This window comes from Nonomuraea sp. H19, from assembly GCF_052068215.1.
Classification (GTDB): Bacteria; Actinomycetota; Actinomycetes; order Streptosporangiales; family Streptosporangiaceae; genus Nonomuraea.
Window position 1 is genome coordinate 55,918 of sequence record NZ_JBQHCV010000011.1, and the last position, 55,440, is coordinate 111,357.

56 protein-coding genes and 1 pseudogene (2 of these 57 cut by a window edge) are annotated in these 55,440 nt (G+C 69.5%); 32 read left to right on the top strand and 25 right to left on the bottom strand.

The features are described 5' to 3' along the window. Positions 1-143 carry the 5' end (the start) of a hypothetical protein gene (locus tag ACTMTI_RS24680; protein WP_441122872.1) on the bottom strand. Its footprint begins 904 nt before the window's first position, so only the first 143 of its 1,047 coding nucleotides appear in the window; its start codon is at positions 141-143; the stop codon falls past the left edge of the window. A gap of 304 nt (positions 144-447) precedes the next feature. Here ACTMTI_RS24680 and ACTMTI_RS24685 point away from each other — a divergent pair, with 304 nt between their 5' ends. The 5 genes from ACTMTI_RS24685 (at position 448) to ACTMTI_RS24705 (ending at position 4,156) form a co-directional block, all read left to right on the top strand. Continuing rightward, positions 448-1,002: an ArsR/SmtB family transcription factor gene (locus ACTMTI_RS24685; protein WP_441122873.1), complete on the top strand. Its 555-nt coding sequence runs from the start codon at positions 448-450 to the stop codon at positions 1,000-1,002. A 295-nt stretch (positions 1,003-1,297) separates the two neighbouring features. Beyond that, on the top strand, positions 1,298-2,353 hold the full coding sequence (locus ACTMTI_RS24690) for an alpha/beta hydrolase (protein ID WP_441122874.1): 1,056 nt from the start codon (positions 1,298-1,300) through the stop codon (positions 2,351-2,353). Positions 2,354-2,412: 59 nt separating this feature from the next. Continuing rightward, entirely contained in the window at positions 2,413-2,535 is a 123-nt protein-coding gene (locus ACTMTI_RS24695; RefSeq protein WP_441122875.1) for a hypothetical protein, read from the top strand. A gap of 404 nt (positions 2,536-2,939) precedes the next feature. Beyond that, entirely contained in the window at positions 2,940-3,407 is a 468-nt protein-coding gene (locus ACTMTI_RS24700; protein ID WP_441122876.1) for an ArsR/SmtB family transcription factor, read from the top strand. A 2-nt stretch (positions 3,408-3,409) separates the two neighbouring features. Then, on the top strand, positions 3,410-4,156 hold the full coding sequence (locus ACTMTI_RS24705) for a cation transporter (protein ID WP_441123154.1): 747 nt from the start codon (positions 3,410-3,412) through the stop codon (positions 4,154-4,156). Between the two features lie 158 nt (positions 4,157-4,314). On the opposite strand, the gene ACTMTI_RS24710 is transcribed toward ACTMTI_RS24705, so the two are convergent. The 3 genes from ACTMTI_RS24710 to ACTMTI_RS24720 all read right to left on the bottom strand — a co-directional run bounded on the left by ACTMTI_RS24710 (position 4,315) and on the right by ACTMTI_RS24720 (position 7,024). Continuing rightward, entirely contained in the window at positions 4,315-4,659 is a 345-nt protein-coding gene (locus ACTMTI_RS24710; protein ID WP_441122877.1) for a VOC family protein, read from the bottom strand. Positions 4,660-4,858: 199 nt separating this feature from the next. Continuing rightward, the gene (locus ACTMTI_RS24715; protein ID WP_441122878.1) at positions 4,859-6,199 is read right to left on the bottom strand and encodes an FAD-binding oxidoreductase; all 1,341 of its coding nucleotides are present in this window, start codon (positions 6,197-6,199) and stop codon (positions 4,859-4,861) included. Between the two features lie 57 nt (positions 6,200-6,256). Further along, positions 6,257-7,024: an SDR family NAD(P)-dependent oxidoreductase gene (locus tag ACTMTI_RS24720; protein WP_441122879.1), complete on the bottom strand. Its 768-nt coding sequence runs from the start codon at positions 7,022-7,024 to the stop codon at positions 6,257-6,259. Positions 7,025-7,828: 804 nt separating this feature from the next. Between ACTMTI_RS24720 and ACTMTI_RS24725 the strand changes: the two genes are divergently transcribed. Continuing rightward, positions 7,829-8,698 (top strand): TIGR03619 family F420-dependent LLM class oxidoreductase, encoded by an 870-nt coding sequence (locus ACTMTI_RS24725; protein ID WP_441122880.1) that lies wholly within the window; start codon positions 7,829-7,831, stop codon positions 8,696-8,698. 415 nt (positions 8,699-9,113) lie between these two features. Here the strand turns inward: ACTMTI_RS24725 and ACTMTI_RS24730 are convergent, their stop codons facing one another. Continuing rightward, positions 9,114-9,593 (bottom strand): MarR family winged helix-turn-helix transcriptional regulator, encoded by a 480-nt coding sequence (locus tag ACTMTI_RS24730; protein WP_441122881.1) that lies wholly within the window; start codon positions 9,591-9,593, stop codon positions 9,114-9,116. Positions 9,594-9,726: 133 nt separating this feature from the next. Here ACTMTI_RS24730 and ACTMTI_RS24735 point away from each other — a divergent pair, with 133 nt between their 5' ends. From ACTMTI_RS24735 to ACTMTI_RS24745, 3 genes are all read left to right on the top strand, one after another. Further along, positions 9,727-11,085 (top strand): MFS transporter, encoded by a 1,359-nt coding sequence (locus ACTMTI_RS24735; protein ID WP_441122882.1) that lies wholly within the window; start codon positions 9,727-9,729, stop codon positions 11,083-11,085. 11 nt (positions 11,086-11,096) lie between these two features. Beyond that, positions 11,097-11,744: a nitroreductase family protein gene (locus tag ACTMTI_RS24740; RefSeq protein WP_441122883.1), complete on the top strand. Its 648-nt coding sequence runs from the start codon at positions 11,097-11,099 to the stop codon at positions 11,742-11,744. A 238-nt stretch (positions 11,745-11,982) separates the two neighbouring features. Further along, a complete protein-coding gene (locus ACTMTI_RS24745) occupies positions 11,983-13,233 on the top strand; it encodes an MFS transporter (protein ID WP_441122884.1) in 1,251 nt (416 codons plus the stop codon). A gap of 200 nt (positions 13,234-13,433) precedes the next feature. Here ACTMTI_RS24745 and ACTMTI_RS24750 read toward each other — a convergent pair whose 3' ends face one another. The 6 genes from ACTMTI_RS24750 to ACTMTI_RS24775 form a co-directional block, all read right to left on the bottom strand. Further along, positions 13,434-14,009 (bottom strand): dihydrofolate reductase family protein, encoded by a 576-nt coding sequence (locus tag ACTMTI_RS24750; RefSeq protein ID WP_441122885.1) that lies wholly within the window; start codon positions 14,007-14,009, stop codon positions 13,434-13,436. Between the two features lie 98 nt (positions 14,010-14,107). Further along, the gene (locus ACTMTI_RS24755; RefSeq protein WP_441122886.1) at positions 14,108-14,584 is read right to left on the bottom strand and encodes a hypothetical protein; all 477 of its coding nucleotides are present in this window, start codon (positions 14,582-14,584) and stop codon (positions 14,108-14,110) included. Between the two features lie 22 nt (positions 14,585-14,606). After that, positions 14,607-15,839, bottom strand: a complete 1,233-nt coding sequence (locus ACTMTI_RS24760) for an RNA polymerase sigma factor (protein ID WP_441122887.1) — start codon at positions 15,837-15,839, stop codon at positions 14,607-14,609. Next, complete coding sequence (locus tag ACTMTI_RS24765) at positions 15,836-16,192, bottom strand: YciI family protein (RefSeq protein ID WP_441122888.1); 357 nt, start codon at positions 16,190-16,192, stop codon at positions 15,836-15,838. Before ACTMTI_RS24765 ends, ACTMTI_RS24760 begins: the two co-directional genes overlap by 4 nt. 30 nt (positions 16,193-16,222) lie before the next feature. Next, positions 16,223-16,630, bottom strand: coding sequence for a DUF6069 family protein (locus tag ACTMTI_RS24770; RefSeq protein ID WP_441122889.1), 408 nt, complete (start codon positions 16,628-16,630; stop codon positions 16,223-16,225). A 319-nt stretch (positions 16,631-16,949) separates the two neighbouring features. Continuing rightward, on the bottom strand, positions 16,950-17,558 hold the full coding sequence (locus ACTMTI_RS24775) for a TetR/AcrR family transcriptional regulator (RefSeq protein WP_441122890.1): 609 nt from the start codon (positions 17,556-17,558) through the stop codon (positions 16,950-16,952). 57 nt (positions 17,559-17,615) lie between these two features. On the opposite strand from ACTMTI_RS24775, the gene ACTMTI_RS24780 reads away from it, so the two are divergent. From ACTMTI_RS24780 to ACTMTI_RS24790, 3 genes are read left to right on the top strand one after another with little or no spacing between them, the layout of a single operon-like run. Then, entirely contained in the window at positions 17,616-17,849 is a 234-nt protein-coding gene (locus ACTMTI_RS24780; RefSeq protein ID WP_441122891.1) for a hypothetical protein, read from the top strand. Positions 17,850-17,896: 47 nt separating this feature from the next. Continuing rightward, positions 17,897-18,055, top strand: coding sequence for a hypothetical protein (locus tag ACTMTI_RS24785; protein WP_441122892.1), 159 nt, complete (start codon positions 17,897-17,899; stop codon positions 18,053-18,055). Then, the gene (locus ACTMTI_RS24790; RefSeq protein ID WP_441122893.1) at positions 18,052-18,699 is read left to right on the top strand and encodes a DsbA family oxidoreductase; all 648 of its coding nucleotides are present in this window, start codon (positions 18,052-18,054) and stop codon (positions 18,697-18,699) included. The genes ACTMTI_RS24785 and ACTMTI_RS24790 overlap by 4 nt, the downstream gene beginning before the upstream one ends. A 146-nt stretch (positions 18,700-18,845) precedes the next feature. Here the strand turns inward: ACTMTI_RS24790 and ACTMTI_RS24795 are convergent, their stop codons facing one another. Further along, on the bottom strand, positions 18,846-20,213 hold the full coding sequence (locus tag ACTMTI_RS24795) for an MFS transporter (RefSeq protein WP_441122894.1): 1,368 nt from the start codon (positions 20,211-20,213) through the stop codon (positions 18,846-18,848). 130 nt (positions 20,214-20,343) lie between these two features. Further along, entirely contained in the window at positions 20,344-20,865 is a 522-nt protein-coding gene (locus ACTMTI_RS24800) for a CGNR zinc finger domain-containing protein (protein ID WP_441122895.1), read from the bottom strand. Between the two features lie 89 nt (positions 20,866-20,954). Here ACTMTI_RS24800 and ACTMTI_RS24805 point away from each other — a divergent pair, with 89 nt between their 5' ends. Continuing rightward, positions 20,955-21,815: an alpha/beta fold hydrolase gene (locus ACTMTI_RS24805; protein ID WP_441122896.1), complete on the top strand. Its 861-nt coding sequence runs from the start codon at positions 20,955-20,957 to the stop codon at positions 21,813-21,815. 85 nt (positions 21,816-21,900) lie between these two features. On the opposite strand, the gene helR is transcribed toward ACTMTI_RS24805, so the two are convergent. The 4 genes from helR to ACTMTI_RS24825 all read right to left on the bottom strand — a co-directional run bounded on the left by helR (position 21,901) and on the right by ACTMTI_RS24825 (position 28,495). Then, positions 21,901-24,048: an RNA polymerase recycling motor ATPase HelR gene (gene helR, locus ACTMTI_RS24810; protein WP_441122897.1), complete on the bottom strand. Its 2,148-nt coding sequence runs from the start codon at positions 24,046-24,048 to the stop codon at positions 21,901-21,903. Positions 24,049-24,095: 47 nt separating this feature from the next. Beyond that, positions 24,096-25,337, bottom strand: coding sequence for a glycosyltransferase (locus ACTMTI_RS24815; protein WP_441122898.1), 1,242 nt, complete (start codon positions 25,335-25,337; stop codon positions 24,096-24,098). 459 nt (positions 25,338-25,796) lie between these two features. Continuing rightward, entirely contained in the window at positions 25,797-26,075 is a 279-nt protein-coding gene (locus ACTMTI_RS24820; protein ID WP_441122899.1) for a response regulator transcription factor, read from the bottom strand. Next, entirely contained in the window at positions 25,994-28,495 is a 2,502-nt protein-coding gene (locus tag ACTMTI_RS24825) for an ATP-binding protein (protein ID WP_441122900.1), read from the bottom strand. The genes ACTMTI_RS24820 and ACTMTI_RS24825 overlap by 82 nt, the downstream gene beginning before the upstream one ends. Positions 28,496-28,669: 174 nt before the next feature. Between ACTMTI_RS24825 and ACTMTI_RS24830 the strand changes: the two genes are divergently transcribed. The 6 genes from ACTMTI_RS24830 (at position 28,670) to ACTMTI_RS24855 (ending at position 34,771) form a co-directional block, all read left to right on the top strand. Then, positions 28,670-29,287 (top strand): dihydrofolate reductase family protein, encoded by a 618-nt coding sequence (locus ACTMTI_RS24830; RefSeq protein ID WP_441122901.1) that lies wholly within the window; start codon positions 28,670-28,672, stop codon positions 29,285-29,287. A 794-nt stretch (positions 29,288-30,081) separates the two neighbouring features. Beyond that, positions 30,082-30,225, top strand: coding sequence for a putative ATP-grasp target RiPP (locus tag ACTMTI_RS24835; RefSeq protein ID WP_397127281.1), 144 nt, complete (start codon positions 30,082-30,084; stop codon positions 30,223-30,225). A 167-nt stretch (positions 30,226-30,392) separates the two neighbouring features. Continuing rightward, positions 30,393-31,478, top strand: coding sequence for an MvdC/MvdD family ATP grasp protein (locus ACTMTI_RS24840; RefSeq protein ID WP_441122902.1), 1,086 nt, complete (start codon positions 30,393-30,395; stop codon positions 31,476-31,478). Further along, entirely contained in the window at positions 31,471-32,451 is a 981-nt protein-coding gene (locus ACTMTI_RS24845; RefSeq protein WP_441122903.1) for a TIGR04500 family putative peptide maturation system protein, read from the top strand. Before ACTMTI_RS24840 ends, ACTMTI_RS24845 begins: the two co-directional genes overlap by 8 nt. Further along, positions 32,448-32,627 carry a hypothetical protein gene (locus tag ACTMTI_RS24850; protein WP_441122904.1) on the top strand — a complete coding sequence of 60 codons (180 nt, stop codon included), beginning with the start codon at positions 32,448-32,450 and terminating at the stop codon, positions 32,625-32,627. The genes ACTMTI_RS24845 and ACTMTI_RS24850 overlap by 4 nt, the downstream gene beginning before the upstream one ends. Further along, a complete protein-coding gene (locus ACTMTI_RS24855) occupies positions 32,624-34,771 on the top strand; it encodes a peptidase domain-containing ABC transporter (protein ID WP_441122905.1) in 2,148 nt (715 codons plus the stop codon). Before ACTMTI_RS24850 ends, ACTMTI_RS24855 begins: the two co-directional genes overlap by 4 nt. A gap of 752 nt (positions 34,772-35,523) precedes the next feature. Here the strand turns inward: ACTMTI_RS24855 and ACTMTI_RS24860 are convergent. Next, a complete protein-coding gene (locus ACTMTI_RS24860) occupies positions 35,524-36,798 on the bottom strand; it encodes an ABC transporter substrate-binding protein (protein ID WP_441122906.1) in 1,275 nt (424 codons plus the stop codon). A gap of 141 nt (positions 36,799-36,939) precedes the next feature. Next, entirely contained in the window at positions 36,940-37,353 is a 414-nt protein-coding gene (locus tag ACTMTI_RS24865; protein ID WP_441123160.1) for a hypothetical protein, read from the bottom strand. Between the two features lie 338 nt (positions 37,354-37,691). Here ACTMTI_RS24865 and ACTMTI_RS24870 point away from each other — a divergent pair, with 338 nt between their 5' ends. The 3 genes from ACTMTI_RS24870 to ACTMTI_RS24880 all read left to right on the top strand — a co-directional run bounded on the left by ACTMTI_RS24870 (position 37,692) and on the right by ACTMTI_RS24880 (position 40,287). Beyond that, positions 37,692-38,042 (top strand): DUF6355 family natural product biosynthesis protein, encoded by a 351-nt coding sequence (locus ACTMTI_RS24870; protein ID WP_441122907.1) that lies wholly within the window; start codon positions 37,692-37,694, stop codon positions 38,040-38,042. Between the two features lie 434 nt (positions 38,043-38,476). Then, on the top strand, positions 38,477-39,679 hold the full coding sequence (locus ACTMTI_RS24875) for an alpha/beta hydrolase family protein (protein ID WP_441122908.1): 1,203 nt from the start codon (positions 38,477-38,479) through the stop codon (positions 39,677-39,679). A gap of 221 nt (positions 39,680-39,900) precedes the next feature. Beyond that, positions 39,901-40,287, top strand: coding sequence for a hypothetical protein (locus ACTMTI_RS24880; protein ID WP_441122909.1), 387 nt, complete (start codon positions 39,901-39,903; stop codon positions 40,285-40,287). Between the two features lie 113 nt (positions 40,288-40,400). Here ACTMTI_RS24880 and ACTMTI_RS24885 read toward each other — a convergent pair whose 3' ends face one another. The 4 genes from ACTMTI_RS24885 to ACTMTI_RS24900 are packed head-to-tail and all read right to left on the bottom strand — an operon-like array spanning position 40,401 to position 45,136. Next, positions 40,401-42,071: an amylo-alpha-1,6-glucosidase gene (locus ACTMTI_RS24885; RefSeq protein WP_441122910.1), complete on the bottom strand. Its 1,671-nt coding sequence runs from the start codon at positions 42,069-42,071 to the stop codon at positions 40,401-40,403. Between the two features lie 17 nt (positions 42,072-42,088). After that, complete coding sequence (locus tag ACTMTI_RS24890) at positions 42,089-42,895, bottom strand: carbohydrate ABC transporter permease (protein ID WP_441122911.1); 807 nt, start codon at positions 42,893-42,895, stop codon at positions 42,089-42,091. Further along, entirely contained in the window at positions 42,892-43,854 is a 963-nt protein-coding gene (locus ACTMTI_RS24895) for a carbohydrate ABC transporter permease (RefSeq protein WP_441122912.1), read from the bottom strand. Before ACTMTI_RS24895 ends, ACTMTI_RS24890 begins: the two co-directional genes overlap by 4 nt. 4 nt (positions 43,855-43,858) lie before the next feature. Beyond that, positions 43,859-45,136 (bottom strand): sugar ABC transporter substrate-binding protein, encoded by a 1,278-nt coding sequence (locus ACTMTI_RS24900; protein WP_441122913.1) that lies wholly within the window; start codon positions 45,134-45,136, stop codon positions 43,859-43,861. A gap of 254 nt (positions 45,137-45,390) precedes the next feature. Between ACTMTI_RS24900 and ACTMTI_RS24905 the strand changes: the two genes are divergently transcribed. From ACTMTI_RS24905 to ACTMTI_RS24930, 6 genes are all read left to right on the top strand, one after another. Beyond that, complete coding sequence (locus ACTMTI_RS24905) at positions 45,391-46,407, top strand: LacI family DNA-binding transcriptional regulator (protein WP_441122914.1); 1,017 nt, start codon at positions 45,391-45,393, stop codon at positions 46,405-46,407. 474 nt (positions 46,408-46,881) lie between these two features. After that, the gene (locus ACTMTI_RS24910; RefSeq protein WP_441122915.1) at positions 46,882-48,099 is read left to right on the top strand and encodes a sensor histidine kinase; all 1,218 of its coding nucleotides are present in this window, start codon (positions 46,882-46,884) and stop codon (positions 48,097-48,099) included. Between the two features lie 40 nt (positions 48,100-48,139). Further along, entirely contained in the window at positions 48,140-48,796 is a 657-nt protein-coding gene (locus ACTMTI_RS24915) for a response regulator (RefSeq protein WP_441122916.1), read from the top strand. 134 nt (positions 48,797-48,930) lie between these two features. After that, the gene (locus tag ACTMTI_RS24920) at positions 48,931-49,290 is read left to right on the top strand and encodes a VOC family protein (RefSeq protein ID WP_441122917.1); all 360 of its coding nucleotides are present in this window, start codon (positions 48,931-48,933) and stop codon (positions 49,288-49,290) included. A gap of 153 nt (positions 49,291-49,443) precedes the next feature. Next, positions 49,444-50,703, top strand: a complete 1,260-nt coding sequence (locus ACTMTI_RS24925; RefSeq protein ID WP_441122918.1) for a carotenoid oxygenase family protein — start codon at positions 49,444-49,446, stop codon at positions 50,701-50,703. 30 nt (positions 50,704-50,733) lie between these two features. Beyond that, complete coding sequence (locus ACTMTI_RS24930) at positions 50,734-51,615, top strand: GntR family transcriptional regulator (RefSeq protein WP_441122919.1); 882 nt, start codon at positions 50,734-50,736, stop codon at positions 51,613-51,615. Positions 51,616-51,798: 183 nt separating this feature from the next. On the opposite strand, the gene ACTMTI_RS24935 is transcribed toward ACTMTI_RS24930, so the two are convergent. Then, on the bottom strand, positions 51,799-52,182 hold the full coding sequence (locus ACTMTI_RS24935; protein WP_441122920.1) for an STAS domain-containing protein: 384 nt from the start codon (positions 52,180-52,182) through the stop codon (positions 51,799-51,801). 183 nt (positions 52,183-52,365) lie between these two features. Between ACTMTI_RS24935 and ACTMTI_RS24940 the strand changes: the two are divergent. Together ACTMTI_RS24940 and ACTMTI_RS24945 are read left to right on the top strand one after the other, a co-directional pair. After that, positions 52,366-52,524 (top strand): annotated as a pseudogene (locus ACTMTI_RS24940) (FluC/FEX family fluoride channel); the annotation flags it as partial. Between the two features lie 172 nt (positions 52,525-52,696). Next, a complete protein-coding gene (locus tag ACTMTI_RS24945) occupies positions 52,697-53,056 on the top strand; it encodes a DUF190 domain-containing protein (RefSeq protein ID WP_441122921.1) in 360 nt (119 codons plus the stop codon). A 235-nt stretch (positions 53,057-53,291) separates the two neighbouring features. Here ACTMTI_RS24945 and ACTMTI_RS24950 read toward each other — a convergent pair whose 3' ends face one another. Beyond that, positions 53,292-54,401, bottom strand: a complete 1,110-nt coding sequence (locus ACTMTI_RS24950) for a flavin-containing monooxygenase (RefSeq protein WP_441122922.1) — start codon at positions 54,399-54,401, stop codon at positions 53,292-53,294. A 243-nt stretch (positions 54,402-54,644) separates the two neighbouring features. Here ACTMTI_RS24950 and ACTMTI_RS24955 point away from each other — a divergent pair, with 243 nt between their 5' ends. Further along, entirely contained in the window at positions 54,645-54,992 is a 348-nt protein-coding gene (locus tag ACTMTI_RS24955; RefSeq protein WP_441122923.1) for a metalloregulator ArsR/SmtB family transcription factor, read from the top strand. Beyond that, a protein-coding gene (locus ACTMTI_RS24960) for an ArsO family NAD(P)H-dependent flavin-containing monooxygenase (protein WP_441122924.1) crosses the window boundary here: on the top strand, positions 54,989-55,440 show its 5' portion. It continues 595 nt past the right edge of the window; 452 of the gene's 1,047 nt are visible here — the first part of the coding sequence; its start codon is at positions 54,989-54,991; its stop codon lies beyond the right edge, outside the window. The genes ACTMTI_RS24955 and ACTMTI_RS24960 overlap by 4 nt, the downstream gene beginning before the upstream one ends.

The following is a 55,440-nucleotide window of genomic DNA, read 5'->3' on the forward strand; positions in this document are numbered from 1 at the left end:
GGCAGGTCGTGGATCTGGCCGCTCAGGGCCCGCATGTCGGTGCGGTTGTCGGTGGAGAAGCCCACCACCAGATCGATCACCATCTGGATGAGCAGGCAACCCGCGCCGATGACACCGACGATCAGCGAGCCGGTGGCCAGCATCCGCCCTCCGGAGGTGGTGTCCCTGGCACGTCGATACAGCTCGACGCAGACGATCGCGTACATGACGTTGTTGACGACCCAGGCGATGTGGGCCAGGGTCCAGCCGGGTTCCTGGCCACCGGTACCGCCCAGGCGCATCAAAGCCCAGCCGGCCAGGACCAACAGTGGTGCGGTGACGAAGGACAGCCCGGCGATTCGTTCCCAGTTCATGGACCCGGACCCTAGCCTTACAGAATTTTTTCTGCAAGTTTTTCTCTGCACTAAGTTTTCTGCATAATTGTCTCGGCACGGCTAAGCTGGTCAAATGTCAACCGAACCGGTCATGCACACCCCGGCGGCGATGAAGGCGCTCGCCAGCCCATTGCGGCGAGAGATCCTCAGCCACCTCGCCAAGCACGGCCCGGCCACCTCCACCACGCTGGCCAAAGCCATGGGCCAGAACACCGGGACCACCAGCTACCACCTGCGGATGCTGTCCGACACCGGTTTCGTGACCGAGCTGCGCGACCGCGCCAAAGGGCGGGAACGGTGGTGGGACGTCGTCAAAGCCGACCGGCGGATGCCCGCCCGCGAAGAACTGACCGACGCCGAACAGGACCTCGCCGAGCAACTGGGCGACTCCAAACTCGCCGAGGACCTACGGCTGCTGTCAGCCTTCGCCCACAACCGGGACGAGGCCGGCGACTGGCAGCAGGGCTCCCGCGCCAGCACCTTCATGACCAAGGCACAGCTCAAGGAATTCCACGAGGAGTACCTCGAACTGGTGCACCGCTTCGGCACCGACCGCGACAACGCACCCGCCGACGCCCGGATGATCCTGCTGCGCTGGATCGGTTTCCCCGACCCCCGCGGCTCCTGATCCCCTCCACCCCAACCTCTTGGTTCGCGGGAGATGCCGGCTTGGTTCGGCGGTGTTCTCCCGAACGTGACCCCCCGGCCCCAAAGCGCTGGTGCTCGTCCAGCGGTGGTGGTGCGGAGCTGGACGTATCAGAGCGGCGCGGACGACGACGGGATCGCCCCGTGCTGCACTGGGTCCTGGAGAACCCCGCCCGCCTGCTCACCGTCGACGACCTGGCCACCCGCGCCGGCGATAGGTTTGCGTCTTTTGAACCGTATGGCGTACGGTACGTCATACGGTTAGAGAGAGGGCAAGCGTGATCAAGAAGCGGGTCGGCGTGGCGACATGGTGGATGCGGCTGACAGGGGTGGGCGTGCTCGCGTCCCTGGCGGCCGGGGCGGGAGCCGGGATCGGGACCGGAGCGGCGGCAGCGGCGGCGGATGCGCCACGCTGCGAATCGATCTCCGTGGCGGTGCCGCTCACCGAGGGCGGTCCTCTGGATCAGCGGATCGCCGGAACCCTCTGCCGCCCGCGCGGCGGCGCCCGGACGATCCAGGTCCTGGTCCCCGGCGGCACGTACGACCGGTCGTACTGGCTGCGGAGAGGCGGGGACGGCCCGTCGTTCGCGGAGACGATGGTCGGCGCCGGGTACGCCGTCCTGGCGATCGACCGGCTGGGGGCGGGGCGCAGTTCGTGGCCGTCAGGGGCCCGGATGCGGCCGGACAGCCATCAGGTGTCGCTCCGTCAGGTGGTGCGCGCCGCCCGGCAGGGCAAGCTCGACGGGCACCGGTACCGGCGCGTGGTGGCGGCAGGAAACTCCGTCGGCTCCACGATCATCCGAGCCGTTCAGGCGCGCCACCCGGACACCCTGGACGGCATCATCCTGACCGGCGAGTCCAGCACCCCAAACGAGCGCGCCTTCGAGGAGTTCGCCGGGGCGACCCACCCGGCCGCCGAGGACCCGCGTTTCACTGCCCGCGGGCTGGATGAGGCGTACTACACCACGCGGCCCGGCACCCGAGCCGACTGGTTCTACCACCGGCCCGGCGCGCGGCCCGAAGTCATTGCCCGTGACGAGGCAACGAAGGAACCCGATACTTTCCTCGAGTCCTTCCCGCCCATCTCCGACAACCGGCTCATCCGCGTACCCGTCCTCATCATGGTCGGCGACCATGACCGGCTGCTCTGCGGCGAGGGCGCGACGGACTGCACCAGCTCGGCAGCTCTGCGGAAACAGCAGAAGCGCTGGTACCCGAACGCGCCCCTGGAGGCCGTGGTGATCCCGGACACCGGCCACGTGCTCACGCTCCATCTCAGCGCGTCGGCATCGTCGGCCCTGGCCCGCGACTGGATCCGGCGGCACGTCCGCTAATCGCGGCGAGCGTCCTACGTATTCCGCCCCCAGGCCGGGCGGGCTCGTGGAGTCGAACCGTGAGCGATCATGTCCGCCCGATGTGCTTGCGCCACGCCGAGTCGGAGAACGTCCTGGCCCGGGCCCTGTTCGGGGCGCTCCCCCTAGCGGAGCTGGCCCTGGCTGGGGTGCAGCCGAGGTGAGCCCAAAACCCACAATCGCGATCTTGGTTGAGCGAGTCGAGGGGTGGTCAGCCGCTGGTCCTGGGGGCGAGCAGGCTGGTGATCTCCGCGATGGCGTCCGGTGAGGGTGGATGTCCTTGATCTTTTCGGCCAGCACGTGCCCGGCCAGACCGGTCGCGGAGCCCAGGGCGATGGAGCCGTCGGTGGGGCCCGGTGGGGCCACAACGGCTCGGCCGTTCGTGCAAGTCGTCGATCCATGCGGCGATCACGTCGGCCCGTATCGTCAGCGGATCGGCACCGGCCAAGGCGCAGAACCGCAGATGATCCTGAAGGGGCCGGCCGTACGCTGTGATCCATCTGGATCATGAACGCGGGCATTGCGCACCCCTTGTCAATACATAAGCAAATCGGGCTATCATCGTGATATGGCGATTGATCCTCATGGTGGCCGGTGTGTCAGCGCTGACATCGCCGCTGGCATCTCCCCGGCGGCGGCGTTGTTCCACTCGCTGGCCGATGAGACCCGGCTGCGCATCGTGCAGCGGCTGGCCTGCGGCGAGGCCCGCGTGGTGGACCTGACCGGCGAGCTTGGGCTGGCACAGTCCACGGTGTCCAAACACCTGGCCTGCCTGCGCGACTGTGGCCTGATCGACTACCGCGCCGAAGGCCGCCAGTCCTTCTACAGCCTCACCCGACCGGAGTTGATGGACCTGCTCGCCTCCGCCGAACACCTGCTGGCCGCCACCGGCCACGCCGTGGTGCTGTGCCCTGTGCACGGCACCCAGCCCGGCCCGGCCGCTGCCCACAGCGCTCTACAAGCCGAAATCGATCACGACCTCACGCACCTCCGCGAGCAGACAGCCGGCGACATCGAAGGGGAGGCCGTGTCGTGACCATGCTGAACCTGCCCGCCGCGGACCGGCGGACGTTACTGCAGCGCCGCATCCGGCTGCTGGTCGCGGCGACCATCACCTACAACGTGATTGAAGCCGCGGTTGCCATCACCGCCGGTACCATCGCCTCCTCCGCGGCGCTGATCGGCTTCGGCCTGGACTCCATCGTGGAGGTCGCCTCGGCCGCCGCAGTGGCCTGGCAGTTCTCCAGCTCCGACCACGAGAAGCGCGAGAAGGCCGCGCTGCGCGTCATCGCGATCTCGTTCTACGCCCTGGCCGCCTATGTCACCTTCGACGCCGTCCGCGCCTTGTTCGGCGTCGGCGAGGCCGAGCACTCCACCCCCGGCTTGATCCTGGCCGCCCTGTCGCTGATCGTCATGCCGTTCCTGTCGTATGCCCAGCGGCGCGCCGGCCGGGAGCTCGGCTCCGCCAGCGCAGTGGCCGACTCCAAGCAGACCCTGCTGTGCACCTACCTGTCCGGTGTACTGCTGGTGGGCCTGGCGCTCAACAGCCTGTTCGGCTGGTCCTGGGCCGACCCGATCGCCGCCCTGGTCATCGCCGCCGTCGCGGTCAAGGAAGGCCGGGAAGCGTGGCGCGGAGATGCCTGCTGCCCGCACCCGCTCGCCGCAGGCGATGCCGCCCCGGCCACCGAGGGGGACTGCGCCGACGGCTGCTGCCAGACCGACGCCCCGGCCGCCATCAGCATCGACACGACGACCAGAAGGCGTGATGATCGGCCGGATGCCTGAGCGCGTGCACACCGCCACCCCGGTTGAGCACTCACAGTGACGCGAGAGAGTGCTTTCCACTGGCTGTAACCGTCGGCTCAGCCTGCGCAAGTTCGACCCCGGCACCTGCCGCACGAGTGAGAAGAGGTCCATCACCAGCGGAAACGCTGTGGCAGGCGCTACTGGGCGGGCGCCTCCGCGAGCGACAGGCTGTTGCCGTCCGGGTCGAGGACTTCCACGTGGCGCACGCCGTTGCCGTAGGTCTCCACGGGCTCGTGCTCGATGCCGTGCGCGGCCAGCCGGGCCAGGATGTCGTCGAGGTCGGTCACGCCGAGCGTGATCATGGTGCCGCCCACCCTTGCGGCCCGCACGTGCCGGTCGTCGATGACGACCCACGCGTTCTCGCCGACCTGCCACAGGTACTCCTCACCGATGATCTCGTCCGCCGGCCGCCCGAAGAACACCTCGAACCACTTCTGCGATGTCGCCCGGTCACGCACGCACACGACGCTGTACAGGTCCACCTGAGCCGCTCCTTCCAGTCGTTTCGAGAGTGAGACCACTCCCACGGCCGAAAATCATCGGTGACCGGCTGGGCCATCCCGGGGGAGTCAAGATGCGGCCGAAGGCCACAATCGCGATCTTGGATACCTGGGACCAGCGCCAACGCTCCAGTTCAGGGCTCATCGCAGCTACCCGAGCGTCGGGCCTTGTCCGCAAGGCCTACTGAGGCCGGATGTTGTGGTTGCGGGCGAACAGATTGCCGGGGTCGTAATGACGCTTGACCGCCGCGAGCCGCTGATAGGTCTCCGCCGGATAGATTGCGGCGACATCCTCCTCGGTGGCAGAAGCGAGGAAGTTGGCGTAGGCGCCGCTGACGTGAGGTGCGAGTCTCGCCCAGATCGCTTCCAGAGCTGGACGAGCGGCCTCGACGACCGGCTTCGGACCCGCGGTGGTGGTCACGAACATCAACTCCGCTTGGCGATGCGCGTAGGCGGTGGCATCGTCGGGGACTCGGGACACCGCACCACCGACGCTGCGAACGGCGATGAACGGCGGCCGCTCCGATGCCCCGACCTCGGCAAGGATCTGCAGGACCTCGGGCACCGCTTCCTTGTCGACAAATGCGCTTCGGGTGGCGAGCCGGATGCCAGGCGGCGGGGTCACGCCATCGACGAGCGTGTCGGCATAGGGTGTCAGCGCGACGTCGTCGTCGATCACCGTGCCGAGCCGGCGGATCGGGTCGATGGCTTGGGCCGCGAGTTCCGGGTCATCGCCGTCGAAGGCGAGGTGGATCTCGACCGGCGCTTCGGGTCCGCCGGCGAAGGGGTTGGCGAAGTTCGCGATGGAGCTGAGCTCTTCGGGGGCGGTGCGGAGGTAGTCCGCCCAGCCCTGGAGCACGGTGGCCGTCTCCGATGCCGGAAAGGTGATCTTGCCGTAGAAGACGTCCGTCGTCGGGTGTGCCGCGAACTCGAAGGCGGTCACGATCCCGAAATTGCCGCCGCCACCGCGAATCGCCCAGAACAGCTCCGGGTTCTCCTCCGCGCTGGCATGCACGACCTCTCCGTTGGCGGTGACCACTTCTGCGGCGACCACGTTGTCCAACGCCAGGCCGTACTTCCTGACCTTCCAGCCGATGCCACCGGTCAACGTCAGCCCACCGACACCGACGCTCTTGGTGTCGCCCGAGGAGATCGCCAGGCCATGCGGGGCCAGGGCGGCCGCGACCTGGCCCCAGGTGGCGCCGCCGCCGATCCGCACGAGGTGACGTTCCTTGTCGAGGATCTCCACGTTCGCGAGCTTGCTGAGGTCGATCACGACGCCGTCGTCGTTGGTGCCGAAGCCCGCAAAGCCGTGGCCGCCGCCTCGCACGGACAGCGAAAGCCCTGCCCCGGCGGCGAATCTGACACCCGCTTGCACGTCCCCGACGCTCGTGGGCCGCAGAACATAGGCCGGACTGCCCGAAGCCAAGACCGAGCGGCTGGCCGATGCGTATTCCGCTGCGCCCGGTTCGATGATGTCGCCGCCGAAGTCACGGCGAAGGGTTTCAAGCGCTGAACTCATGACGTTCCTTCCGTACAAAAGAATCTTCGTTATCCGAACTGGCCGGGCTGGTTGTCGCTACCAGGGCAGCGGGCCGTCCGCGCTGAAGAACCCGGCGGTTGGGCCGTCCGCGCCGAGCGTGGCCAGGCGCACCACGACCGCGGCGCCCTGCGCGGGGGTGAGGTGCCCGGTGTGGTTGTTGCTCTCCGTGTTGACGAAGCCGGGGGCGGCAGCGTTGATGAGGATGCCGTCCTTCCGCAGTTCATTGGCGTACTGCACGGTCAGCGCGTTCAGCGTGGCCTTGGACGGCGTGTACGCGGCCGACGGCAGCAGTGTTGCGAAGGGGCCGTCCGGGTCGCTGGTGAGAGCCAGCGACCCGGCGTGACTGGTGACGTTGACGATGCGCGCCGCCGGCGACCGCCGCAGCAGCGGGAGCATGGCGTTGATCACCGCGATCACCCCGAAGACATTGGTCTCGAACACCGCCCGGACCATGTCCAGGTCGACGGAGCTCGGGATCTGATCGCGGGCGTCTTCGGGCGAGACCTGCCCGGAACCGGTGATGCCGGCGTTGTTGACCAGCACGTCGAGGTGGCCGAAGCGCTCTTCGACCCACCCCGCGGTCTTTTGAATGGTGGCCGGGTCGGTGACGTCCAGGATGACCGCGTGCGCGTCGCCGCCCGCCGCGCGCAGCGCCGCAGCGGCCTCCTCACCGTGCCGCGGGTTTCTGGCGCCGATCAGGACCGTCATGCCCAGCGCGGCGAGCTGCTCGGCGGTCGCGCGGCCGATCCCCTTGTTCGCCCCCGTGATCATTGCCACCTTCTGATGTGAGGTGTGCTCGTTCATGATCAAGCTCCTGCCCGAAAGAGTCTGTCTCGTGGAGTTGCGTGCCGCGCGGATCGTTGGCGCGGCACCGTGACGAACAAGAGATCCCGGCGACCCGATTCTTGTGACAACGCGGCTCATGTGATCTGCGTCACCGATCGTGGGTGTCACGCAGCGGTGGGGACCGGGATCGTATGCATGCCCCGGTCGCGAATGAACAGGCAGGGACCAGCAATGAGCGAACACAGCGAGCAACCGACGGACACGCCGACCGGGCACCACTTCCTGCCGCGGCCTTGTGCTGCCCGCGCGCGCCCAACGTCTCCCGTGCGGCCCGGTGCAGCGGCCGCTGCCAGCGGGCTCCCTCTCAGCGTCGGCCCCAGGTCGGCGGGGAGTACAAGCTCTCGCAGGCGCGGCAGGCACTGGAGGACCTGGCGGCCCGCCGTACGCACGGCAAACTCATCCTGCTTCCCTGACCGTGTCCCGGAGCTTGGATCTTCAGGCCGGCCGGACCGCGCCGGGGTGGGTGCGGGGGCGGCCGATCCCGACGCGGACCTTGATGCGGGCCAAGACAGCTGCAGTACCTCGCCGGGAGATCAGCGCACGGGCCCACCGCACTGCTGCTCGACACCGGGTACTGCTTGCCTCCGGCGCCGTGACCGGGCGCAAGTTGCGTTGACGCTGATGACAAGGTTCTAGCGTGGCTGCGGCAGGCCGATGAAGGAGGTTATCGAGGCATGGCGAGGCCACGATGCCGCCGCAATGCCGGGGCCACACCGACCGGCGACTGCCCGTTCACCGCATCGGCTAGCTGGAGGAATGACGATGAAGTTCGGAATCAGCTATAGCACGCCCTACTACGGTGTCGACCCTGACAAGATCCTGGCCTACGCCCAGTACGCCGAGGCCTGCGGTTTCGAGTCGCTGTACCTGCCGGAGCACATCGCGCTATACCCCGGTGCGATGGTCGGGCGCTTTGAGCTCCCGCCGTCGCTGCCGTACTTCGATCCACTCGATTGCTTGAGCTTCGTCGCCGCGGCTACGCGACGGATCCTGCTGGGAACGGGTGTACTGCTGCTGCCGTACCACCATCCGGTGGTCCTCGCCAAGCGCCTGGCGACCATTGATGTGCTGTCCAAGGGGCGAATGCGGCTGCTGACCGTGGGGCTCGGCGCCCTGCCTGGTGAGGCCAAGGCGGTGGGCGTCGACTTCAGCACCCGCGGGCGTCGTGCAGACGAGGCGATCGACGTGATGCGGCTGCTCTGGGCAGGCGGCGAAGACGGAGTCAGCTTCGCCGGGGAGTTCTTCACCTTCGACAACCTGTGCCAGTTCCCAAAGCCTTATGGGGTCACTCATCTGCCGATCCACGTCGGCGGATCGAGCCGGGCGGCCGCACGCCGCGCCGGACGACGCGGCGACGGCTACTTTCCTGGTGGCACGCTAGATGCGAATGAGCGCGCCGCGCAGATGGATCTTGCCCGGTCCACCGCCATCGAAGCCGGCCGGAGCCCGGAAACGCTGGAGTACACGCGATCGGGGTCGATCGACATGACCGTCGACCAGGTCGAGGCGTTGGCCGCGCAAGGCGTCACCCGCATCGTCGTGGGTGCCACCGCCACCGAACCCGACCAGCAGCGCGAGGAGATGTCGGCGTTCGCCGAGCGGTTCGCCCTCCTCGAACGCCTCCCCAGCTAGTACTACCTGACATCACCGGCAGGGGAAGCTGGTGTCAGGCAGGCCCCTGCAGCGGTAGCTGCGAGCATCGTCACGTGGTGAGATTCTGTGCAGTACGGGGCACCGTGAGCTGATTGCCCGATTTGCCGGGACGAGCGGCAGTGCGTCGGTTGGGAAGGCCGGCAGGGGACCACGCTGACCGAGTTGCGCGCCAGTGGCCGTCGCGGTCGGTTCGATGAGGGCCCCGGAGTGATCGGGGCCGGTGCGGTGCCGTCGGTGGCTGTCGGCCGGCGTGGGCTGCTGATCCCCGCACCGAACGCATAACGGACGAAGTCGCCCCAGTCTGGCGAGGCACCTACTGGGACATGAGTTGCAATCCGCTCAAATCAAACGCCCGCTGGCAAGCCCACATCCAGCCATGGACGCCAGACGTAGGTCAGCGAGGGCCGCTGACGCTGGCCTGCAGGAGTTTGGCGAGGATCGCGCCCAGTTGGCCGCGTTCGTCGTCGGTGAGAGCGCTGAAGGTGTCATCAAGGAAGGCAGGGATCGAGGCCTGGGCCGTGGTGAGGCGTTGTCGGCCTGAGCCGGTGATGGTGACGGCGTAGGAGCGGCGGTCATGGGGGTTGCGCTCCCTGTGGACGTGGCCTGCCTGCTCCAGGTCGTCGCAGATGCCGACCATGACGCTGCGGTCGATTCGCAGTTCTTCGCTGAGCGTCTGCTGTGAGCAGGGGCCGACGGCGTCGAGCATCTGGAGCACGAGGTGTTGCCCGACTCCGAGCCCTTCCCTGGCGGCGTGCGCGTCGGCGGCGCGGGCCACGGCGGCCGAGGCCCGGCACAGCGCGATGTCCAGCCGCTCGGCGGCGAGTTGCGGAAAGTAGGCCGTCCCGCGGTCCGTCGTTCTGGTCGTCGTCGCCATCGCACTCCTCTTCCGTGAGTCGTCAGTCTATCGCGGATTTATCTCTACTCAGACTGTTTGACGACAGATGATTTGTTGGCATACGGTCTCGATCATCTGTCCACCAATTGTCTGTACACAGATGGAGATGATCGTGACCCGAACCGACGGCCGCCAACATGTGGCCCTGGTGGTGCTGTGCGCCGCGGTGTTCCTGGACTCGATGGACCTGTCGTTGATGGGCGTGGCCCTGCCCGCCATCGGGCGCGATCTGGGGCTGCCGGAGAGCACCCTGCAGTGGCTGATGTCCGGCTACGCGGTCGCCTACGGCGGGTTCCTGCTGCTCGGCGGCCGCATCGCCGACCTGTTCGGCCGCCGCCGGGTGTTCCTGCTGTCGCTCGCGGTGTTCGCGGCGGCGAGCCTGATCGGCGGGCTCCTGTCCGCGGGGTGGCCGCTGGTGGTCACCCGAGTGGTCAAGGGATTGGCGGCCGCGCTCACCGCCCCGGCGGCGTTGTCGCTCATCACCACCACCTTCGCCGAGGGACCGCAGCGCAACCGGGCGCTGGGGGTCTACTCGCTGGCCGGTGCGACCGGATACACCGCAGGGCTGATCGCCTCTGGCCTGCTGACCGAGATCAGCTGGCGATTGGTGTTCTTCCTGCCGGTCCCGGTCGCCCTGCTCGTGCTGGCCGCGGCGCCGCTGGCACTGCCACGCGGTGTTCGGCCGCCCGGGGCGCGGGAGGGGTTCGACGCCGCCGGGGCCGTCGCAGTCACGGGCGGCGTGCTGCTACTGGTCTTCGCGCTGACGGAGCGGAACTGGCCGGCCGGTGTCGTGGCCGTGCTGCTGCTGGGCGCCTTCGTGGTCATCGAGCGCCGGCGGCCCGCGCCGCTCGTCCCGCTGGAGGTGTTCAGGTCCGGCACGGTGGGTGCCGCCAATCTCGCGGCGCTGGCCTGGGCGTGTGCGACGATCGGCTGGCAGTTCGTGGCCGTCCTGTATCTGCAGCAGGTGCTCGGCTACACCGCGCTGGCCACCGGGCTCGGGATCGTCCCGATGGGCCTGGCCATCGTCATCACCGCCAACTTGGCCGGCAGGCTGATCAGCCGATGGGGCCTGGGGCGGGTGGCCGCTGCCGGAATGCTGGTCCAAGGCGCGGGCATCCTGCTGTTCCTGCGGGCCGGCGCCACGGGCGACTACGTCACGATGCTGCTGCCCGCGCTGGTCGTCCACGGCATCGGCAACGGGCTGTCCTTCCCGAGCCTCAACATCGCCGCCGTGGCCGGCCTGCCGGATGAGCAACAGGGCCTGGCCTCAGGGCTGGTCACCTCGGCCGTTCAGATCGGCGCGGGGATCGGTGTGGCGGTGTTGGCCGCCGTCATGGCCCTCGGCGACTCCGCGCCGGCCGGTTACCGGCTGGCCTTCCTGGTGGCGGGCGGCTTCTCCCTGCTGGGCGCCTTCATCGCGTACTTCGGCCTGCGCGCACGCCGGGCTGTATCGACCACGACCACTGTGTGAGGAAACACATCATGACGCTGGATCTCACCCCCGACGAACTGCTGAGCACCACCCGCGCCGTACGCAAGCGCCTCGATTTCACCCGCCCTGTGCCGCGCGAGCTGATCGAGGAGTGCGTAGACCTGGCCGTGCAGGCACCGACCGGGCGTAACCGGCAGCGCTGGCATTTCCTGGTGGTCACCGAGCCCCAGCAGCGGCGGGCCGTGGCCGACATCTTCCTGCGCGCGCTGCCCTTGGCGAGCGGGCAGCCGTTGACCGAACGCGACGCGTGGCGCATGAACTACCACTCCGGCTCCACCGAGCGGGTCTTCGACGGCCTGCGTCACCTGGCCGACAACATCCACCGTGTGCCCGCCTTCGTCATCCCCGGCGTGGAAGGGCGGACGGACCACGCCCCGGTGGCCGTACAGGCGGGGGCGTGGGGATCGATCCTGCCTGCCGTCTGGAGCTTCATGCTGGCCGCGCGGGCGCGTGGTCTGGGCACGGTATGGACCACCGCGCAGGGACCACTCGAACGCGAACTGGCCCAGGTGCTCGGCCTGCCGCATGAGGAGGTCATGCTGGCGGCGTTCATCCCGCTGGCCTTCACCATCGGCACCGACTTCAAGCCCGCTCCCCGCATCCCGCGGAAGGAGGTCCTGCACTGGGACCGGTGGTGAGCACGTCGGCCAGGCCGCCCTGACCCCATCTGCTGGACCCGGCCCGCACCAGGCGCCTAAGCTCTACGCCGACAGCGACCAATGTGAGACTTCTGCTCGGTGACGGAGCCCGGCGTGGAGCGCGCGTCCCCACTCCGCGCCGGTACTGGACGGTTCCAGGCGATGACCACGGGTCGGCACATTCGGACGCCGACGACCTCGGGTGGTCCGCCCCGCCGGGCGGCGAAAGGGACGCGCCGTGCTTCCGGCGACCTACCGCACCCTGCTGCGCACTCCTGGTGCCGCGGCCTTCTTCTCCACCGCCGCCGCCGGCCGCGTCGGCATTGCGATGACCAGCCTCGGCCTCGTCTGGCTGGTACACGGCCGGACCGGCTCCTACGCCGTGGCCGGCCTGGTGACCGGCGCCTTCGCCGTCGCCGAGGCCCTGGCCGGGCCGCAGCTCGGCCGGCTGATCGACCGCTTCGGTCAGACCCGGGTGCTGCCGCCCGCGCTGCTCGCCCACGCCGTCGCGGTGGCCACGCTGCTGGCCATGGTCGCGCTCGACAGCCCGGCGTGGCTGATGACGGCGGCCGGGGCGGCGGCCGGCGCGACGATCCCGCAGCTCGGCGCGCTGTCCGCAGCCCGCTGGTCGGCCCTGCTACGCGGCAGCCGGTCGGCCGAGCTGCCCGCCGCCTTCGCGCTGGAGTCACTCGCCAACGGGCTGGCGTATCTGGCCGGTCCGGTCGTGGTCAGCGCGGTCGGGGCGAGCGGGCAGCCGGCAATCGGCTCAGTGCTCGCGGCCGTCCTGGTGGTGGGGGGCGGGCTGGCGTTCGCCGCGCAGCGCCGCACCGCGCCTTCGGCGGCGTCCGAGGCCGATGAACGCCGTCGGGCGGGCCGGTCATTGCTACGGCCGGGATTCGCCGTACTCGCCGGGCTCAACCTCGCCATCGGCGTGTTCTTCGGCGCGATACAGGTCTCGGTGACGGCCTTCGCGATCGAGCAGGGCGTCCCTGCCGCCGCCGCTCCGCTCTATGCGGCGTCGAGCTGCGGTGGCCTGCTGGCCAGCTGGCTGTACGGGCTGCGCCGGTGGCGCGCCGCGCCGCGAACACAGCTGGCGCTCGGGACGTCCGCGCTGGCGATCGCCTGCCTGCTGCTGCCCATGGCCGACTCGCTGCCGGGGCTAGGAGTGGCGATCGCGCTGACCGGCACGATGATCCCGCCGATCCTGGTGGTCGCGACGGTGCTCACGGAGGCGGCCGTGCACCGGTACGCGCTCACCCAGGCGTTCACGTGGCTGAACTCGGCGAGCGCGGCGGGCTCGGCCGGCTCGGCGGCGGCCTCCGGGTGGGCGGTGGACGCGGTCGGGGCGTACGGCGGCTTCGCGATCGCCTCGGCGGCCACGGCCACGATGATGGTGCTGGCTCTGGCAGGGGTGCGCGCGCTGCGCCCACCGTATGTGCTACGGACCGCTGAACACGTCCAGGGCCGACGGCGGCCACGCGGCGGATGAGCGAACGCCCGGGCCTGCAAGAATACGGCCGACCCGTCCGCTGGCCCTGGTGGCGGCGGTGATGGCACGGATCACAGTGGTTGATCCAGGCATTTGAGAGTCTTGCGGCCGGCCCTGTGGGCGGGAAGGTTCGACGCCAGATGGCCAACTAGGAAGAAAGTCGTGCGCAAGCTTGACAGGGTGGAGGTGCACGGACGGACTCAGACATGCAGGGTGGGCCGGTAGATGAGCTCTTGGGTGTGGCCGTCGAACGTCCGGCTCTCGATCAGCTCGAGGTCGAAGTCGGCCCCACCCTGGAAAACCGGGTCCACTCCGGTCTGACCGGTGATCACCGGGAAGAGCGTCACCTGGACGAGGTCGACCAGGCCGGCGGCCATCAGCGCCCGGTTCATCGACAGGCTGCCGTGCGAGCGCAACGGCACCTCGGACTCCTCCTTGAGCCGGGCGACGACATCGACGGCATCACCGCTCACGACGGTCGCGTCCGGCCAGTCGAGGGGTCCTTCCAGTGTGCTCGACACCACCGTTGCCGGCAGATCCCTCATCCGGGTGACCCATGGGTCACGGGCCTCGGCCTCGGTGCCCGAGGCCAGCATCTGCGCGTGCGCCCGATACGTGGTGGCCCCGAAGACCATCCGCAGCTCCTGGTCGTACAAGGCGAGGCGGTGCTCGAGCAGCTCGGGGCCTTGCTTGCCCCAGTAGCCGCCCCAGTTCCCGCGGTTGGCGCCGAAGCCGTCGAGGGTGGTGAAGACGTCGAAGGTGTAGGTAGCGGTCATGATGCTCTCCTCGAATGCGGTTGATCGGGTGTGTGGATACAGGCTGGAAACCACGGGGAGGCACGATGTTGTACTGATGGTCATCGTGGTCGACGACATCACCTACCGGAGACAAGCTCGGCCAGGTGGCGCAGCGAGTCGATGAGATGCTCAGGGCCGAATGGCGGGAAGTGGAGGTACTCCCGGATGGACTGCGGCACCGCCGACCAGTCGTAGGTGAGCGTGACCTCGGTCTCGGACGGACCGAGCGGCGCCAGGTCGTAACGCCAGAACCAGCCGCCGAACTCCAGGAGACCGTCACCCTTGTCATACCCCGTGAACCAGCCGATGGCGCGCGGCGCCTCGAGCACGTGGACCTTGTTGGCCGTCTGGTAGTCACCGTTTGGATGGCCGTCGTGATGCATGCCCATCCGGAAAATCTGCCCCACCTCGGTCAACGGCACCTGGTCAACGGCTTCCTCAACCCAGCCGGTGCCATCGATCGCAGCATGGGTCGTCGGATCGGCCAGCATCGCGAACACCTTCGCTGCGGGCGCGGCGACAGTCAGAGTGGCGCTCACGTTCTCCTGGTCCACGGTGTGCGCGCTCCTTGTCATCTCATCGCTCCTTGTCATCTCGGGCCTCCCGCCCTAGACGCGCTCGTCGCGTCTGCAGGAAGGTTCGTTCGGTGTCGTTGGTGGCCAGGGTGATGGCCTCGTCGTAGGCGGCGACGGCATCGGCGGTGCGGCCCAGGCGGGCCAGCAGGTCGGCGCGGGTGGCGGGCAGCAGGTGGTAGCCCGGAAGGTCCAGTTCATCGATGGTGGCCAGCGCCGGTGCCGGTCCGTGTACCTCGGCGACGGCGACCGCGCGGTTGAGTGTCACGATCGGGGTCGGGGTGTGCTGCAGCAGCTGGTCGTACAGGGCCAGCACCTGCGTCCAGTCGGTGGCCGGTCCGTCGGTGTGCACGGCGTTGATCGCGGCCTGCAGCTGGTACGGTCCCGGCTGGTTACGGCGCAGGCAGCGGCGTACCAGCTGATGTCCTTCGGCGATCAGTTCCTGGTTCCATAGGGACCGGTCCTGTTCGGTGAGGACCACCAGTTCGCCTGAGGGTCCCACTCGCGCGGGGCGGCGGGCTTCGGTGAGCAGGAGCAGCGCCAGCAGCCCGATCACCTCCGGCTCGCCGGGCATCAGCTCGGCGAGCGCCCTGGCCAGGCGGACCGCCTCCAGGCACAGGTCCGTCCGCAGTAGCTTTCCGGACGTGGAAGTGTATCCCTCGTTGAAGACCAGGTAGAGCACGGTGAGTACCGATGTCAGCCGATCGGGGAGTTCGGCGGCGTCGGGCACCCGGTAGGGGATGCCGGCGTCGCGGATCTTCTTCTTCGCGCGGACGATCCGCTGGGCGACGGTCGCCTCCGGCATCAGGTAGGCCCGCGCGATCTCCGCCACCTCCAGCCCGCCGAGCAGGCGCAGGGTGAGCGCGGTCTGCGCGAGCGGCGACAGCGCCGGGTGGCAGCAGGTGAAGATCATACGAAGCTGGTCGTCGCGCACCGGCCCCACCTCCTTCGGCTCGTCGGGTTGGTGCAGCAGCAGCGCCTGCGCGTGGCGGGCCTCGCGGGTGGATTCCCGGCGCAGCCGGTCGATCGCGCGGTTGCGGGCGGTGGTCACGATCCACGCGCCGGGATTGGGCGGCGGCTCGTCCCACTTCTGGACGGCCACCGCGAAGGCGTCCTGCACGGCCTCCTCGGCGAGCCCGATGTCACCGAGCAGGCGTGTCAGCGTGGCCACGCACCGGCCGTACTCGGCCCGGTAGACGCCGTCCAGATCCAGCTGTCCAGATCCATCCGTGCTCATGTCCACTGCGCGTCTTCGAACGGGCGCACTTCGATCGGGCAGCCGCAGGCCAGCGCGCACTTCCGAGCCCAGGCCAGCGCCTGGTCCAGGTCGTCGCACTGGATCACCCAGAATCCGCCGAGCTGCTCCTTGGTCTCGGCGAACGGGCCGTCGGTCATCGTGGTCGTGCCGTTGCCGGGGCGGACGACGGTGGTGGCGTGCGAAGGCAGCAGGCCGCCGACGAACACCCACGAACCGGCGGCCTGCATGTCAGCGGTGACCTTGGCCGTCCGGGCCTGCTGCTCCTGCAATTCCCCTTCGGACGGCCACGGCGCGCCCTCGTCGAACTGGACAGCGAGCAGGTACTGCTTCATGACGAACTCCTTGCGAACTCTCTGGAAGGATCAGGCGGACAGGCGGCGGGCGATGGCCGGGATCACGATCGCGGCGGCGACCACGTGCGTCAGCATCAGCAGCACCCTCGTGGCCAGCGGCGCGTCCGCGAGCACATCCGGTACCAGCGACAACACGGTGAGCACAATCGTGGTGCGGACGAACGCCGTGCGCGGCCGGCGAGCCCAGCGGGCCAGTACCAAGGCCAGCACCAGGCCCACCACGGAGAAGATGACGGTCAGCACGGCAAACCCGGACACCGGGATCGGCGCGTCGCCGACAGCCAGGCCGATCCCGGTGAACTCACCCGCCGCGGCAACAGCCGCGGTCGCCGCGCCGGCAACGACCGCGACGGTCAGCCCACCGGTGATCAGTGGCTTCGCGGGAGCAGTGGTGGCGACGGTGGTGGTAACGGACATCGTGCACCTCCGGTGAGTGGCGACCGGCCCGTAGCCGGCCTCTCACCTTGGCTACGAACGCGCTCGACGCCATTCGACACCACCGCAAGAAAAAATCAGAAGACGTACTCACCCCGACCGCGTCCGAGGCGACAAGGCCTCCGATGTCACCCTCACCACGCTTCCTCGACGCTATGACGATCATCGCTGATTGTCCCGCATCGAGATCGTTCGTCCGCGCTCCGCTGGCGCGGTAATCGCACTCGGACATCAGCAGCTCGGCCAGAAAACCTCACGTGGGCTGAGTCATGTGGACCAGCACTACCTGTCGGCGGACCCGTTACGGCGTGGCGGTGAGGCCGCTCAGCGCCTGGTAGACCTGCTGTGGGGTCAGTGGGCCGACGGGGAGTGGGTGGGCGGCTTCGGTGCGCAGGCCATCCAGCATGAAGGCGACGCCGCGGCGCCAGGCGCCGGGGGCGGCATTTGCGGCGGCGCGGGCCAGCAGGGCGTTGGTGCCGAAGATGAACAGCAGGTCCTCGCGGGTGAAGTCCGGGCGTAGGGCGCCGGCCTGCTGGGCGCGTTCGATGATGCGCGCGGCGGCGGCCTGGGCACGGCCGCAGACGGCCATCAGGCGTTCGGCGCCCGGGTAGCGACCGGTGACCACATCGCTGACCGCCGGGTCGGTGGCCTGCAACTCGCACACCTTCTCGATGTAGTACGCGAACCCCTCCCAGGCGTCATCGCGGGCCAGAGCCTGCTCGGCGGCCTCGTCGAGGCGCTCTGCCGCCAGGTCGGCCACCACCTCGTCGATGAGCGCCTCGCGGGTGCCGAAAAGGTTGTAGAGAGTGCCGTGGCTCACGCCGGCTCGGCGGGCGATCTCCTTCAGCGAAGCCTGGAAGCCGCGTTCGCGGAAGAGCTCGGCGGCGGCCGTCCGCTTGTATTGACCCACCGGTCAAGATGCTCCGCGGGAAGGAGCAGTCCTCATGTCCAAAGGCTGTCCCAGCTGTTGCTGCTCACTTCGGTGGAGGCGGTCCGCGCGGTGCTGCCGGAGATGACCGAGCGCGGCGACGGCGCCGTCCTGCTCACCCACGGCTACTCCGCGCTGCAGCCGATCCCTTACCTCAGCGGCGTGGGCCCGGTGATGTCCGCCGAGCACTACTGGGACATGTACACCCGGCGCGACCGCGTCGAGCAGGTCCACCCCGCCTCGCTGACCCCGCAGGCCGGCGCCGCCGCCTGACCACTGGCCACACGTTTGCGCACCCGAAACGCCTGATTGGAGTGATCATGCCTGCTCTCCCCACCCGCGACGACAGATCAGCGGCCGCCCTTGAGCCCGCTCCCGACACACCGGACACCGCGGCGGACCCCGTCGGCCCCTCACGCCTGGTCGCCTTGGGCTCGGACACCGCGCCCGTATGCGAGGACGGAGTGTGCGTCCTGTGAGCACGTTGCGCATCGACATCTGGTCCGACGTCGTCTGCCCGTGGTGCTACATCGGCAAGCGACGACTGGAGACGGCACTTGGGCGCTTCGAGCATGCCGATGAGGTCGAGATGCACTGGCACGGCTTCCAGTTCGACCCATCGCACCCGAAGGGACACCACGAGCCAGTCTTCGACACTCTTGCCAAGAAGATCGGCGCCCCCCATGCCCAGGTACGGCAGATGACCCAGCAGGTCACCGACCTCGCCGCCGCGGAAGGACTGGCGTACGCGCTGGATCGCGCGGTGTCGGTCAACACGCTGGATGCCCACCGGCTCACCCACCTCGCCGCCCAGCAGGGTCTCGGCGGCGAGATGCATGAGCGGCTGCTCAAGGCCCACCTGGTCGAGGGTGAGGTCGTCGACGATCTCGACACCTTGGTCCGGCTCGGCGGCGAGGTCGGTGTGCCCGAGGACGAGGCCGGTCAGGTCCTGCGGGGCACCAAGTACGCCGGCGAAGTGGACGCCGACATCCGCGAGGCACGGCGGTTCGGCATAACCGGCGTCCCGTTCTTCATGCTCAACCGCACCTACGGCGTCTCCGGCGCGCAGTCCGCCGACACCTTCCTGACCGCACTGAGAAAGGCCCACTCGGGACCGCAATGACGCCGCTCGGTGATCGCGGGGAGGAGGACCGGGGCCTGCGGGGGAGCCGCTTGGAATAGCCGCCTGATCGCCGTTCGACGGGGTGGGGGAGAACGGCCGACCTCCCCGTACGCCGGGTGCGCCGGGGAGGTCGGTCGGTCGTTCGCTCAGTGGTGGTGGTGAGACGTGGCCGGGGCAGAGTCATGGTGGTGCGGCCGGGTGGGCCGGCCGCGGTCCAGCAGCGCCCATGTGGTCAGGGCGGTCGCCAGCCCAGCGGTGCTGAGCAGGCCGCCGACCCAGTTGACCGACGTCAGTCCGAGGCCGCCGTCGATGGCCGCGCCGCCGAGGGTGATGCCGATGGCGCTGCCCAGGGTGAAGGCGGAGATGTTGGCGGCCGAGGCCACGTCCGGGGCGTGCCCGGCGGCGGTCATCACGCGCAGTTGCAGGGGAGCGACCACGGCGAAGGCCGCGGTGCCGAAGACGAGCATCATGACGACGGTGGCGGGCTTGTTCTGGATGGCCACGGTCATCGCGAACAACGCGATCGCCAGCACGGCAAGGGTGCCGATCACGGCGGGCATGGTGGCCCTGTCGGCGAGCTTGCCACCAAGGTGGTTGCCGGCGAACAGGCCGATCCCGAAGAGCAGGAGCAGCGGGGTGACCCAGCCCGCCTCGAACCCGGCCACCTCGGTGATCTGCGGAGCGAGGTAGACATAGCTGGTGAAGACCCCTCCGTAGCCGAGCATCGTGGTCAGCAGCGCGCCCCAGACGGCCGGGCGGCGCAATGCAGCCAGTTGCTCCCGCATGGTCGGCCCCTGTCCGGCGCCGCCCAGGTGGGCCAGGGCGTGGGCGTCGAGCCCTTCGAACTCGGCGCCGGGCTGGGCGCCGTGACCGGTGGCGGGCTGGGCGTCGTGGCCGTGAGCGTGGCCCGCGGTGGGCTGGGCATCGTGGCCGGAGGCGTGGTCGTGGTGGGCGTGCGGCGCGGTGCGGCTGAGGGAGGCCAGCAGGCCCAGGAGCGCCACCCCGCCGAAGACCACGAGGGTCCAGAACGTGAACCGCCAGCCGAGTGCCTGCCCGACCGCGGCCCCGATCGGCGCGCCGAGGATCGTGGAGGCCGTGAGGCCGGAGAACACGATGGCCACGGCACGTCCCTTGCGCGAGGGCTCGACCAGCTCGGCGGCGTACACGGCGGCGATGCCCAGGAAGGCCCCGTGGGCCATGGCCGACACGACCCGACCCGCCATGATGGTGCCGTACGTCGGCCCCAGCGCGGACAGCAGGTTGCCCAGCAGGAACACCCCGGTGGTCGTCAGCAGCATCGACCGCCTGCCGAACCTGGTGCCCAGCGCGGTGAACACGGGGGCGCCGATCGCGACGCCGAGGGCGTACACGCTCTCTAAGGCGCCGACGGCGCCGATCGTGACGTTCAGTGCTTGGGCGATCTCGCGGACGACACCGGCGACGATGAACTCGTCGGCGCCCATCGCGAACGCTCCGACGACCATGGCCCAGATCGCCAATGGCAGCTTTCTCATCGCAGTCTCCTCGTGGAAGACGAGCGCCTGCCCGGACACCTCGCCCTTGCAGGCCTGACGCCGCCTAAAGCGGAATACCCCCATGGGGTATTCCGAAGCCCACCGAGTTTTTCCGGCGAGGGTCACCGGGTCAGCCGGCGCTCTTGTGGCGCTGGTTGAACCGGCCCACCTTCGCCCGGTTCCCGCACGCCTCCATCGAGCACCAGCGGCGGCTGGCGTTCTTGCTCACGTCCAGGAACCACAGCACGCACTGCGGGTTGGCGCACTTGCGCACCCGCTCGGGGCGCTCGCCCATCAGCCGTACGAGGTCGGCGGCCGCCACCCAGGCCGGCCGCCAGGCCGGGTCGTCCACGATCACCACTTCGTACGGCTCCCCGTCGCGCAGCCCGGGCCGCCGGGCGCCGTGGTCGAGCACGGCGTTGAGCCGGTCGGGCCCCCGTCCCTCGAGCGCGTCCCGCAGCGCGGCGCGGGCCTCCATCAGCCGGTCGCGCACCCGCCCCAGCCCGTCTTCCTCGTCCAGGCCGTGGTCGGCGAGCCAGGCGCGCACCCCTTCGGGATCGTCGAACTGGTCGACCAGCGTCCCGTGCTCCACCCAAACGGTGTCGACCAGATCCAGCGCGACCGGCTCGCCCGTCAGTGGCCGCAGCCTCACATTAACCTCCAAAGATGGTTTGACAGGTTATTTAGCGCCATGCTACCACTTAACCATCAAACGAACTTTTACCGGTTAGGGAGCTGGTTATGAACATGCGCTACCACACCGCGGTGATCGACGACCTCGACATCTTCTACCGCGAGGCCGGCGATCCGGCCGCCCCCACGCTGGTCCTGCTGCACGGCTTTCCCACCTCGTCCGTGGCGTACCAGGAGCTGATGAGGGAACTGTCCGACGAGTTCCACGTGATCGCGCCCGACTACCCGGGCTTCGGCCACAGCTCCGCCCCGGCCGCCGAGGAGTGGGACTACACCTTCGACCGCCTCACCGACGTCGTTGACCGGCTGCTGGACACGCTCGGCGTGACCAAGTACGCGATCTACGTACACGACTACGGCGCCCCCGTCGGCTTCCGCCTGGCGCTGCGCCACCCCGAGCGGATCACCGGGATCGTCACCCAGAACGGCAACGCCTACGAGGAGGGCCTGACCCCGTTCTGGGAGCCGTTCAAGAAGGCCTGGGCGGACCCCTCCGAGGCCAACACCACCGCGCTGCTCGGCTACTACACCAAGGAGGCCACCCGCTGGCAGTACACGCACGGCGTGCGCGACACCTCACTGGTCAACCCGGACAAGGCGGCCCTTGACCAGGCCGTGCTCGACCGGCCCGGCAGCCACGCCATCCAGCTCGCGCTCTTCCTCGACTACGCCACCAACCCGCCGCAGTACCCGGCCTGGCAGGAGTACCTGCGGACGTACCAACCGCCGGTGCTGGCCGTCTGGGGCCGCCACGACGAGATCTTCGGTCCGGACGGGGCCCTGGCCTTCGCCCGTGACGTGAAGGACGCCCACATCCAGTTGCTGGACGCCGGCCACTTCGCCCTGGAGACCCGCGGCGCCCAGATCGCGGGCCTGGTCCGCGACTTCCTCCGCCGCCTACCCGACTGACCCCTTGGGGAGCTGCTGCCGAAGCCCACGTACACCGGTGGCGTGCCGGCGTCCAGGAACGCCACCAACTCGGCCGGGAGCAGCGTCAGGAGCTCGTGAGGATGACGAGTTGCTGGGTCGCTCGCGTCATGGCGACATAGCGGTCGACCGCTCCTTCGATGCCCTTGCCGAACCCCTCTGGGTCGATGAGGACGACCAGGTCGAACTCGAGCCCCTTCGACAGTTCCGGGGTCAGCGACCGGACGCGGGACGTCCCCCGGAACGTGGGATCGCCGATGACGCAGGCGATCCCGTCGGCATGCGTGGCGAGCCAGGTGTCGAGGGTCGAGCCTAGATCCGCAGCGGATCCGTGTACGACGGGGACACCGCTGCTGCGGATGGAGGTCGGCACGTTGGCGTCCGGGAGCACGGCCCGGATGACCGGCTCGGCTTCCGCCATGATTTCCTCCGGCGTCCGGTAGTTGATGCTCAGGGAGGCCAGGTTGATCCGGTCGAGCCCGATCCGCTCGAGCCGTTCCTGCCACGACTCCGTGAACCCGTGCCTGGCCTGGGCGCGATCCCCGACGATGGTGAAGCTCCGGGACGGGCAGCGGAGCAGCAACATCTGCCACTCTGCGTCGGTCAGTTCCTGAGCCTCGTCCACGACGATGTGCGCGAACGGGCCGGCGAGCAGGTCCGGTTCGGTGCTGGGCGATGCGGTCTCGTCGACCAGGGCGTCCCGTATGTCCTGTCCGTGCAGCATCGTCACCACACCTTCACCGTCGTCATCGGCCTCGAGCAGGTTGTCGACGACCGTGGCCATGCGCTCGCGTTCGGCGGCGACAGCGGCGTTGTGCCGACGCTTGCGTCGTGCCGCCTCCGGGTCGCCGAGCCGCTGCCGTGCCGCGTCCAGGAGCGGCAGGTCGGACACCGTCCAGGCCTGGGCGTCCTCGCGCTGCAGCTTCCGAATGTCGTCGGGGCTGAGCCAGGGAGCGCACAACCGCAGGTAGGCGGGTACCGACCACAGGTCTCCGACGAGGTCAGCCGCTTCGATCAGCGGCCACGCGCGGTTGAAGGTCGTGAGCAGCTCCCTGTTCTGCAGCAGCGACTTGCGGAGCAGGTCAGCCGAGGCGTCGCCGTCGTGCTTGTCCACCAGGATCGTGAGCAACTCCTCCCAGATCTGGTCGCGCGCCTCGTTGTGCGGAGTACCGGGTTCTGGTGCTTCGAACGCCTCGGCCCAATCGTCGGCGCTCAGCCAGATGTCGGACCAAGGGGTCGTGACCGTCATCCCCTTGGTGGGCGGGTTCTCGTAGAACCTGGCGGCCGGCTCGATCGCCTTCACCAGGTTCGCGGACGACTTCAGGAGGGCCACGTCCGGGTCGGTCTCGATCGCTGCTGCGGATCCCTCGGCGACGAGGTCCCGCAGGGTGCAGGTCTGCACGCCCTCCTCTCCGAGGCTGGGGAGGACGTCGGCGACGTAGGCCAGGTAGGGCTGGTGCGGACCGACGAACAGCACGCCGCCCCGGCGGTGACCGAGGCGAGGGTCGGAGTAGAGGAGGTAGGCGGAGCGGTGCAGAGCGACGACGGTCTTCCCCGTACCCGGACCGCCGTCGACGACGAGAGCGCCGCGGGATCCGGCGCGGATGATGGCGTCCTGGTCGGCCTGGATGGTGCCGAGCACGTCTCGCATCCGTGCCGACCGGTTGCTGCCCAGGCTGGCGATGAAGGCGGACTGGTCGTCGAGCGCGGCGTGCCCTTCAAACCCGTCCGCGGTGAACACCTCGTCCCAGTAGTCGCTGATCCGGCCGCGGGTCCAGCGATACCTGCGGCGGCTTGCCAGACCCATCGGGTTGGCGTGGGTGGCTCCGAAGAACGGCTCAGCCGCGGGGGAGCGCCAGTCGAGCAGCAGCCGGCGACCCGCGCTGTCCGTGAGGCCAAGTCGTCCGACGTACACGGGCTCGGGGTCGTCTGCGCCGACCATGTGTCCGAGGCACAGGTCCAAACCGAAGCGACGCAGTGCGCGCAGGCGAGAGGTCAGCCGGTGGATCTCCAAGTCGCGGTCCATCGCCTGCCGGCCTTTGCCACCGGGCGCCTTGCGCGCGGCATCGAGGCGGTCTGACAGGTCGGCGATCGACTGCTCGAGGCTCTCCGCGATGGCCGCGAAGTGCCGCTCATCGCCGGCGATCAGCGTCGGGTCGGCCTTGGGGGAGAGGTGGTCGGGAAGGTCAAACGCGCTGGTAGTCAGCGGGTTCACGTGATTAGCTCCGATCTGAGGTCGCTTGCAACCATTGCGCGTATGGTTCACGCGGACACTGGCGGCCTTTCTCGGCTGACCGCGTCGAGCAGCAATTTCGCGGCCACCGTCGTCCCGTCGGTGCGGATCGTGCCGGCCACGGCGGTCGCTCGTGCGCGGGTCTCGGGGGTCAGGGTCGTCCTGAGCGCGGCTGACAGGGACTCGGTGGTCGGAGTGGGACCGTCGTGTGCCGCGCCGATGCCCAACTCGGCCACCCGACCGGCCCAGTATGGCTGGTCCGCCGCCTGGGGTACCACCACCTGAGGCGCGCCGGCCCGGGCGGCCGTCGTCGTCGTGCCCGCGCCGCCGTGGTGCACGACGGCGGCCACCCGGCCGAACAGTGCCTGATGGTTGACCTCACCGACGGCGAAGCAGTCGTCCCGGTCGTCGATCAGGGCGAGGTCGGCCCAGCCGCGGGCGACGAGCGCGCGGCGGCCCTGCGCGCGGATCGCCTCGATGGCCACCTGGGCCGCGTCCGTCGAGGCGCGCATGGGCATGCTGCCGAAGCCCACGTACACAGGTGGCGTGCCGGCGTCCAGGAACGCCACCAACTCGGCCGGGAGCGCGCGAACGTCGGGCAGGATCCACGCGCCAGTCTGTACGACGCCGAGGCCCGGCGTCTCCTGCCACGGGTCCAGGATCGGGTCCGTCGCCAGCAACGGCCGGTCGCCGATGACGTAGTCGCGAACATCGTCCACCGGGGGCAGGCCGATCGACGCCCGGTTGATGTTGAGCGACTCACCGAACAGCGCATTGATGTTCTGGGCGTCCAGGTCCCACAGCACCCGGTTGTCGGTCACGTCCGGCGGGAGCGGCCGGCCCGGATACGCCAGCGGCGGGTGGTGCGGCGACGGCAGGGTGAGCTGCTGGAAGGTCGCGTGCACGTAGTGGATGCCCAGTTTCTCGGCCACCGACCGCGCACCGGCCGCGGCCGACATCACGCCGGTCGCCACCAGCGCGTCACATCCCTCGGCCGCCGCGGTGACCGCGTCGAACTGGCTGGCGATCAGCTCGGCCGCGCGCCGGGGCAGGTCCGCCGCCGACGGTGGTCGCGCTGCGGTCGTCAGCGCGCGCGCCGAATGGCCGAAGGGCACCATCGGCATGTCGACACCGGCCAGCCGCTGCGCGAACTCCTCGTCCGGAGGCGCGCACACCCGCACCTCCGCGCCGAGTTCCCGCAACCGCACCGCGAGCCCCGCCAGCGGTTCGACGTCCCCGCGTGACCCATACGTCGACAACAACACACGCACTTCGCGTCCCCCATTTCCGCAGGTTCTGGCCCTCGGCCGACGATTCTGCGGCACGACCCGGGTCTTGCCGCAAGCCCCCCGGTGCGCTATACGTTGAGAGTGGAAAGGAGTCGGTCTCTCCTTTCCCTTCATCGTCCGCTGCGGACGGACAACCTCCTCGCGAAGCGGCGGCGCGCCGCGTAACCGCCGACAGCAGAGCCGGCGATCAGCCCAAGGCGCACAGGATGGGCCGCAGAGAACCGCCGACCTCGATGCGGCTCAGCATCGCCGCCCGATGACGCATCCACTCGCCAGAACCAGTCCGCAAGTGGCCTCAACACGCGCACAGCGAACCCCTTTCATTCCTCCGGCAGGGCGCTCCGGCTCCGGGATGATGTGGGCCGCCACCTCCGGCTGGAGACGACAGCCCAGGCCGCCCACGCCCCTGGTCATGCATGCGCGCGCTTCGGCGGCCCCCGCCTAGGTCGCCGGGTCGTGACGGCCGAGCCGCTCGGCGGCCAGGCCGGCGAGCTCGGTGCGGTTGGCGACGTGAAGCTTGGCGTAGATGTGCGCCAGGTGGGTCTTGACGGTGCCGCGGCTGACGAAGAGGCGGGTGGCGATCTCGGGGTTGGACAGCCCCTGCGCGGCGTACTCGGCGACCGATCGTTCGGCCGGGGTCAGGCTCTCCCAGCCCGACTCGGGGCGGCGGCGCGGCCCGCGTGCGCGGGCGGCGTAGGCGGCCGCCGCCCGCAGGTCCATGGTGCGTCCGCGCTCGACGGCCGCGCGCAGGACCGGTTCCTCCAGCCGCGCCCACAGATCCTCGCCGGGAACGCGCAGAGCCGGATGCGGCGCGATCCCGAGATCGGAACGGGCGCGCTCCGCGGCGCCCGCGAGGATGCCGGCCGGCTCGTCCGCGCCGCGCCGCGCCGCAGGCTCAGCAGCGCCAGCGACTCCAGGCTGGCGACGAGTCCCAGGACGAGGTCGTGGTCGATCCGGATCCGCAGAGCCTCGTGGTGCAGACGCAGCGCGCCGTCGGTGTCGGTCGGGTGGACCAGCAGCGCCAGCTCGTCCAGCACCCCCGCTCGGATGCGCGGCATCTCCCGGGTCGCCACCGCGCCGGAGAGGGCGTGGAGCACCCGCTCCGCGTCCGCGCGATCGCCCGCCTCCCGCAGCGCGGCCGCCAGCACCAGGCGGGTCTCGGGCGCGAGCCACTCCTCGCTCGGCTCGGCCTGCCACCGCCCCTCCCGGCGGCACCACGCGGCCGCCTCCCGCGGATGGCCCCGCTGGAGCGCCAGTACGGCCTTGACCCGCTCCCATCCGGTGATGAACGGCAGCTCGCCGGCCGCGGCGACCACGCGCTCGACGGGCTCCAGCGCGGCGGCGGCCTCGTCCGGACGACCCTGGAGCACGCGGATCTCGGCCAGGACGCCCCGGGCGGTGCCGATCCAGTGGATGCTGCCCAGCGGTTCCGCCGTGGCCACGGCCCGCTCGGCCAGGCCGCCCGCCCGCCGCACCGCGCCCGACCGGGCGGCGGCCAGCGCCAGCCAGCAGAGGGCGAAGGACGCCATGCCGTGGTCACCGCGCCTCCGCAGCCCGTCCAGGGCGTGTTCGAGGCGGTCGATCCCGTCGCGGTACTCGTCGGCGAGCACGTGGATCAGTCCGATGAACGCCTCCGAGGCGTCCGCGACGAACCCGTCGCCGGCCCGCACGGCGTCGTCCATGGACGCCCGGGCCTCCTCCATCGCCGCCTCCAGGCCCACGGCGAGCTGCCCGAGGGCGACGAGCGACCGGCTCAGCCGTCCCGCCGCGGGCGCGCCGGCCTCGGCGGCCAGGTCCCGCGCCGCCCGCGCCAGCTCGTACGCCTCGATGCCCGGTTCTGCCGTGTCGGTCACGAGTGCGAGCGCGGCCAGGACCTCCGCCTGCAGCGGGGTCCGCTCGCCCGAGCCGCGCTCAACCGCCAGCCGGAGCAGCCGCACGCCCTCGGCGCCCCGTCCTTCGAGGTGCCACAGCCACGCGCACGCCGCGGCCAGCCGCCGCCCCCGCGTCGCGTCGTCGCGCGACAGGCCCCACTCGATCGCCGCGCGGACGTTGGGGTAGGCCGCCCCGACCTGCGCCCGCCAGGCGTCCCTGTCGGTCTCCAGCAGCGGCGCCAGCCGCCCGGTCAAGGACAGGTAGAGGTCGAGGTGCAGGTCGCGGACGGCCTCCGGCTCCTGCGCCTCTTCGAGGCGGTCCAGCGCGTACGCCCGGACGACGCCGAGCATCCGGTAACGCGCCACCGAGCCCGTGGCGTCGGCCACGACCAGCGACTTGTCGACCAACCCCCGCAACGCCTTGAGGAGGCGCCCGCGGCCGGTCCCGTCGAGCGCGCCCAGGCAGGTCACGGCGTCCGCGTCGAAGCCGGGCGCGAACACCCCCAGCCGCCGGAACAGCGCCCGCTCGTCGTCGTCGAGCAGGTCGTGGCTCCACCGCATCGACGCTTCGAGGGTCTGCTGCCGGAACGACGCCGTCCGCACACCACCGTCCAGCAGGGCGAACGGCGTGCTCAGCGCGTCGGCGATCTGCGCCAGGGACAGCGTGCCCGCCCAGCCCGCCGCCAGCTCCAGCGCGAGCGGCAGCCGGTCGAGCCGGTCGCAGACCCGCCGCGCCTCGACTCGCACGTCGCCGCCGGCGGCGACGTCCGGTGCTCCGGCGCCGACCCGCCGCAGGAACAGCTCCAGCGCGTCTGACAGGGCCATCGGCGGCACGGGCCACATCCGCTCGCCCGCGACGCCCAGCCTGGACCGGCTGGTGGCCAGTACGGCGATGCCCGGGCACTGCGACAGCACCGCCGTGATGACGCGTGCCGCACCGTCCAGCACGTGCTCGCAGTTGTCCAGCACGATGAGCAGCCTGCGCTCCCGCAGCGCACCTGTGAGCACGGGGAGCGGGTCCGGCCCGGCGGGCAGGAGGACGTCCAGCGCCTCCGCCACCCGGTGGGCGACGTTGCGCTCGTCGGCCTCCTGCTCCAGGCCGACCCAGAACACTCCGTCCGGCCAGTCGTCCGCGACCGCGCGGCAGGCGCGGATCGCCAGCCTGGTCTTTCCGCACCCCCCGGGACCGGCCAGGGTCAGGACACGCCCGGCCGTCACCGCCTCGCCGACCGCGGCGAGCTCCGCGGCCCGGCCGACGAACGACGACAACTCCGGAGGTAAATGATGAACGGCATACATTGTGGGAAGAAGGATGCCAGATCCACTTCACCCCCCTCAGCCAGCCCCATCTCTGTCAGGTGGCAGATGTTCTCCGCCGGAGACAGCGACAGGATCGTCGCAGACGGTGCCGCAAGGGCACCACCACCAGCAGGAGAAACGAACATGACGCAGCACACCGACGGCCGTGGCCGCAGGGTCGTCGCCAACATCTCGCTCTCGCTCGACGGCCGCACCAACGGCGTCGGCGGCGACGCGGACATGGGCTGGATCGTCCCCCACGCCCTCACGGACGCGGCCCGCGAGCACATGGTGCGCGTGACGGCCACCGCCACCACGGCTCTGCTCGGCCGGAAGAACTACGAGGGCTTCGGCAGCTTCTGGCCGATGGTCGCGAAGGCCGAGGACGCCGACCCCCGGGACAGGACGTTCGCGCAGTGGCTCGACTCGGTCGAGAAGATCGTCTTCTCCTCGACGCTGACGGACGCGCCGTGGGAGAACTCCCGCATCGCCGACGCCGGCCCCGCCGACGTGGTCAGGCGGCTGCGTCAGTCGCCCGGCGGCGACATCATCGTGCTCGCGAGCGGCAGCGTCATCAAGGCCCTGCTCGACGCGGGCGAACTCGACCGGCTCAGCATCACCCTCTGCCCCGAGCTCGTCGGCGGCGGTGTCCGCCTCTTCGAGGACGGCCTGCCCCCCACGTCGTGGTCGCTCACCGACCTGTCCACGACGGAGTCGGGTGCCATCTGCCTGCTCTACGACAGGCACCGTGCGGAAGCCTGACCTGCCGGCAGGCACCCGGCGGGTCGTAGGAGAGCGCTCCGATGCGGTAGCCGGCGTCGGAGCGCTGCAGCAGCAACTGGACTGCGACGGCGAGCGCCGCACAGAGGCGACCTGCACGGGTAGGCCGATCAGCAGCGGCGAGGTGATCCCGAGATCGGCGATCAGCAGTGGTCAGAGGGCGGGCAGCGGGGCGACTAGCATGCCGCGGTTCGGATCGCGCCGATCAGCATGTCCATCTCGCGCTGGTGGTTACCGCCGCCCTGCCGAGGCGAGCGCCAGTAGCGCCGATCGGCTGAGGCGACCGCCTCCCGATTCCCGTCATCGACCGCCGCAGCCGGATGACCGGTCTCCATATCGTGCAGGCGGGGAGTGCGAGCGGTATCGGCCCAGAGCAGCGGTAGGGTACGGCACGACCGGTTTCGACCTGCTGCCACGCATCAAGCAGATCGACAAGGTCAAGGTTCGAGGAGAGGGCGCACGCCTTGCCCAGCTTCTCGACGCGGTTGTCGATGGCTTCGCTGCAAATGGGCTCAGGCATAGCGATGTGATCGTGGCGGGCGGAGCTCGTCCCCGCCCCACCACGTACGAGATGGGACCGCGTAATTCCCCAGGGCTCCCGTCGCCGTGTTCCCGCAGCTCAGAGCGCTGACATGAGGATCACAAGTCGCGATCCCAGTCTGCCACAAGTCCCTTTCAAGTCGTCGTCCCTAACTTCGTCATCACAAGCACGACAGGTTCCACGGCACACCGGGGGAACGAAGACACACCGCGGAAGCGGTGAAAGGGGAAACGAAATGTCGAAGATCTCGCTGAACGACCTTGCCATCGACGGTGCCGAGCTGACCGACGCCGAGCTGGGCGACGTGGCCGGTGGCCGGATGTCCGTGTCCTGGTACATCGGTGGCAAGCCCGCCGAGTGGGTGGGCACCAACAACTGACCCGTACCGGGCGAGTTGTGATCAGGAAGATTCGCGGGGCCCACGGCTCCCGAAATTGAGTTCAAGAACCATCCGTTCACATTGACCTCCTTCCGCGACGGCGGAGCGGGCCCGTCCCGCTCCGCCGTCTTCGTACGGAGAGACACCGCGAGCGAGGCGACTGGAACATGATCCTCATACTGAGCGACCCTCTGGACGACACGGTCGACATGGTGATGCCGAAGCTGCTGCGCCGGAACATCCCGGTGACCTGGTGGGACAGCGGGGAGTTTCCCGCCAGGAGCCGGCTCACGGTGGCCTTCGCGGATGGAGAGCACCGAATCACACTCCACACCGAGAACGGCACGCTCGATCTCTCGACGGTGACGGCGGTGTGGCGCAGGCGTCCGACCCGCTCGGCGGCGTCGGCCGAGGTGTCGGAGCCGAGCCATCGAGAGCACGTCGACTGGCAGGCGCAGTTCCTTCTGGACGGAGCCTGGGACCTGATCCCCGCCCGGTGGCTGCCCTCGCGGCGCGAGCCCGAGCGTCAGGCCCATAACAAGATCATTCATATGGCCCGGGCGGCGGCGCTGGGTTTCTCCATACCGGAGACATCGTTCACCAACGATCCGGCCGAGCTGGTCCCGGCGTACGAGCGCGCCGAGGGCAGGCTCATCGCCAAGCAGATCAACTCCGATGACTTCACGATCGACGGCGAGGACCACCGCACGTACACGACCGTGCTGACCCGCCGTCACCTCACCTCACGGCACCTGCTCCAGCACGAGCCCGTGATCCTCCAGCCGTACGTGTCCAAGGCCGTGGAGCTGCGCGTGATCGTCGTGGCGGACGAGGTGTTCGCCGCCGAGATCGACTCCCAGGCGTCCCGGACGGCCAGGGAGGACTGGCGCCACTACGACGACGACCGGGTCAGGTACGCCGCGCACGCGCTTCCCGCGGACGTGGAGAAGCGGTGCGTCGAGCTGGTCGCCTCGTTGGGGCTGACGTACGGGGCCATCGACCTGATCCTCACGCCGGAAGGCGACTACGTCTTCCTGGAGATCAACCCCAACGGCGCCTGGGGATTCATCGAGATTCGTACGGGCCTGCCCATCAGCGACGCCATCGCCGCCTGGCTCGCCCGCGACGAGATCGCCGGTCAGACGGTCGCCCATGCGAAGGACGTCGCCCATGCGAAGGACGTCGCCCATGTGAAGGACGTCGCCTATGCGCATGAGGTCACCCATGCGAAGGAGGGAGAGTCCCATGAGTGACTTCGGTGCCGTGCTGGAGTCCGCCGTCGAACTGCTGCGCGGGCTGCCCCGCAGGCGCGCCCACGTGGACGCGGCCCGCAGGACCGCCGCGGAGTGGACGGCCGAGAACCCGGAAACCGATGCCCAGCTCGTCGTCGACATCCGGCCAGGTACACCCGTGGTCGACTACGACCTCCTGCTCGCGCACCCGGACGGCGGGACGGTCGCGCTGACCGCCCCGGCCGACGAGGGCGTGCCCTGGCTGATCGAGCACTCGACCCACTGGGCGGCGGGCCAGCTCGTAAGCGTGGACCAGGTTCACCTGTCCGTGGCCCAGGCGCTCACCATGCTGCGCTCGCTCTCCCGCACCAACATGTCCCCGCACGACGAGATCGTCGAGCAGTGCCTGGTCCTCAACGAGGTGATGGCCGACGACGAGCCGCTGGCCGTTGAGGACCTCCAAGCGGCGGCCGACGAGTTCCGCAGAGGGCGCGGCCTGCACGACCGCGCGGCGACCGTCGCCTGGCTGGAGCAGGTCGGAATGTCCCTGCCGCAGTTCGAGGAGTATGTCGGCGCCATCGCCCGCCGCCGCAGGTTCCGGCGGCGCAAGGAGGCGGAGCTCGCCCCGGCCCACCTCGCCACGCACCGCGCCGAGTTCGCCAGGGTACGGGCTCTGTGGGTGACGGGTCCGGCCCCTCTCAGCGCCGCCGCGCCCGCCGACCTGATCGTTTCCCTCACTGCGGCCGCCGGTGAGGCCCACGCGAGCGTCGGCGACCGGTGGGAGTGCGAGCTGCCCGAACCGCTGCGGGGCGCCGAGCCGGGAAGCGTCGTCGGGCCCGTCCGGCACGAGAAGGGCTTCCTCACCGGCTCGGTGATCGAACGCCGGCCCGCCGAGGACGACCCCGCCGCCCTGGCCGCCGCGGGGCAGGCCGCCTTCAATGCCTGGCTGGCCGAGCGCCGCGAGCGCGCGTCGATCGAATGGCACTGGTCGTGAGCCGCCCCATCTACCGTGAAGAGGCGTTGCACCGGTACGCCAGCCCCTCCACCCGGGAGAGCAGGCCGCTGGTCATCCGGCGAGGGTGGTTCGTGCTGCTCTGGGGGCTGGTCATTGTGCTCCTCGCCATCGGGGCCGCTCTCGCGCTCGTCGTGGCATCAGGGATTTCGTCATGAGCAGGCGCGTGCCGGTCCTGCTGCAGAACACCGTCTCCGAATGCGGGGCGGCGTGCCTGGCCATGGTGCTGTCGTTCCACGGGCACCGCGTCTCGCTCCACGAACTCACCGACCGGCTCCAGGTCGGCAGGGACGGGCTCACCGCGCTCGCCATCGTGGCGGGCGCCCGTGAGTCGGGGCTGACCGCCAAGGCCTTCTCGCTGGAACCCGAGGACCTCGCCCGCATCCCCATGCCCGCCGTCGTCCACTGGGAGTTCAACCACTTCGTGGTGGTCGAGCGCTGGGCTCCCGATCGCGTCGACATCGTGGACCCCGCGCGCGGGCGACGCAGGCTCACGGCGGAGGAGTTCAATGCCGGATTCACCGGCGTCCTGCTGGCCTTCGAGCCGGGCCCGACGTTCAGGCGGGGGCGCTCCAGTGCGGCGAGCACGTGGCGGCGCCAGTTCCTGAAGAATCTCGTCATGCGCCGGCGGGGTCTGCTCGCGCAGGTCGTGCTCGCGTCGCTGCTGCTGCAGGCGCTCGGGCTGGTGCTGCCGCTGTTCTCGCAGGTGCTGGTGGACCGGGTGCTGCCGATGGGTGCCGATACGCTCCTCGGCGTGCTCGGCGCGGGCATACTGCTCGCCACGGTGACGCAGTTCGTGGTCGGCGCGCTGCGGTCGGTCCTGTTGGTCGCGGTCAGGGCGGGCGCCGACGCCGAGCTGACCCGGGGAGTGGTCTCCCACCTGATCGCCCTGCCATACCGCTACTTCGCACTGCGAGGCACGGGAGACCTGGTCACCAGGGCGGGCAGCGTCGCGGTGCTCAGGGAGATGCTGACCGGCCAGATCTTGTCGGCCCTGCTGGACGGGCCGCTGGCGATCGGGTACCTGATCCTGGTCTTCATACAGGACCCGCTGTTCGGTGTGTGCCTCCTCGGCGTGGCCCTCCTGCAGATCGTGCTGCTGCTGGCGACCAGCCGCCGGGTCAACTATCTCGCCCAGCAGGAACTGACCGCGTTCTCGGCGACGCAGAGCCAGCTGATCCAGGCCATCGGGGGAATCGAGACCCTCAAGGCGTCCGGGGCCGAGAAGCACGCGGTCGGCCAATGGTCGAAGAACTTCACCGCGCAGCTCAACGCGGATATCCGCGGCGGCATCACCCAGGGCCTGCTGGATGCGGCGCTCGGCGCCATCCGCGTGCTCGCCCCGCTCGGCCTGCTGTGGGTCGGAGCCTGGCGGGCACTGGACGGGGAGCTCACCTTGGGCACGCTGCTCGCGCTCAACGCCATCGCCGTCGGCGCGCTCACCCCGCTGTCGTCGCTCATGTCGAGCATGCAGAGCCTCCAGCAGGCGGGCGCCCACTTCGACAGGCTCTCCGACATCCTGACCTCCGACCCTGAACCTTCCGAAGGCATCGAGGTCCTCCGGTTGCGCGGCGCGGTCGAACTGCGCGACGTCGGCTTCCGGTACGACCCCCGGGCGCCGTGGACGCTCCAGGGCATCTCACTGAAGATCGAGCCCGGCCAGAAGGTCGCACTGGTCGGCTCCTCCGGGTCGGGCAAGAGCACGCTGGCCCGACTGCTGCTGGCACTCCACACGCCGACCACGGGCGAGATCCTTTATGACGGGGTGCCGGTGAGCGAGCTCAACCTGCGTACGCTGCGGCGGCAGTTCGGCGTCGTCACCCAGGACCCCTCGCTCTTCACCGGCACGATCAGGGAGAACATCGCGCTCAACGACCCCGACGCGTCCTTCGCCCGGATCGTCGAGGCGGCGAAGACGGCTCGCCTGGACGCCGAGATCCGCCAGATGCCCATGAGGTACGAGACCATGCTCACCGAGGGCGCCGGACTCTCGGGCGGCCAGCGGCAGCGGCTCGCCCTCGCGCGTGCCCTGCTCTCCCGGCCGAAGATCCTGCTGCTGGACGAGGCGACCAGCAACCTCGACAGCGAGAGCGAGGCGGCGATCGAGAGCCACCTTGCCCGGCTCACCCAGACCCGGATCGTCATCGCGCACCGGTTGAGCACGATCCGCGACGCGGATCTGATCTTGGTGGTCGACGGTGGCCGCGTCGTCGAGCGGGGCACCCACGACCGGCTCCTGGCCTACGGAGGCCGTTACGCCGCCCTGGTGGCCGCCCAGACGGTGCGCGCGACCTCGTCGTGACGGCTTGCCGACGCGGGCGGGTCGCACCGGGACTCAGCGGGGTGAACGCCGAGAAGGTCGAGGACCTTCTCGGCATGACCGCCTCTGTCGAGCTGTGACAGCGGTATCGGCGCCCGACTGGTGACCGGACGCCGATACCCGTCATGTCAGGCTGGTGACGTGTCGGCCCTGCCGAGGTGCCGGGCGAAGAACCGGACCGCGCTGTCAGCATCGAACCTGGGCAGTTCCTTATGCGTGCTCGCGTTGGCGTGCAACGTCTTTCCTTCGAGGCGAAGGCGTCGGACAGTGCGAGACCGGATTGGCGGTCGATGTGTTCGTCGTCCCATTGGAGGTCGAACTCGATCGGAATGGCGATCTGCCTCGCCGTCTCGGCCAGGGGCTCGGGCCAGAAGAGACCGAAGACCGCGGCGGTGATCCTGGGTTCGACCGCCGTCAACGGCACCCCGATCGCGGTGCCCATGTTCAGACCGAAGTGACCGACCGGACCTTCGGGGCCGATCTCCGGCAGTTCCTGGAGGGCGTCCAGAGTTGCCTGCCAGGGACAAGGTAGGGATCCTTGCGGTCAGCCGGTGGGGCGCTGGGCGTGAGTGGCCAGGGCTTGGGGCCGGCCCAGAGCGGACCGAGCTCGCCGCCCTGAGGGACTCCATGACCGCGTCGGCGAGCTCGGGTAGCTTGTCGAACGCATCGGGCGCGTCGACGTACATCTGCGCGCGGTGCCCGAGCCCGGCGAACGCGTACTATAAGTCCCTCCTCTAGCCTGCGATGAGGGCGTTGGCCTCCGTGATGAGCTTCTGAGCGGCATCGTCAGGCGTCATCCGGCCGAACAAAACCTCGTTCGTATACCGTTTGAGGATTTCCTCGATGGCGCTGGCGAGCTTCGGCGGGGCGGCGGGCGCGTCCGTGAGCTCGCCCTTGATCTCATCGAGGAAGGCCAGCGTCTTCTTGTCGGCCTCCGGAAGCTTGTCCCTGACCGCCGCCAGCACCTTGGAACTGGCCGGCAGGCCGCGGTCGCTGAGGATGATCTGGCCCGCCTCCGGGTCGTTGATCATGAAGTCGATGAACTTGGCGGCCTCCGCCGGGTGCTCGGACTTTGCCGAGGCGGTATAAAACATCGCGGGCTGCAGGAACATGCCGCCGGTGGTGGCGCCCTGTGCCTTCGGCATCCGCAGCAGGTCCACTTCCTTGCCGCCTGACGCCTTGTTGATCGAGCCGAGCTGGTTGCTCCACCACATCCCCATCGCGCCGTTGCCGGTGGCGAATAGCGATCGGTCCTCGCCCTGGGTTCCGAGCTCAACGCTCTTGGCGGCGTCCGGAGAACCCTTGGTCTGAATCAGCTTCCGGTGGACGGCCCACCACGCCTTGAGCGTATCGGGCGAGACGCCGATCTTGTTGCCCTTGTAGAGGGACTCGCCCCGCTGAGCGGCGAAGATCTGCAGGAAAGCCGGGTTGAAAGCCTGCTGCGTGCCGTAGACCTTGCCCCCGGTCCCTGCGGTGATCTTCGCCGCTAAGTCGACGTATTCTTCCCAGGTCCACGTGGTGTCGTCGGGTAGTTCCTGCCCCGCGTCCTTGATCGCCTTCGGGTCCACGACCAGGGACCAGGCGTTGACGCCGGTGGGGATGGCGAACTGCTTCCCGTCGATGGCACCGGTGGCCAGCACCTTGCCGTCGATGTCGGCGGTGTTGACCGTGCTGGACAGGTCGGTGAGCGTGCCGCGGTCGGCGTATTCCCGCAGGCCGCGGATCTCGATCGTGATGACGTCAGGCGCTTCGTCGCCCGCGACCTTCGTGGCCAGCGTCTCGTAGTAGCTGCCGAAGTCGGAGAACTCTTCCTCGACGTCGATGTTCGGGTTCTTCGCTTCGAACTTCTTGATCGCCTCTTGCGTCATCTTCTGCCGTGCGTCACTGCCCCAATAGGAGAAACGCAACTTGATCTTGCCGTCGGCGCCTTCGCTGCCGCAGGCCGTAGTGATCGCCAGCACAGCAGTGGCCAGCAACGCTGCCGTCCACATTTTCTTGCCAGAGCCCACGGCTCTACCTCCTGGGTGTCGGGGGTGCAGGACCTGCTTCGGTCCTGGGTGGTCACACCACGGATCAGTTGCTTCCGTCCGGCCAGGAAGAAGTCGAAGCTCAGCCCGAGCGCGCTGATCGGCATGGCGAACATCGGGGCCTCACAACGACTCTCCACCGGAGTCAAAGAATCCCGCGGTGAGTCGGCGGTGGCAAATGAGGGCTGCGGCGATGGTGACGAAGAATGCGAAGTGGTCGGCTCGGCGTTCGTAGCGGCGGTGTAGGTGGCGGCAGCCGGCGCCTTCGACGACCCGGCGGCGGCGGGGCCTCAGCGGATGCCGTGGCTGGCCAATTGCGCGGCCACCGCTCCGATCGACGGAGCGGGGAACCGGCGCACCCAGGTAGCGAGTTTCATGCGCGGCCGTCTCGCCGCCTGGGTCGAAGGCACCGCCGTTGTCGTCGCGGTAAGGGGTGCCGAGGTCATCCTCGATGGACAGCGTCCAATACCAGAAGAACGGCCCTTTGGTATCCATCTCGTGTTGCCGCAGTCCGGGGACGAACTCGTAGTGCAGCACACCGTCGCCGCCCGATCATCTCCAGTCCGCGGGCGACCACGTGGTGGCTTTCCACCAGTTCCCCGAGATCGATGTCGAAGACGATGCCGGGACGGATCAACCCGCCCATCTTGGCGAAATGGGCGTCGGTAGCCGTGCGCGATAGTACCGCGTATGCGATCAAGCAAATATTCCCTACGAGGAACGCTTGGCAATCACTCTTAGTTAGGGCGGGATCCGATGGTGTGAATGGCAGGATATCGATGCTTAATGGCTCTAATCCTTCTGTACGGAGCCGCCGGACATGGTGACAATCGCTGTAACGTCACACCGACGGCACGGACAGAAAAAGGAGAGGCATGAGCCTGTTCACCACTATGTCCCGGATCGCCTTGGCCACCGCGGCCGTGGGAAGCATCGCCTTGGCCGCGCCCGCCGCGCAGGCATCCCCTAACCGCACCTCAGCCACCGCCTCCAACGACGTCGGCATCCTCCAAGCCCCCGTGGGCTGGCAGTGCGGCGCCTACCGCAGCAGCGACGCCTGGAGTGCGACCCTCCACTACTACCACTGCGGAAACAGTCGGATCGAGGTTGAAATAGACTACCGTTATTCGCCCAACACCTTCGTCTGCCTGCAGCCATGGCAAGACAGATATCTCGAAGCCTTTTCTCGGGCCTCCCATGCCTGGTATACAGGCCGCTCCTGCTAACGCATTCTCTGTGGGAGAGCGAAGGGCGTCCGCTCGGGCGGGCACACTTCGCGTAGCCGAAACCATCCTGCTCGCTGAAGTGGGCCTGTACTGGGTCGTGGGAGACGACCCGCAGCGTCCCGGCCTACCCAATGCGCCGGCCTGATATGTATCTACGGGTCGGTCATTCAGACGGCTGCGCAGGCGACCGGCACCAGATCCGGCTGCTGCGTGCCGAAGCCCCCCTCGCGATGTGAGCCATCCAGATCGTCTGTGACCTGATCCACATGCCGGAGTAGACCCGCCTGCCGGCGTACGGCTTTCTGTGCAGAGCCGCGTGCGGGTAGAACGTGCAGAGCTTGAGAGGCTCTACCCGGGAACCTTACGAAAGTAGGGGCACCGGCCGATCGTTCGGCAATGTCGGGCACGGCGGGGTTCTTCCTACGGTGCTACCCATGATCAGAACCCGCCGCAACGCCGCGGTCGTCCTCCTCGCCCTAACCCTGCCCCTGTCGGCTGTGATGGCCGCCTCGATGTCGTTCCCGGCCGCCGCGGCCTCCTCCGCGGACAGTTCCGACGTGAGTCCCGCGATCCCTCGACCCACCGGGCAGTACGAAGTCGGGCGCGACATCCTGCATCTCGTCGACAGCAAGCGCCGTGACCCGTGGGTGCCCACAGCAGGCCCGCGTGAGTTGATGGTCTCGATGTACTACCCTGGCCGCCACGGCGGGAGCCCCGCACCGTACATGACCACCGACGAGGCCCGTCTCCTTCTCAAAGGGCAGAAGCTCGACACTGTCTTCAAGGCCGAACAACTCGCCGCCGTCCGCACGAACGCACGCGTCGGCGCCCGCCCCGTCGGCGGCAGGCACCCCCTGGTGGTGCTCTCCCCGGGTTTCACCCTCAACCGCGCCACCCTGACCACGCTCGCCGAGGAACTCGCCTCGAAGGGCTACGTCGTCGCACTCGTGGATCACGCCTACGAGTCGTACGGCACTACTTTCCCAGGCGGCCGCACCCTGACCTGCGTTGCATGCGAGACGGTGGAGAAGGCTCCCTCCGATGAGGCGGAGAAGAAGCTGCTGGGCAAGGCCGCCGCCGGCCGGGCAGCCGACATCTCCTTCGTCATCGACCAGCTGACCCACGCCGCCGGACCTGCACCCATCTGGAAGCGCTGGAAGATGATCGACCCACGCCGGATCGGCGCCGTCGGCCACTCGCTCGGCGGCAATGCCGCAGCGAGCGTCATGGCCACCGACCACCGCGTCCGCGCCGGGGTGAACATGGACGGCACGTTCTTCACACCAGTCCCAACCGCCGGCCTCGCCAAACGGCCGTTCCTCATGCTCGGCACCAAGGCCCAGCACTCGCCCAACTCCCCTGACACAACCTGGCTGCGAGACTGGCGACGCCTGGACGGCTGGAAGCGCTGGCTGACCGTGGCCGACTCCGGCCACTTCACCTTCATCGACCTGCCCATCCTGGGCGGGCAGGCCGGGATCACCGATCCCACCGCGCCGCTGTCGGGAAAGCGGTCTGGCGAGATCACCACGGCGTACGTGGGCGCCTTCTTCGACCAGCACCTACACGGCGAACACCAGCCACTGCTGGACGGCCCATCCCCCGCCAACCCCGAAGTCGCCTTCCAGAACCCTTAGGGCCGGGGTGCAGACACCGGCCACCGGGTTCCGCGCACGCCGGTGAAGGGCGCCGCCATCCCGGCCAGTGCCGCCAAGATCCACACGCGACCGGTCACGAATGGAGAAGCGAAACCTGCCCCCCGCGTGGGATCGGAGTTCACGGGCCTCAACACGGCCTCAACACGGACTCAACAGCCCGGGCCGCACGATGTCGTCACGAACTCGACAGGAGACTCACGATGAAGACGACGTTACAGGCCCTCGTCGCAGCAGGCGCCATCACCGCCGCGGCCCTCGCCAGTGCCCCCGCTGCGAGCGCGACCACCGCTTCCGAGCTCGGCTGCCCGCGGCCGCGGGTGGCCAACCTGGACACCGGCTACGTCACCATGATCGGGTCGTACAACCTCAAGGCCGGGCCCTACGCGGGCAGCAGGTGCGCCACCATAACGAAGGTCGCCAAGGGCGCCGTGCTGTACGTCCACTGCTGGGTGCTCAACAGTTACGGAAGACCGTGGGCCTACGCGCGGATCAAAGGCACCGGCACGCACGGCTGGATGTCGGTCGACAACGTCAAGTACGGCCCGGGCCTCAACTTCCTGAAGTGCCCCGGCAGCGAGCTCAAGTAAACGGCCGAAAGGCTGACCGCGCCGCGCGCTGCCCCGCCGGCGGACCAGATCGTGGGGGAGCGGAGCGTCCAGCTGCTTGATCGTCGTCCGGGCGTTGGCGCTCGCTGCCGCCGTCAGCCCCTGCTTCGCTGCTCGTGGGCGGCGGCGAGAATGAGGTAAGCACTGGCCGTCCAGGTGTAGGCGCGGTCGCGCAGCCCTTCGCCGGTGCGGGCGTCGAAGTTCTCGGCGAAGCCGGACTTCTCGCACAGCTTGCGGAAGCGGGCGCTGATCTCGTCGGCGAGGCCGGTGTATCCGGCGCGGCGCAGGCCGTCTTCGATCAGGACGGTCGAGGGCGCCCAGATCGGGCCTCGCCAGTAGCCGTCGTCCTGGTAGTGCTCGGAAGCAGGCAGTTCGGTGGCGGGTCCGAACGCGGTCAGGTGCTTCTCGATGCCGGCGGCCAGGGCGGCGCGGACGGGTTCGGGCAGTTCGTCGCCGAGCACGATCGGAATGAGGTCGAGCAGGCTGGAACTGGGCCAGGTCCGTGTCGAATGCGCGCTGCGGGCGACGAACCGTTCGCCGTCCCACAGCTCGGCGAGCAAGGCGTCGCGCATCCGGTCGGCCTCTTCCGTCCACCGGGCGGCAGCGCCCGGGTCGATGGCCAGCCGGGCGAGTTCGCGCATCTGGAGTACGAGGAAGGCGGCCAGGTCGGCGGTCTCGACGACCCGCTCGGGGTCGAAGGTGGTGGCGTTGTCCCATCCGCTGTCGTTGCCGTGCTGGTAGTGCGGCAGTTCCCGGCCGGGGGCGCGGCGCGCCGTCAGCCAGAACGTGGTCCAGCGTTCCAGCAGCCGGTACGTGTCCACCGGCTCGGGCGGCGGAGGAAGGTGGCGCAGGGCCCAGCCGTGAATGGGCGGTTTGACGAAGTTGTAGAGGATCTCGGAGTGGGTGACGGAGTCGGGCAGCGCGCCGGCGGCGTCCTGGTGGTCGAAGGGGAGGCGGTACTGGTCCCATGCCAGGTCGGGCAGGCCACCGGCGACGGCGATGGCGTTGAAGCAGTGATCCCAGCTCCAGACCTTGTCCATCCAGTGCTTGGACATCAGGACGGCGGGCCTGGTGACGAACCCGGCCGGGCGGACGGTGGCCGACCACAGCACATAGGCGGCCAGCTCGGCGGCGGGCGTGCGGTCGCTGCGCCAGGGCGCGACGGCCGCGGCGAACGCGTCGAACTCGGCCCGCGCGGCCTTGACCACCTGCTCGAAGGGGTCCGTGCTCGCGTAGGGGGCGCGGGCGGTTTCGTACTCCTCGATGGCGATCTCCCACGCGCCGCTCAGGACGACGCCGCGTTCGGCGGTACGAAGCGCCTGCGCGCCGAGGTGCTCGGCCTGTCCGCTGAGGAGGGTGATCCGGTAGCGGCGGCCGGTCTGGTAGACGGTGAAGACGTACGATCCGTCGACGGGGTCCTGATAGAAGTACGGGCCGCTGAACGGCGTCAGGACCGGGTCGGCCGCCAGCAGGCGGAGCCCGAGGCCGCGGCCGCGCACGCGTACCGTGTCGGCGCTCTCGTAGGCGAGGTCGATCCGGCCGTCGTCGCGGCTCCAGGCGAGCTGGTGCGGGGTGGCCGTGATCGCGGCCGCGGCGTCGGGGACCAGCCGCAGGATCGGGTGCATGCCGGTCTGGTGAGAGACCAGGTGCACGTCCTGCGCGTAGGTCTTCTCCGCCACCACGGGCGAGAAGCCGAACCACGAACCGTGGTAGCTGAACGGGATTTCCCGCAGGGAGAACACCGGGCCGGAAGCGGCGACGGTCATGAAGCGAAGGTCCCTTCTCAATCTTTGACGGCGCCCGCGGTGACACCGGCGGCGACGTAGCGCTGGGCGACGACAAGCAGGATGGTCGCCGGGATGGAGGCGATCACGGCGGTGGCCATGATGGCGTTCCACTCCTGGTTGTTGTTGCCGATGTAGTGGTAGATGCCGAGGGTGATCGGCTGGTGGTCGCCGCCCTGGTCCAGAGTGCTGGCGAAGACGAAGTCCGACCACGCCCACAGGAACGCGAACAGCGACACGGTGATGAGAGAGTTGCGGCTGACCGGCAGCACGATCGACCAGAACGTGCGCACCACGCCGGCGCCGTCGGTGCGGGCGGCCTGCAGGAGCTCTTCGGGGATGCCGGACATGAACGTGGTGAGGATCAGCACCGCGAACGGCACGGCGAGGGTGGAATCGGCGACGATCAGCCCGGGAACGGTGTTGAGCACGCCGGTGCTGAGGAAGATGGCGTAGAAGCCCATCGCCATGATGATCCCGGGGATCATCTGTGCGATCAGCAGCACGAAGCTCAGCCCCCCGCCACCCCGCGGGCGCAGCTTGGCCAGCGAGTACGCCGCCGGCGCCGCGAGCAGCAGCGTCAGCGCCACCGTGCCCAGCCCCACCACCAGGCTCACGCCCAGGTAGGGAAGCTGCTGGTCCAGCACCGCCCGATAGCCCTCCAGCGTGCCGTCGACCGGGAACAAGTTCGGCGGGCTCTTGCGCATGTCGGTGTCCCGGGTGAACGACACGTTGATCATCCAGTAGACCGGGAACAGCATCACCCCGGTCAGCACCAGGCCGACCGCGGTCTTCCAGTGCCTCATGCCAGTGCCTGCCTGCGCTGCACGCGGATGTAGATCAGCCCGAAGACGAGGGCCATCACGATCAGCAGGTTGCCGACGGCCGCCCCGGGCCCGAAGGAGGGCACCAGGTTGCCGAAGCCGAGCCGATAGGACCAGGTGGCGAACGTGGTCGACGACCCGCTCGGCCCGCCCTTGGTCATGATCCAGATGATGTCGAACACCTTCAGCGTGTAGACCAGACCGAGCAGGATGGTGATCGCCGAGACCGGGCGCAGCAGCGGGAAGGTCACCTTCCAGAACCGCTGCCACCCGTTGGCGCCGTCCAGCGCGGCGGCCTCGTAGACGGCCGCCGGGATGGCCTGCAGCCCGGAGTACAGCACCACCAGGTTGAACGGGATGCCGATCCAGACGTTGGCGATGATGACCGACCACAGCGACCAGTCCGGCGAGGTCAGCCAGTTCACCGGGCCGATCCCGAGCCCGCTCAGCGCCGCGTTGACCACGCCGGAGTCGCTGTTGAGCATCCACGACCAGGTCGAGGCCGACACGATGAGCGGCAGCAGCCATGGCACCAGGAACAGCGCCCGCAACGTGGCCGACAGCCGGAAGTGCTTGACGAAGAACAACGCCAGCGCGAGCCCGATGCCGAACTGGAAGACCAGCGACACCAGCGTGAAGACCACGGTGTGCCACAGCGCGGGCCCGAACGTCGCGTCACCGAAGACCTTGGCGTAGTTGCCGACCCCGGCGAACGGCGCGTCGCCCTGCACGAACGAGCGCACCGTGTAGTTGCGCAGGCTCAGCTCGACGTTGCGATAGAGCGGATAGGCGTAGAACACGAGCAGGTAGACGACGACCGGGGCGAGGAACGCCCACGCCGCCCACTGCCCTGACCGGACGCGCGCCGCCCGGTGGCGCCGTCCCTGTGCCGGAACGGAGCCTCGGGCGGGACGCGCCGTCGTCTGCGTGAGGTGGCCCATGCTGCTACTGGGTCGCGCTCGCCGCCGCGGACTGGGCCGCGGCCATGGCCTCCTGCGGCGACTTCGAGCCGCTCAGCGCCGCCTGCACCGCGCCCCACATCGGCTCGGAGATCTTCGGGTATTTCGTGCCCAGGTCGTCGCTGGTGCGGCCCTTGGCCGCCTTGACCGCATCCACCCACACCTGCAGCTCGGGGCTGGCCGCCACCTGCTTGGCCTGCACCGCCTCGGTGGGCGCGATGTAGGACAGGGTGGTCGTCGTGGTGAGCGAGTTGTCGGTGCTCGTCAGGCAGGTCACGAGCTTCTGCGAGGTGGCGTAGCGGGCGGTGTCGGACTGCACCGGGATGCTGACGAACTCGCCGCCGGTCGGGGCGGGCGCCGTGCCGCCGTCCTTGCCCGGGATGGGGATGATGCCGTAGCCGAAGCCGGCCTTCTTGGCGTTGGCGAGCTGCCAGGTGCCGTTCTCGGCGAAGGCGTAGTCGCCGCCGGCGAACTCCTGCCAGCTCGTGGTCTGGGTGTTGTTGATGACGGAGTTGGGGGCGTACCCCTTCCTCAGCCAGTCCGTCCACAGCGCCACCGCGGACACGCCCTCGGGGGAGTCGAGCTTGGTGAGGTTCGCGCCGGAGCCCCAGAACCAGGGCAGGAACTGGAAGCTGCCCTCCTCGGTGCCGATCGCCGAGAACGTGATGCCCTTCTTGCCGGACGCCTTCACCTTCTCCAGCGCCGCGGTCAGCGACGCCCAGTCCTTGACGGAGGCGACGTCCACGCCGGCCTTCTTCAGGACTTCCTTGTTGTAGTAGAGGGCCAGGGTGTTGGCGCCGATGGGAACGCCGTAGGTCTTGCCGCCGCTCTGCCCGGCGGCCAGCAGGTTCGGCGCGATCGCGGAGACGTCGAGCTTGTTCTCCTCCGTGGTGGTCAGGACCCCGGCCTCGGCCAGCGTCGAGACCACGGGGTTGTCCACGATGAGCACGTCCGGCGAGTTGCCCTGCTGGGCGGCCAGCAGCGCCTTGTTGGTCAGGTCGCTGGTGTCGTAGCCGGTCCGCTCGACCTTCACGCCGGCCTGCGTGCCGCACGTCTCCAGCAGCTTCACCCACTCCGAGCTTTTGTCGTACTGGGGGTAGGGGTCCCAGATCGTGTAGGTGCCGCCCCCGGCCGCCTGGCTCGCGCTCGCCGGGCCGCTGCCGCCGCCGGACGACGACGAACCGCAGGCGACAAGCCCGCCCACGGCGGTCAGGACCGCCAGACCCACGCCGGCCGCACGCCGGCTCCTTGCCGCTGATCTCATTGAGCTGACCTCCGCAGACAGGCGTTACGCGGCTGTTTCCATCCGAAGTCGAATCGATTCGCCGAATCGGTTCGACAGAACATAAGCCCGGCATCCCAGACGCGTCAATGGGGCTGGACCACCAGGTTTGCCTGGATGGCGGTCCCATGTGCCGAACGGGACACATCCACGTCATAGAATCCGGCGTCGTGCTTTCCGTGAACCGGTTCGATCTACCATGGTCGCGAGCCGGTAGATCTGGACGAGGAGCGCATGTGAACATCGGGGAGATCGCCAAGAGGGCGGGCGTGTCGCGCAGCACCGTCTCCTACGCGCTCACCGGCAAACGCCCGGTGTCCGAGGCGACCAAGCGGCGCATCCAGGCGGTCATCGACGAGCTGGACTACCGGCCCAACGCCGCCGCCAGGGCGCTGAAGGAGGGGCGGACCCGCACCATCGGGCTGGTCATACCGCCGGCCGCCCAGCGCCTGACCGACATGCAGCTCGGCTTCGTCGCCAGCGTGGTCGACGCCGCCGCCCGCGCCGACCTGGACGTGCTGCTGTCGCCGTCGGGGGGCGAGCACGACCGGTCGTTCGAGCGGATCGTCGCCGGCCGCCGCGTGGACGGCGTCGTTCTCATGGAGATCCGGCTGGAGGACGACCGCGTCGCCCGGCTGCGGCAGACCGGCCTGCCGTTCGTCGGCATCGGCCGTACCCGCCACCAGGAGGAGATGTCCTGGGTGGACATCGACTATGAGACGCTGATCGCCAAGTGCGTGCATCACCTGGCCGACCTCGGCCATCGGCACGTCGCGCTGGTCAACCGCAGCGCCGAGCTGGTCGCCGCCGGATATGGGCCGGGGCACCGCGCGCAGGCCGGCTTCACTCGCGCCGTGGCCGAGCGCGGACTGGAGGGCGTGCGGGTCTGCTGCGCCGACGACGCCCAGGCCGGGGCGTCCTGCGTCGAGCAGCTCCTGGCAGAGTCCCCGGAGCTGACGGCCATCGCCACCATCAACGAGGCCGCCGTCGCCGGCATGTATCGCGGGCTGGCCCAGGCGGGCCTGACCGTGCCCGGGGACTTCTCCATCGCCGGCGTCGCCGCGCAGCGCTGGGCCGAAAACCTGCACCCGCCGCTGACCGCCGCGGACGTCCCGACCGACGAGCTGGGTCCCCGCGCCGTCGAACTGCTCATCGAGCGCATCGCCGAACCCGCGACCCCGCACCGCCACCTGCTGGTCGCCCCGCCGATCTCGCTCCGCGGCACCACCGGTCCGGCACGCTCCCGCACCTGATCAGAACAGCGGCTCGCATGGCGGCGGCACCGCGAGCACGTGTCGCGGACGTTTCCCGCTCTTGACCATCGTGACCGAATGCGCCTATCGTCCAGTCGAATCGATTCCGCGAATCGATTCGACTTGCTGGACCGCGATCCCCCCTCGGCGCCATGCCGGCGCTCACCGCCGCCCAGGAAGCCCCGCCACGTCCCGTCGAAGCAGCTTCAGGCGTTGTTGATCACTAGGCCTCCGACGTTGCGCTGCGGGGCCGGCCACGCCCGCATCCCGGCGAACGGCCGTAGTCCGCGCGGGTCTCGGCCGGATCCAGGGATAGGCGCCATGGCCGCGAGCGAGGAGAACAAGCCATGTGCGACATGGGGACACGCCGACCCGGGTCTGGAGCGGTACGGGTCGAAAGCAGGGTTCGCGGCAGGCGAGACCGTACTTTTGGCCGGTTCAGGGAAGGGGATCGGCGGGCCTAGCCTGAAGCGCGTGAACGGCCGGGATCAACTGGACGGGCGCCCAGAGGGCGAGGCCGGCGCCCGAGGTGTGCGGATGGCGGCCGAGGTCGGGCTCGGGACCGTGTTCGCCGGTCTGCTCGCCTTCTGGGCCTATCAGGTCGCGGACAGTTGGGGCGGCGGCTACTGGCGGTTCGGGTGCGTGGCCGGGGCGATCGTGTGCGGGCTCGCCCTGACGCGCCGGCGGGGCCGGGTGTGGGCGGCGGTCGCCGGCCTGGCCGTCGCGGTGGCCGCCATCCTGGCCTCCCGGTTCGCCGACCTGCCGGGCGAGCCCGGTCCGGCCATGGCACTGGCCCTGTCCGTGCTGGTCGGGTCGGCGGTCAGTGCGCTTCCGGTCCTCCCGGCCTGCGCTGTCGCGGCCGGTGGGCTGGCGGTGGCCGCCTGCAGCCTGCTCACCGCCCACCCGTCCGCCTCCGCCCTGCCGCCCGTGACGGTGCTGAACACCGGCGCATGGCTCGCCGGGGTCGCGATCGGGCTGTGCTCACGGCTGCTGGCCGCCCACCGCCGGACCATGGCCGAGGCCGCCCGCCACCACGAGCGCCTCCAGCTCGCCAGGGAACTGCACGACGTCGTCGCCCACCACGTCACCGGCATCGTGCTCCAGGCCCAGGCCGCCCAGGTCCTCGCCCGCAAGCAGCCGGACCGGCTGGGCGGCTCCCTGTCCGGCATCGAGACCGCCGGCTCCGACGCGCTGGCCGCCACCCGCCGCCTCGTCGGCCTGCTGCGTGCGGCCGCCCCGTCCACGCCGCCTCACGAGAGCCTCGCCGACCTGGTTGAGCGCTTCGACGGACCCGAAGTACGCCTGCGCCTGCCCGGCGGAGAGGAGGAGTCGGCCTGGCCACCCGAGGTGAGCAGCACCGCCTACCGGGTGGTCCAGGAGTCGCTGACGAACGTCTCCCGCCACGCCCCGCACGCCCGCCGCGTCGAGGTCATCGTTGCCCGGGAGCACGACATGGTCACGGTGGAGGTCTTCGACGACGCCCCGCCCGCCCCGGCACGGCGCCACCGCCGCGGCGGGTACGGCCTGCTCGGCATGCGCGAACGCCTGGAGGCCCTGGGCGGCACGCTCCGCGCCGGTCCGCGCCCGGGGCCGGGCGGCTGGTCCGTGCTCGCCACCCTGCCCCTGCCCACCCGCTCGCTCATCCGCCGGCCTGGCCGGAACGTCGATGACCATCCCGGGGAGCGGCCATGACCATCCCGGAAGGGCTGCTGACGACCCGGCGGGGGCGCCCATGACGATCAGCGTCCTGCTGGCCGACGACCAGGCGATGGTGCGCGCCAGCCTGCGCGTCATCCTCGAGGACCAGCCCGGCATCGAGGTCGTCGCCGAGGCCGCCGACGGCGACGAGGCGGTCACCCTGGCCCGGCGGCTGCGCCCGGACGTGTGCCTGGTCGACATCCAGATGCCCCGCCTCGACGGCATCGAGGTCACCCGCGCCCTGGCTGGGCCCGGCGTGCCCGCCCCACTGCGGGTGGTCGTGGTCACCACGTTCGATCTCGACGAGTACGTCTACGGCGCGCTCCGGGGCGGCGCCGTCGGCTTCGTGCTCAAGGACGCCGGACCGGACCTGCTGGTGGAGGCCGTACGGGCGGCGCACGCCGGGGACGCGCTCATCTCCCCGTCGATCACCGTGCGGCTGCTGCGCCACATGACGTCCTCCGGCGCCCCGGCCGCCCGCCGGCCCGCGCAGCCGCTGTCGGAGCGGGAGACTGAGGTCGTCCGGGCGATCGCCAGAGGCCGCACCAACCAGGAGATCGCCGCCGAGCTGTTCATCTCGCTCAGCACGGTCAAAGGCCACGTCTCCGCCGTCCTGGCCAAGCTCGGCGTCCGCAACCGGGCTGAGATCGCCTCTTGGGCCTGGGAGAGCGGCCTGATGGGCACCTGGTGAAGTCCACGCCGCCCGGATGAATCCACATCGATCACCTTGGGCCGCGACGACTTCGTCATCGTGCTCGCACAGCGCTGAGAGGATCGCCGAAATCGGGTCGCGCGGATGGCGGCCGCGGAGTTACTTTCGGCGGCATGCGACTCAACCACCTCGCCTTAGCCGTGCGCGACATCGAGCGGTCACGGCGTTTTTATGAGAAGCACTTCGGTTTCGGCGCCGGTCCCGCGAGCGAGTACCCGGACGACACCGTGATCATCAGGGATGCGGACCGCTTCGATCTCGCGCTCCATCCGGATCCCGATCCCCGGAAGATGCCTGACTTCAGCCACTTCGGGTTCGCCTGCCCAGACGGGGCGGCGGTCAACCAGCGGCTGGACCTGCTGACCGCCGAAGGGGTGCCGATCGTGGAACGTTACGACGAGCCCCGCTTCAGCAGCTTCAAATGCCTCGACCCGGACGGCTACGTGATCGAGGTGTACTGGGAACCGGCGTAGTCCGCCGGGCGCGCCAGGTGCGCTGGACGTCGGCCGCCAAGTCGACCACGCCGACGACGTGTCCATCTCCGGGATGTGGCCCTGCACTAGTGCACAGCAGGGTATTTTTCGCGCCTGCCGGGACTTGGACCGCCCGATGCGTACGGTGTCAACATGAAGTATCTGGAAGGGCCTTTCGCGCCCGTCACTGAAGAGGTCACCGCCTACGATCTGCCCGTCACCGGCCGGGTCCCGGCCGAGCTCAACGGTCGTTACCTGCGCAACGGGCCCAACCCGCTGGGCGTGGAGGATCCCATCGTGCACATCTGGGGCACGGGCCAGGGCATGGTGCACGGGGTGCGGCTACGTGACGGCCGCGCCGAGTGGTATCGCAACCGCTTCGTGCGCACACCGGGTTTCGCGCCCATGGTGCACGTGATCGAGCACGCCCGGCGTACCTTCGCCCTGCTCGAGGGCGGCGCGCCGCCCGCGGAGCTGGACGCGGAGCTGAACACCGTGGGCGTGTGTGAGCTGGGCGGGACGCTGGAGGGTTTCACGGCCGGGGCGCATTCCAAGCGCGACCCGCTCACCGGCGCGCTGCACTCGCTGTCGTACATGCTGGGCCTCGACTTCGTCCAGTACATCGTGACCGACGCCGGCGGAACCGTCGTCCAGACCACCGTTGTCCCCATGACGCGGACGCCGTTCATGCACGACTTCGCGCTCACCGAGAACCACGTCGTGTTGTGGGACACCCCGCTGGGCTTCGACGGGTTCGACTGCCGGTGGCTGCCGGGGCACCCGACCCGGGTCGGGGTCATGCCGCGAACGGGAGGCGACGTGCGCTGGCTGGACATCGACCCCGTCCACGTCAGCCACACCCTCAACGCCTACGACGACGGCGACTCTGTCGTGGTCGACCTGATCACCGCCGAGGGGCCGTTCGACCCCGCCGACCCCGGAGCGATCCGGCCCGCACTGGACCGCTGGACGATCTCGCCGGACAAGATCGACCAGCGGCGGATCGATGACCGGCCGCAGGACTTCCCGCGCGTGAACGAGGCGCGTACCACCCGCCCGTACCGATATGGCTACTCGGCCGCGACCGCCCTGTACGGGATCCCGTTCGCATCCGAGGGCATGCCGCCGGACGACGCCTTCACCAACGCTCTGGTCAAGCACGACCTGGAACGGGGGACGGCCGAAGTGCACGGGTTCGGCAGAGATGAGGCGGTCGGGGAGGCCGTGTTCGCCGCCGTGGGGGAGGAGGAGGACGACGGATACCTGCTCACGTATGTGCACAACCCGGAGCGGGACGCCAGCGACCTGGTGATCCTTTCGGCGCAGGACTTCACCGGTGAGCCCGTCGCCCGCGTCCACCTCCCGGTCAGGGTGCCGCTCGGGCTGCACGGCAACTGGTTGCCCGACCACTGACGGTCTTGGACGCGTGGCAGAGTTGACCTCGTGAACGATCCGTGCCCGCCGTACCTCAGGATCGTCGCCGACATCCAGCGGCGCATCGCCGACGGACGGTTGCGGCCCGGCGACTCCATCCCCACCACCAGGGCGATCATGCGCGAATGGGGCGTCGCGATGGCGACGGCCACCAAGGCGCTGACCGCGCTCAAGCAGGCCGGCGCCATCGAGTCCGCGCCGCGGGTCGGCGCTGTGGTCGCCACGCGGGGCCTGCCCTCACGCTCGGCCGGAGGGCTTGAACGCGACCGCATCGCACGGGTGGCCATGGAGATCGCCGACACCGACGGCCTGGCCGCGGTGTCCATGCGTGCGGTCGCGGCCAAGCTCGGCGTCGCCACCATGACCCTCTACCGGCACCTCGGCGCCAAGGCCGAGCTCACCCAACTGATGGCCGACGCCGCGTTCGCCGAGATCGAATACCCGCAGCCGCCGCCGGGCTGGCGCTCCCATCTGCGGGTGGCCGCCCAGCTGCAGTGGGCGGCCTACCATCGCCATCCCTGGTTGCCGCGGGTGGTGTCCATCACCCGGCCGGACATGCTGCCAGGGCTGGTCGCGTACGGGCTGTGGACCCTCCGCGCGCTCGACGGCGTCGCCCTCGACCCGGACACCCGGCTGCACGTCTACGCCACGGTGGTCAACTACGTGCGCGGGACCGCGGTGAACATCGAGAGCGAGGTCGGCGCCGCACTGGACACCGGGATGACCAGCAAGCAGTGGATCACGGCCCGCCTCCCCATCGACGGGCCGCTCATCGCGCAGGTCACGGAGCCGGGCGCGAACCTCGACCTGGAGTCGCTGTTCGCGTTCGGCCTCGAACGCCTGCTGGATGGCCTGGCCACCGTGGTCACCCCCAGGGAGACCCGCCGCTGACCAGTGCCAACGCCCATCGCACCATTATTTGCCGTACGTCACAGAGCGCGACGTTGGGGTCCCAGGAGACCTGACGGCGCAGATCGGGCAAGACTGCAGTCACCACGGTCTTACCGTGATCCCGTGTCGGGGGTCAGATTTCGGGATCGGTGCTCATCTGTTGATCTCGAAATAAGTTGCTTGCTAGTAAGAGAACAGAGCCGATGAGTTGCCTCTGGTGGCACGGACCTGAGCGGAGGGCCGTGCAGGGATGTCGGCGGTGATGGTGAAGGCCTGAACCAGGCCGGTGATGTTCAGGACACGGCGCAGCAGGCCGTGCACGTGGACCAGTTCCATGGCACCGCCGGCGGCGGTGAGTTTCCGGTCGGCTCGGAGCAGCGTCCGTAGCCCGTGGGAGTCACAGAAGGTCAGGTCGGCGGTGTCCACCGTGAGATGTTGCCGACCGGTATTGATCACCGTGTCGATGGCAGGCGGGACCAGAGCCGAGGAGGAGGCGTCAAGTTCGCCGTACAGGGTCAGCACGCTGTGGGTGGGGTGATGGACCAGGTTTACCGTGAGGACGGTCATACCGGGTGTCCGATCCGCGGTGCGAGGGAAATCGTCATGGGCATGCAAACCGCATGCTGGACAAGTCACCGCCAGAAGGATCCCCACTATAGCGTGTCCGTTCAGTCGGCCATGATCATCAGTTTCCTCATGGCGCGCAGGCTGGTGATCTCGGCGATGGCGTCCGGAACTGGAGATGGCCTCATGCGACAGGCCTTCCCGCATCCACCCGGTGAGTTTCCGTGGGCGACTTTCGCCATCAATGTGGCCGGCTGCCTGCTGATCGGGGTGCTCATGGTGGCCATCACCGAGATGTGGGAGGCGCCTGCGTGGGTAAGGCCGTTGCTGGGCGTCGGCGTGCTGGGCGGGTTCACCACCTTCTCTGCCTACATCGTCGATGTCGGCCAGTTGCTGATGGCGGGCGCGCCGCGCTGCTGTATCTGGCGGCCACACCGCTCATGGCGTTGGCAGCCGTGTGGGGCGGCAGCGAGGTCACCCGATCCGTGGCCCGTTGGAGGGCTGGGAGGAGGCGGGCATGAAGCTGGAAGGGTCCGCGCTTCGGCTGACCGTGTTCGTCGGCGACACCGACACCTGGCATCATCGGCCGCTGTACCACGAGATCGTGCACCGGGCGCACGTCGCCGGGCTGGCCGGCGCCAGCGTCTTTCGCGGCATGGAAGGCTACGGCGCCTCCAACCGCGTCCACACCACCCGCATCCTGTCGCTGTCGGAAGACCTGCCGGTGGCGATCATCATCGTGGACGCCGGGGACAAGATCCGCGCCTTCCTGCCCGAGCTGGACGAACTGGTCACCGAGGGACTCGTCATCCTGGATGAGGTCGAGGTGATCCGCTACGTCGGCCGCCGCACCCCTGCCGAAAGCGACCGGTCATGACGGCCGTGCTGCTGGTAGCGCTCGGCGCCGCCGTAGGCGCGCCACCGCGCTACCTGGCCGATCGCGCCGTTCAGGCCCGCGTCGCGAGCGCCGTGGCACTCTGACGGCCGTCTAACAGCTGCACATGCCCCACTGGCGTACCGATGCCGCGGCGGCGGGGCCGGCTTCCAGGACGACGAACGGCAGACCCCGGGCGGCCAGGTGAGCGGAGCGTCACTCCGGGAGCCGTCCACCGCTACACGCCCGCGCGAAGGCGGCGCGCGCCCAGGCGGCTCTTCAGCTTGCCGACCAGGTAGCGGGCGTCGCGGCCGACTCCGCGCAGGCTGTTGGAGGCGGGGTTGCGCTGCCATTCCAGCCCGAGGAAGCCGAGTCCGGGATGGGTGGTGGACAGGCCCCGGTCGTGGCGCGGGTAGCCGCTGTCATCCAGGGCGCCGAGCCCGTCCAGGTAGTCCAGGTGCGGCCGGTATCCGGTGGCCAGCAGCACCACGTCGACGTGCTCACGGCTGCCGTCGGCCCACACCACCGCGTCGCCGTCGAGATGGGCGAACATCGGGCGCCGGTCGACGCGGCCGTCCCGCAGCGCTCGGCGGTAGATGCCCTCGTCCAGGACGGGGCCGGTGGGCGGAGTGGCGACGAGCCGAGCGGGCAGGCGGTCGAAGCCGGTGACCTTGAACCAGAAATGCACATCCTTGCCCAGCGGGCGCTGGTCGAGGAAGCGGATCGGTGCCCGGGTGGCCAGTGTCACCGTGGCGGTTTCGGCGAGTTCGTAGGCGATCTGGACGGCGGAGTTGCCGGCGCCGACCACGATGATCCGCTTGCCCGCGTGCGGCTCGGGACTCTTGTACGCGGCGGCGTGCATGATCTGCCCGGTGAAGTCCGCCTGGCCCTGCAGGAGGGGCAGGTGCGGATTGTCGAAGGAGCCGGTGGCGGCGATCACGCCAGGCGCGGTCAGCGTGGTGCCGTCGGCGAGCCGTACCGTGAAACCCTCCCCACCGGCCTGTCCACTGGCTTCCACGGCGACCACGTGGGCGCCGGTACGGATCTCCACGCCCAGGCGGGGGAGGTCGCGAGCGTAGCGGGCCAGGTAGGTCACCACCTCGTCGCGGTGCGGATAGCGGTCCGGATCGCCCGGGAAGGCCATGCCGGGCAGGCAGCTGTTTCGGGCCGGGGAGAACAGGGTGAGGCTGTCGTAGTAGCGCGGCCACGAGCCTGCGGCCTGCTCGCCGGCCTCCAGAACGACGGGGTTCAGCCCAGCGTCCAGCAAGATACGGGCCGCGGCCAGGCCGGACTGGCCGCCACCGATGACCACGACATCATGGGTCCGCAGCGCGTCAGGAGAAGTCACGACGCGCATCATATCCTCAAATCAAGAAATGACAATATGATGGGAGCGGTGATGCTCGCATCGCTCAAGCGTTGAGCGCCCTGCGGGCCGCCCTGTGGGCGTGCTGCCCGCCCACCGACTGCTCGGCGAGCACCTGGCAGGCGGAGCGATGGGCGCAATGGCATCGGCGGGCACGACCGCCGCGATCGCGCTGCGCCGTACCATCGCCTATAATTTCGATGTATTTCGAATCAGGGGGGTTGGATGACCGCGGTCACGATCCAGTGCTGCGCGCCGATCGCGCGTGAACCGCTGTCGGAGAGCGACGCGGCCGAGCTCGCGGTCATGCTCAAGGCGGTCGCCGACCCCGTACGGCTGCGCCTGCTGTCGATGATCGGCTCGCATGCGGGCGGCGAGGCGTGCGTGTGCGACCTGACTGACGCCTTCGACCTGACCGCCCCCACCATCAGTCACCACCTCAAGGTCCTGCGCACCGCCGGCCTGATCGACGGTGAGCGGCGCGGCACCTGGGTCTACTACCGGATCATCCCGGAGGCGGTGAACAAGCTCGGTGCCCTGTTCGCCCCGCTGTCCGAGCCCGTCTCCGCGTGATCCGCCTGGTTGACGTCCTGGTCATCGGCGGCGGCCAGGCCGGGCTGGCCGCCGGCTACTACCTGCGCCGCGCCGGAGCCGACTTCGTGATCCTCGACGCCCAGGATCGCCCCGGCGGCGCGTGGCGGCACGCCTGGCCGTCCTTGCGGCTGTTCTCGCCCGCCCAGTACAGCTCGCTGCCCGGCCGGATGATGCCCGCCCTGCCCGGCGGCGGCTATCCGAGTGCCGCCGACACGGTCGCCTACCTGGCCGACTACGAGCGGCGCTACGAACTGCCCGTGCTGCGGCCGGTGCAGGTCCATGCGGTACGGCGCGGCGGTGAACGCCTGACGGTCGAGACCGACGCCGGCACCTGGCAGGCCCGGATCGTCATCAGCGCGACCGGCACCTGGTGGCGACCGTACGTCCCGCATTATCCCGGCATCCGCGACTTCCAGGGCAAGCAGCT

Excerpts from the sequence above, each read along its gene's own strand:
- ACTMTI_RS24685 (WP_441122873.1), top strand. The coding sequence starts at position 448 with ATGTCAACCGAACCGGTCATGCACACCCCGGCGGCGATGAAGGCGCTC.
- ACTMTI_RS24700 (WP_441122876.1), top strand. The coding sequence starts at position 2,940 with ATGGCGATTGATCCTCATGGTGGCCGGTGTGTCAGCGCTGACATCGCC.
- ACTMTI_RS24705 (WP_441123154.1), top strand. The coding sequence starts at position 3,410 with ATGCTGAACCTGCCCGCCGCGGACCGGCGGACGTTACTGCAGCGCCGC.
- ACTMTI_RS24715 (WP_441122878.1), bottom strand. The coding sequence starts at position 6,199 with ATGAGTTCAGCGCTTGAAACCCTTCGCCGTGACTTCGGCGGCGACATC.
- ACTMTI_RS24720 (WP_441122879.1), bottom strand. The coding sequence starts at position 7,024 with ATGAACGAGCACACCTCACATCAGAAGGTGGCAATGATCACGGGGGCG.
- ACTMTI_RS24725 (WP_441122880.1), top strand. The coding sequence starts at position 7,829 with ATGAAGTTCGGAATCAGCTATAGCACGCCCTACTACGGTGTCGACCCT.
- ACTMTI_RS24730 (WP_441122881.1), bottom strand. The coding sequence starts at position 9,593 with ATGGCGACGACGACCAGAACGACGGACCGCGGGACGGCCTACTTTCCG.
- ACTMTI_RS24740 (WP_441122883.1), top strand. The coding sequence starts at position 11,097 with ATGACGCTGGATCTCACCCCCGACGAACTGCTGAGCACCACCCGCGCC.
- ACTMTI_RS24750 (WP_441122885.1), bottom strand. The coding sequence starts at position 14,009 with ATGACCGCTACCTACACCTTCGACGTCTTCACCACCCTCGACGGCTTC.
- ACTMTI_RS24760 (WP_441122887.1), bottom strand. The coding sequence starts at position 15,839 with ATGAGCACGGATGGATCTGGACAGCTGGATCTGGACGGCGTCTACCGG.
- ACTMTI_RS24765 (WP_441122888.1), bottom strand. The coding sequence starts at position 16,192 with ATGAAGCAGTACCTGCTCGCTGTCCAGTTCGACGAGGGCGCGCCGTGG.
- ACTMTI_RS24770 (WP_441122889.1), bottom strand. The coding sequence starts at position 16,630 with ATGTCCGTTACCACCACCGTCGCCACCACTGCTCCCGCGAAGCCACTG.
- ACTMTI_RS24785 (WP_441122892.1), top strand. The coding sequence starts at position 17,897 with ATGCCTGCTCTCCCCACCCGCGACGACAGATCAGCGGCCGCCCTTGAG.
- ACTMTI_RS24795 (WP_441122894.1), bottom strand. The coding sequence starts at position 20,213 with ATGAGAAAGCTGCCATTGGCGATCTGGGCCATGGTCGTCGGAGCGTTC.
- ACTMTI_RS24805 (WP_441122896.1), top strand. The coding sequence starts at position 20,955 with ATGAACATGCGCTACCACACCGCGGTGATCGACGACCTCGACATCTTC.
- ACTMTI_RS24820 (WP_441122899.1), bottom strand. The coding sequence starts at position 26,075 with ATGGACCTGCGGGCGGCGGCCGCCTACGCCGCCCGCGCACGCGGGCCG.
- ACTMTI_RS24830 (WP_441122901.1), top strand. The coding sequence starts at position 28,670 with ATGACGCAGCACACCGACGGCCGTGGCCGCAGGGTCGTCGCCAACATC.
- ACTMTI_RS24835 (WP_397127281.1), top strand. The coding sequence starts at position 30,082 with ATGTCGAAGATCTCGCTGAACGACCTTGCCATCGACGGTGCCGAGCTG.
- ACTMTI_RS24840 (WP_441122902.1), top strand. The coding sequence starts at position 30,393 with ATGATCCTCATACTGAGCGACCCTCTGGACGACACGGTCGACATGGTG.
- ACTMTI_RS24845 (WP_441122903.1), top strand. The coding sequence starts at position 31,471 with ATGAGTGACTTCGGTGCCGTGCTGGAGTCCGCCGTCGAACTGCTGCGC.
- ACTMTI_RS24855 (WP_441122905.1), top strand. The coding sequence starts at position 32,624 with ATGAGCAGGCGCGTGCCGGTCCTGCTGCAGAACACCGTCTCCGAATGC.
- ACTMTI_RS24870 (WP_441122907.1), top strand. The coding sequence starts at position 37,692 with ATGAGCCTGTTCACCACTATGTCCCGGATCGCCTTGGCCACCGCGGCC.
- ACTMTI_RS24875 (WP_441122908.1), top strand. The coding sequence starts at position 38,477 with ATGATCAGAACCCGCCGCAACGCCGCGGTCGTCCTCCTCGCCCTAACC.
- ACTMTI_RS24880 (WP_441122909.1), top strand. The coding sequence starts at position 39,901 with ATGAAGACGACGTTACAGGCCCTCGTCGCAGCAGGCGCCATCACCGCC.
- ACTMTI_RS24885 (WP_441122910.1), bottom strand. The coding sequence starts at position 42,071 with ATGACCGTCGCCGCTTCCGGCCCGGTGTTCTCCCTGCGGGAAATCCCG.
- ACTMTI_RS24890 (WP_441122911.1), bottom strand. The coding sequence starts at position 42,895 with ATGAGGCACTGGAAGACCGCGGTCGGCCTGGTGCTGACCGGGGTGATG.
- ACTMTI_RS24895 (WP_441122912.1), bottom strand. The coding sequence starts at position 43,854 with ATGGGCCACCTCACGCAGACGACGGCGCGTCCCGCCCGAGGCTCCGTT.
- ACTMTI_RS24900 (WP_441122913.1), bottom strand. The coding sequence starts at position 45,136 with ATGAGATCAGCGGCAAGGAGCCGGCGTGCGGCCGGCGTGGGTCTGGCG.
- ACTMTI_RS24915 (WP_441122916.1), top strand. The coding sequence starts at position 48,140 with ATGACGATCAGCGTCCTGCTGGCCGACGACCAGGCGATGGTGCGCGCC.
- ACTMTI_RS24920 (WP_441122917.1), top strand. The coding sequence starts at position 48,931 with ATGCGACTCAACCACCTCGCCTTAGCCGTGCGCGACATCGAGCGGTCA.
- ACTMTI_RS24925 (WP_441122918.1), top strand. The coding sequence starts at position 49,444 with ATGAAGTATCTGGAAGGGCCTTTCGCGCCCGTCACTGAAGAGGTCACC.
- ACTMTI_RS24935 (WP_441122920.1), bottom strand. The coding sequence starts at position 52,182 with ATGACCGTCCTCACGGTAAACCTGGTCCATCACCCCACCCACAGCGTG.
- ACTMTI_RS24945 (WP_441122921.1), top strand. The coding sequence starts at position 52,697 with ATGAAGCTGGAAGGGTCCGCGCTTCGGCTGACCGTGTTCGTCGGCGAC.
- ACTMTI_RS24955 (WP_441122923.1), top strand. The coding sequence starts at position 54,645 with ATGACCGCGGTCACGATCCAGTGCTGCGCGCCGATCGCGCGTGAACCG.